Genomic DNA, 57671 nt, shown 5'->3' with positions numbered 1-57671 from the left:
GAACTCTGGCAAGGCTGGGACAGCAACCGCCGACGCACCTACTTTATCTACGGCGGCTACTGGAAGGCCGAGCCGGTTTCCCCGCCGGGAATTCAGGCCAACCCGGTGTACGGTGTGAGCACCAACCAGATGATGTACAACGGCAGTCCGGACACCGCTCTACAGGTCGACGACCAATTGTTCTTCCGCCCCACGCAAAGCGAATTCGTGTTGCTGCAATTCGGCGACCTGGCAGTGTGGGATAACCGCGCCCTTGCCGACTGGTGGCCACCGCTCTCCCAGGGTAACGGGGCCTGATGAGCTGGCCCCTGCTCACCCGGTTTCCGCATCTCGCCAACCTTGCCCCCGTTGCGCTGTGCGATCTGCCCACTCCGGTGGAGCCGCTTCCCGAACAAAGCCCCCTGTGCTGGGTCAAGCGCGATGACATCAGCGCCCACCCTTACGGCGGCAACAAACTGCGCAAACTGGAGTGGGTGCTGGGCGAGCTTCGCCAACGGTCCATAAAACGCGTCGTCACCCTGGGGGCCACCGGAACCAACGCCGGACTGGCCACCGCACTACTCTGTGAGCAGGAACAACTGGGCTGTGACATTTTCACTTTTCCCCAGCCCGATTCCCCCGTGGTCCACCAGAACCGCCAGCGCATGCAACAGGCCGGCGCCCAGCTGCACGACCGCAACAGCCTGCTACGGGCCGCCCTGGGCTGGTACCTGCACCCGGGACGACTTCGCCGCGACCACTACTTCCTCTATGCCGGCTGCTCCAACCCGGTGGCCACCCTTGGCTATGCCAACGCCATGCTGGAACTCAAACAGCAAATCAACGACAGCCTCTGCCCGACCCCCGCTGACATTGTGGTCGCCGCCGGCTCCGGTGCCACCGTCGCCGGGCTGCTGGTGGGCAACCAGCTCAGCGGCCTGAATGCCCGCATCCATGCCGTGCAGGTAGCCCAGGACCATCTCGGCCCGTTCTCGGTATGCAATGCCCGACTGGTCATTCGCATGGCCCGGCAATGCTGGCAACAACTGGGGCTACCCTGGGAACAATTCGATACCGGTTTCCTGCAATGGCATGACGACTACCTGGGCACCGGTTATGGCCACCCCACTGCCGCCAGCACCCAGGCCGTGAATGCTGCCTCTCGCAGTGGCCTCCGCCTGGAAAATACCTATACCGGCAAAGCATTCGCAGCGTTTCTCGCGCTGGAAAAACACGCTGCGCAACCCTGCCTTTTCTGGCACACCTTCAATAGCCACTGCCGCTAACCCCCTCACCGCCCCTCACCTCATTTGTCGCCCCACGCCCTTCCTCTCTTCTGAACCTGTGAGCCAGCTCGCAAAACGCAGCGTTATGCAGGGGCTTTAACTGAGCTTTTACAAACACCAGGAACGACCAGCCCCCATCGCCCCACTAATTCCCTGAGACATCAACCAAGGAGGATGACTCATGAAAAAATTGATTCTTGCATCTGTACTGCTGGGCGCCACCGCCACCGTGAGCGCCGGCGACACCATCACCACCGACAGCGCCGCTATCACTCAGGGCATCAAGGAAGGCACTGAAGTACGCATGGACGGTGAAGTGGTTCAAGCACTGGGAGATGAGCGTTATTTGCTTCGTGATCGCAAAGGGCAATTCGAAGTCGAACTCGACGATGACCTGACGGCAGACCGCCCGCTGAAAGCCGGCACCCAACTTTCCTTTACCGGTGAAGTGGACCACGACGACGGCCGCAGCGTGGTGGATGTGAAGAAGGTGCACTCAGTGAAGGGCACCACCACCAACAGCCCGAGCGCGACGATCAGCAACTGATGCGCTGATCCCCTGCTCCGACCTTGTTGACGGCGGCCTCCGGGCCGCCGTTTTTCGTTCCCCCTCCCCGCGACCTGCCGCCTTGCTCCCTCACCGCCTCCCCCGTCCTTGACCCATGGAACTGACCAGCGGGTATTTATTGCCATTCTCTGCACATTGACCGTTACATTGAGCACTGATACATTCGATAAAACTTGACGTTGTCTAGATGCAACGTTGCCATGTTTCAGGAGCCAACATGACCCCCACCACCGTCAACAGCCAGGGCGTTTCACTCCAGGCCTATACCCTCGGCAACCCCAAAAAGGCGCCCGTGGTGCTGGTGCACGGCTACCCGGACAACCACAGCGTGTGGCAACCGGTGGCTCAGCAGCTGGCCAAGCACTACTTTGTGATCCTCTATGATGTGCGTGGCGCAGGCGCCTCCCAGGCCCCCCGGGCACAAGCGGACTACCGCATGAAGCTGCTGTCCGCTGACCTGCTCGCGGTGGTAGATACCCTGATCCCCGGCCGTGGGTTTCATCTGGCTGGCCATGACTGGGGCTCCATTCAAAGCTGGGAATCGGTCACCAGCGAGCCGCTGAAATCGCGCATTCTGTCCTACACCACGATTTCCGGACCCTGCCTGGACCACATGGGCCACTGGATGCGCGAGCGCACCCTGAACCTGTCCGCCTCCGCCAAGGCGAAAGTCTTCAAGCAGGTACTCAGCTCCTGGTATATCGGCTTCTTTCATCTTCCCGTGCTCGCTCCCAGCGCCTGGCAGGGCGGCCTCGACAAACTCTGGCCGCAGTACCTGAAGCACCGTGAAAATGTCGCCGAACCCGACGCCAACCCCACGCAGGGCAAAGACGGCAAATTCGGTGTGCAGCTCTATCGGGCCAATTTCCGCAACAAGCTGATCAACCCGGAAAAACGCTACGCCAATTGCCCGGTTCAATTGATCGTGCCCACCCGCGACAACTATGTGGGCACACAGTTATTTGAGGACCTGCATCTCTGGGCAGATCAACTCTACCGCCGCGACATCAACGCCAACCACTGGGTGCCCCTCAGCCACCCGGAACGCATTGCCGACTGGATCCACGAATTCGTCAGCGGCGTTGAGAAAGGCACCATGAGCGGCGCCCTGCAGCATGCCCGCGTGCGGCCAGCCCGCAGTGCCCTCCCGCTGAATGGAAAAACGGCGGTGATCACCGGCGCCGGTTCCGGAATCGGCCGCGCCACCGCGCTGCGCTTCGCTGCCGAAGGCGCGGACCTGGTTTGTGTGGATATTGATGAAGACAGCGCCGCAGACACTGCTGCCCAGGCGCGGGAGCTGGGCGCCGTTGCCTGGTCTCGCAATGTCGACGTGGGCTCGGCCCAGGCCATGCAACGACTGGCCAATTGGGTGAGCAAAGAAATCGGCGGCGCGGACGTCGTCATCAATAACGCCGGCATTGGTATGGCCGGCGGGGTGCTGGATACCAGCGTCAAGGAATGGGATCGCCTGCTGAAAGTGAACCTGTGGGGCGTCATTCACGGCTCGCGTCTGTTCGCCCAACAGATGATCGACGGCCATCGCCACGGCCACATTATTAACGTGGCGTCCGCCGCTGCCTTTGCCCCCAATCGCAAACTGGCCGCCTACTCCACCAGCAAGGCTGCCGTGCACATGCTGAGCGAATGCCTGCGCGCCGAACTGGCTGAACACGATATCGGCGTCACCGCCATCTGCCCCGGCTTTGTCGCCACCGGCATCGCCACGGCCACGGTTTACGCCGGCGCCAGTGAAGAAGAACAGGCCCAGAAGCGCGCCAAAGCCGATGCGCTGTATAAACGCCGTAATTTCTCCCCGGACGATGTGGCCGAGGCCATTCTCAAGGCAGTTCTGCATAACCCGGCGCTGTCTCTGGTTGGTGCCGAAGCCTGGAGCACCCGCTTGCTCAGCCGGTTCGCCCCCGCCCTGTCACGACGCGTTGCCCGCATCGACCTAACCCCCTGACGGAGACCGGACACCATGAATAACCCTGTTCGCCACCAACTCAAAGCCCGCCGGGTGCAATTTGATTTTGACGAAACACCGCTGCACTGGCTGCGCGATGATCCGTTCTCTACCCATATCATCAATGGTATTCACTTGCTGCTGCCGGAAGGTGAGCTGTGGTTCTGCCGGGTCTATAACCAGGCGCTTCCCCTGATTAAAGACGAGCAACTGCGCGCCGATGTGGAAGGGTTTATTCGTCAGGAAGCCGTACATTCCCGCGCCCACAGCAAAGCCCAGATGTATCTGGAACGTCACGGACTGAGCGTGGAGCCCTTCCTGAACAAAGTGGAATGGTTGTTCGGGACCGCCCTTGCCGATGCGCCTTTCGGCTTAACCTTGCTACAGCGCAAGCCCCTGAAAAAACACTGGCTGGTATTGCGTGTCGGCGTTATCGCTGCCATCGAACACTTCACCGGAGTACTTGGGCAATGGGCCATGGACAATGAAAGCTGGGAGCAGAACGGCGACGCGACCATGGTCGACCTGTTCAAATGGCATCTGGCCGAGGAAGTGGAACACCGCACCGTGGCCTACGATCTGTTCGAGCACCTGTGTAAAACCCAGCTGGGTTTTTACGTCAGCCGCCAGGCGCTAATGGCCATTATTTTCCCCCTATTCATTTACTTTATTGCCGAAGGTGGGCGCAGCCTGGCCCGACAGGATTCCGACAAGACCGCACGCCAGCTAGGGCGCAAACTCATCCCGCAACTGTTGATTCAGCTACAGCAGGTCGGCCAGCAAACCCACAACGTGCCCACCTTCGGCTTTCTGCTCAACGCTACCCTGCGCTGGGTCTCGCCACGCTTTCATCCCATCCATGAAGGCAACACGGAACAGGCGCTGGCGTATCTGGCACGCTCACCGGCGGCGCAGGCGGCGTCGAGACACTGAAGCCGTTCAGCGAAACAACCACCGAAAGCCCAGCCCGGACTTGAGCCGGGCCGGGCCGCAATGACAAGAATCAGAAGCGCGGTAGAGGCGAATGACGAAAGGCCTTTCGCTCCCGTCACTCGCTTCTCGCCGGTTAGCCTCTACATCGGCACCTTGTTAAACCAGGGCGCCGCCTCTTCCAGCTGCGCGGCCAGCGCCAGCAGTTTGCCTTCATCGCCGTGACCACCGACAAACTGGGAGCCCAGTGGCAGGCCCGTACTGCCAGGCGAAGAGTCGCACCAATGCAAGGGCACGGACATGGCCGGCACCCCGGTCACGTTGGCGAACTGGGTGAAGGGCATATATTTGAAATTCTCCATGGCCATCTGCTCGATCATGCCGGTTTTCATCAACAGCTTTTCCCCTCCCACCTTGAGCAACATTTTCAGTGCGGTCTGCTGCCACGGCGGCGTCGCCATGGCACCGATACCCGCAGGGGGCATGGCCAGGGTGGGGGTCAGCCAGAAATCGTACTGCTCCAGGAAGGTATCCATGGCGATCATGTACTGCTGCCAGCGGGTCTGGCATTTCACGTATTCATGGGCCGGGGTGGCGCGACCAAAAGCGGCAATGGCCAGGGTGTCCAACTCGAAGCCCTCATCACCGCAACCGGTAATGGCCTTCACCTCATCCACTTCGGCTGCACACTGACCAAACCAGACCGACAGCCAGTCCATGCACATCTGTTTGGCGTCCATCTGCGGCTCGGCATCCACCACTTCGTGGCCCAGGTCCCGCAATAACGACACGGTTTTCTCCACCGCCCGGATCGCTTCCGGATCCACATCGGTACCCAGCGGCGAGCGGGTGGAAAAGCCGATGCGTAATTTGCCCGGCCGGCTGGCCGCCGACAACGCGTAAGCCTGCTTTGGCGGGGCAATTTGAAACAGGCTACCGCGCTCGTCGCCCTGGGCAATATCCAGCAGCAATGCACTGTCACGGACGCTACGGGTCAGCACATGATTGACCGCTATCCCGTGCATGGCCTCAGTGAATTCCGGCCCCCAGGGGGTGCGGCCACGGCCCGGCTTGAGGCCGAACAGGCCACAACAGGCAGCGGGTATCCGAATGCTGCCGCCGCCATCGTTGGCGCCGGCCACCGGCACCACGCCCGCAGCGACCATGGCTGCCGAGCCTCCGGAAGAGCCACCGGGAGTATGGTCCGGGTTCCAGGGGTTGCGCGCCGGCCCGAACGAATCCGGCTCGGTAATCCCCTTGGCGCCAAACTCCGGGGTATTAGTGCGACCGAACGGAACCAGTCCACCCTGCTTCCAGCGTGCCACCAGGGTGGAGTCTCGTTGTGCATGGACACCACTGGCCTTGCGCGCCTTATTGCCCTGATAGTTGGGCGCACCGCCGATTTCCTGGAACAGATCCTTTACCAGCATGGGCACACCCGCCAGCGGTCCACTCAGAGGCCCCGCGGCCTGCTTTCGGGCCATGTCATACAACGGGATGATCAAACCATTCAATTGCGGATTCACCGCGTCGGCACGGGCAATCGCCAGTTCCAGCAGCTCCGCCGCGGTGACCTCCCCCCGCGCCACCAGATCGGCAAGGCCAATGGCATCAAACTGACGGTATTCTTCAAACTTCATTGTGCTCTCCCTTTTGCTCTCCCGAAGCGCTGGCGATGACCTGCTGCCAGACGATAAAGCCATACTGTGGCATAGTCTGCCCAGCCAAGTGTGCCAAACCGTTGCACGCAACACTTGTGAGAATACGTTAGCGATCCGCGAGGGAGCCGAAATGAAAGCGATTGGATTCAATCAACCCAGAGCTATCGAGGATGTTCACGCCCTGGAGGATATCCAGCTGGACCTGCCCTCTCCCGGCCCGCGGGATCTGCTGGTCGCCGTGCAGGCGGTCTCCGTCAATCCGATTGACACCAAACTGCGCCAGCGCCCCCTGGAGCAACCCGGTTACCGGGTGCTGGGGTTTGATGCTGCCGGCGTGGTGGAAGCGGTGGGTGCGGAAGTGGAAAACTTCAAAGCCGGCGACCGGGTCTGGTACGCCGGCGCCGTGCAACGTCAGGGCAGCAACGCACAACACCAGTGCGTTGACGAGCGTCTGGTCGCCAGAAAGCCGGACAGCCTGGGCATGCAGGAAGCCGCCGCCCTGCCGCTCACCGCGCTCACTGCGTGGGAAGCCCTGGAAGATCAGCTGGGTTTTCAACCCGGCCAATGCGAAGGAAAAAATGTGCTGGTGATCGGCGGTGCCGGTGGCGTGGGTTCCATCGCCATCCAACTGGCGGCCCACCACTTCGGCCTCAAGGTCATTACCACCGCGGGCCGGGAAACCTCTGCCAACTGGTGCCAAAGCCTGGGTGCCCATCACATTGTGGACTACCGCAAACCATTGCTACCGCAGCTGGAGGCCATTGGCTGCCCACAGATCGATGGCATCTTTATCACCCAGAACCTGGACGACTACTGGGCCACAGCCTGCCAGGCCGTGGCCCCGTTCGGCGGCATCTGCGCCATTGTCGATGCTCGCGCTCCGCTGGATCTGAACCCCCTGAAGGCCAAGAGCGCCCGCTTCAGCTGGGAATTCATGTTCACCCGCGCCATGTTCGCCACGGACATGCAACGCCAGGGCGACATCCTCACCCAACTCAGCGCGCTGGTGGACCAGGGCAAAATCCAGAGCACCGTCAGTGAGGGGCTCGGCACCATCAATGCCGCCAATCTGAAAGAAGCCCACCGGCGGCTGGAGAGCGGGCAAACGATTGGCAAGTTGGTGTTGGCGGGGTGGGAGTGAAAGGCAATTAATAGTTAATAATGAATAATTAATAGTTCGTGAGATCGGTTTTGGGTATTTCAAACGCAAGAGGCCGCGCCCATCCTCCGGGCGCGGCCACTTGCGTGTAACGACATCGCGTGACGCATAATCGCGTAGCTATTAATTATTCATTATTAACTATTAATTCATGTCCCCACCACTCCCCCATCATCCCTGCTAATCACCACCGTGGTGGAGCGCGGGCGGGTGGTGCCATCGCTGGCCGGGTAGCTGATTTTTGGGTGCTGGATGTTGACCCACAGGGTGCGCTGGTCCGGGGTGAAGGTGATGCCGGTGATTTCGCAGCCACGGGGCCCTACCAGAAAACGGCGTACTTGCCGGCTTTGCGGGTCGGCACAGAGTAGCTGGTTGCAGCCCATGTTTTTCATCAGCGGATCCCGATCGTCGTAGTCGGTTTCGATCCACAGCCGCCCGCTTGCGTCAAAGGCCAGCCCGTCCGGCGATGAGAAGAGATCGCCGTCGATGGTGCCGGTCAGGTGGTCGGGAAATGGCTGGCCGTTTTCATCCCTGCTGCCCTGCGCTTCGCCGGCGAGCAGAAACAGATCCCAGGTGAACCGGGTGGCGGTGGGGTCCGCGTTCTGTTCGCGCCAGCGAATGATCTGGCCGTGGTGATTGTCGTGGCGAGGGTTGGCGGCGTTGATGGGGTGGGCGTGGCCACGCTTGTGGTTGTTGGTAAGAGTCGCGTAAACCTCACGGCTGTTCGGGTCCACGGCCACCCACTCCGGGCGGTCCATAGTCGTCGCTCCCAGCCGGTCGGCGGCGGCGCGGGCGTTGACCAGTACCTCACCCTGATCAGCAAAGCCGTTAGCTTCTGTCAGCCCGTTTTCACCGTGCACCAGCGGCAGCCACACACCACTGCCATCGCCATCGAAACGCGCCACATACAAGGTACCCGTGTCGAGAAGGTGACGGTTGTGCTCCCGGTCGCCCTCGATATGGCGGCCTTCCGGCACGAACTTGTAGAGGTATTCGCCACGGGAATCATCGCCGGAGTAAAACGCCAGGCGGCCATCCTCACCCAGTGAGGCGGTGCAGCATTCGCGGCAGAAACGGCCAAAGGCGGTGCGCTTGATCGGGGTGGATTCCGGGTCGAAAGGGTCGATTTCCACCACCCAGCCATAGCGATGGGGCTCTTGCAGATAACCGCCGAACGCTTGCGTTTCATCAAAGGTGGCATCGAAGCGCGGCTCCGCCGTATTCCAGGCATATTTGTCCGCCCGTTCGCCCTCGCCAATACCGTAACGGCGGTGGGACACCCGTTGATCCTCGCTGTCCCGGTTGACGAAATAGTCATGCCAGTTTTCTTCGCAGGCCAGATAGGTGCCCCAGGGTGTAACGCCCATGGAACAGTTGTTGAGGGTGCCGATCACGGTCTTGCCATCCGGGTCGGCCACGGTTTTCATCAGCCCATGGCCGGCCAGCGGGCCGCGGATTTCCATCTCGGTGAGGCCTGAAATGCGTCGATTCCAGCGCGACGGCATCACCCGCTGCCACTGCCCGGCCTCATCCTTCTCGATCTCGATCACACTGACGCCATGGGCGGCCTGCTCCTTGCGCACCTGGGCCAGGGGCCGTTTAGCATCGACGTCCTCGAAGCCGTCCCGGTGCAGGGTGGGGTTCACATACTCGTGATTGACCACCAGCAGGCCGTGACGGTTGGGGTTGTCCGGGAACGGAAAGAAATGCATGCCATCGTTGTTCTGGCCGGCCTGCATAAGCTGCTCGCGCCAGTCATTCCCGGCGTCCGTCCGCCAGGCCGGTGCCTGCGCCAGCACCGCATCCCCCCAGGAGAAAAATGGCCTGGCGGTATAGCCCGGCGGCACCCGCACGGTGTCGAAATCCGTGGCCGTCTGGATGGGTACCCCCTTGAAGCCCGGCGCGGTTTTGCCGGTGTCGGACGAACAGGCCGCCAGAGTCCCGCCCATGAAGCCGGTGGCGGCCAGCCCCAGCGTGCCTTTCAGAACGCCCCGCCGGCGCAGGCAAATCACGTCATTCAGCGACGGATTACCGGACGGGTTCACCGACACATCCCCCTGGGCTTCCAGTGCTTCGTGAAAATCATCGTGTTGTTGGCGCAGTGTTTTCATGGTTGTTCCTGATGTAGATGCCGCACGCTTTTCGGCTGCTCATTGTTTGCCCTGTTGCGTGAAGCCTGCTGCGTGCCAGTGTTCGCTATCAACGCAGCTTGTAATGAAAGGTGTTACGCACGCCGGTTACCGCTACCGCCTTGCCATCAATCTTGTGCGGGCTGTAACGAAACTGCCGTGCCGCCGCCAGCGAGGGTTTCTCGAACAAGGGGTGGCAGTCCCCTTTCACCACCGCCAGCTCTTCCACCTTGCCCGCCTTGTTGACTGTGTAAGTCACGGTGCAATCGCCTTCTACATCGCGCATCAGGGCCCGGCGTGGATAATCCGGTGGCGCCTTGCTTAATGGCCGGTAGCTGCTCTGCAGATCACTGGCCGCCACCTGCTCCGGCACAAAGGCCGGGCGCGCGGGTTCCGCCGCCGCTGTCTCGGCCACTTTTTGTTGTGGCTGTGGCGGTGTTTCCGGCTCCGACACCGGTTCCGGTTCCGGTTCGGGCTCAGGGTCGGGTTCAGGCTTTGGTTTCGGCTCGGGCCGCTCCCAGGCCACATCCGCCTTTTTCGGTTTCGGATCGGGTTTTGGTTCGGGCTTCGGTTTCGGTTTTTCCACCACCGGTTCCGGTGCAGGCGCGGGCGGCACCTTCTCGGGCGGCGGCGGCAGGGTGATCAGCCGGGTTTCCAGGGTCTGGATCTGCGGGGGTGGCGGCGGTGTCGACATCCGGTTGCCCAACAGAAACAACGCCAGCAAACCGTGCAGCAGGACACTGAGGCCCACCGCCAGCCAGCGCTGACGGCGCTGCACCGACACATCATCCGGCAAATGATAAACAGCAGCGGTCATTGTGGCGCCTCGGTAATCAGCCCGAGCTGGGTCACCCCCGCCTTTTGCAGGGCCGCCATGCCCGCCACCACCATGCTGTACACCGCATCTTCATCGGCACGGATATACACCTGCACGCGCTCTTCGCTGGTCACGATGGCACCAACCTGATCGACCATGGCATCCACGTCAGCGGCGTTGCCGGTCTCGCCACGGATATCCAGGTCGTCGCCCAGATTCCAGTAGAAGCTGCCATCGTTCTTGACCGACAGGGTGAGAATTTTCTGCTCCTGGTCCTGGGGCAGCGCTTCCGCTTCCACCTTGGGCAGTTCGATCGTCACGCCCTGGGTGAGCATGGGCGCGGTGACCATGAAGATCACCAGCAACACCAGCATCACGTCGATGTAGGGCACCACATTCATTTCGGCCTTTTGCGGATGCTTGTGAGCTGGGGGCTTCATGACGCTTTCCTCTGCCCCGCTCCCTCTTCCTGTGGCCTGCCGTTACGCTTGCCGTACAGAAGCCGGTGCAGGCGTTGCTGCAGTTCCGTACCGAAAGCGTAGCTGCTGGCGATCAACCGCTGGCCGCGAGCGGACAGGCGGTTGTAGGCGATAACAGCGGGGATGGCGGCGAACAGGCCGATGGCGGTGGCGATCAGAGCCTCAGCGATGCCCGGAGCCACCGTGGACAGGGTGGCCTGCTGCACCTGGGACAAACCGATAAAGGAATTCATGATCCCCCAGACGGTGCCGAACAAACCGATGTAGGGGCTCACCGACCCCACCGTGGCGAGGAAGGAAAGCCCCGCTTCCAGGTCCGCTTCCTGCTCCGAGATCACCCCCTGCATGACCCGCTCCACCCCTTCCTGCACCGAGGCCGGGCTGGCGTCCCAGTCGCCGTGCAGCAACTGGTATTCGGCATAACCGGCATTGAACAGGGTTTGCAGGGCGGCCTGGCGATGGCCGGGCACGGGCAGTTGCGCCAGGGAGTCCAGATTGTCTTCACCACGGAACGTGGCCAGGAACTGTTTCTGGTGCTTTTCCCCCCGGCGCATGGCCAGATGGCGCAGCACTATCAAGCACCAGCTGCCCACCGACGCCAGTATCAGCACCAGCATGACCGCCTGGACCACCAGACTGGCGTCGCTGACCAGCCCCCAGATCGTCATGTCGTTCATTGTTGAATGCATATCGAATACCTGTATCAAACTGCCATGTCAGAAAAATGTCATGCTTGCGCGATCGGACCTCTGACGTCGGAGCTCCGACGCTTAGAGGCCTAACGCCTCTTGCACCGCGCCCCACGGCACGTACTTGTAGTTCTGGTTGCCTTCGGGCATGCGCTTGCGGCCGTCCTGCACCACCAGCAACCCCTCTGCATAGGCACCACCGAGATTGGCAGCACTCACTTCCAGGCCATCGGTTTCCGAAGCGCCATCAATGCCGCGCTGCGCGTTGAGGCCGATACGGAAAGCGCCCCGCACCGTGTAGGGCGGTGTGGCGTCGGTGACCACATAGGAATTGTTGCCCTGGCTGGAAATCACCAGATAGCTCCGCTCACCGCGACGCCAGATCGCAATACCTTCGATATCCGCTTCGATCAACGGCGCTTCCACCGTGATGACTTCCGTCAGTGTGGTGTCCTCGGCAGGGTTCAGGGGCAAGGCCCACACCGCCGCGTTTTCCTCGCCCACGAACAAGCGCCCGGCGGCATCGTCAGCCACACAGCCTTCCGGCTGGCTGTCCACCTTGAAGCGGCGTACCTCTTCGGCCTGCATCTCGCCCTGCGGGGCACTCAGGCGGTACTGGATGAAGGTGCCGTCCTTGTCGTTGGCAATGGCATAAATTTCCTCTCCCTGCTTCGCCATGCAGAAACCGTAGATTTCCGTCATCGGCGTGGCACTATCGCCAAGATCGGTGAGCTCGCCGCTGTCACGGTCAATGGCGAAATACTGGATGCTATTGCGATCCCGGTTCGAGGCCGCTGCCAGATCCACCGTGCGCTCGCCCAGGGCAAAACCGCTGCGCACATCCACATTGTTCATGCGGCCCGCTGGCAGGTATTGCACCTGTTTTCCGGTCAGGTCATAGCTGCCCAGACCGCCCTGCTTGTCGGTGCCCAGTACCCGGCTCTTGCCGGGATCTTGCGGGTGAACCCAGATGGCCGGGTCATCGGCGGCATCGCCCAGGCTGGGCACCGGATCGGTTTGGACCGCGGCCGACAACTGCGGCAACACGGCAGGGGCATCCAGGCTGTCCGGCTGCCAGTCCAGCGTGGCCCGGGACAAACCGGCATCGTCACGGATCAACAATTCCAGCGTGTCACCCTGGCGACGCACATCCAGCCGCTCCGGTTCGTCCAGCGCCGCCAGAGACAGCGGTGACTGCGCCTGCCAGCCCGACTCGCGGTACGAATAGCGATGCAGACGGGCGGCTTTCGGATCCAGCGCCAGCACAGCGCTGCCCGGCAACAACGCCATGGCGGCGGCTGCGCCCTCAATGTCCCCGAAGGGCGCCTTGATACTGACCGGTTCGCGGCTGAGGTCCGCTTCCGGGTGCGCCGGGTAGGCCCACAGCCCGACGCTTTCCTCGTTCACATAGAGACGCTCAACGCCATCGTCCACCTGACAATATTCACTTTGCGGCGGCAGGCTCAGGTTGCGAACCTTGTTGGGCGTCTTGAGAATCCGGCCATTTTCGGCCACCAGCCATTGCTCACCCAGACCTTCCTCGCCCACCACGAACAAGAAGTCATTGTGGCGGGCATCGCGGTGCAGACAGAGCCCGTCTATCTTGAAATCAGGCTGCGGCAGATGGCGCTTTTCCCAATTAAGGTTGTCGCCGTTCAGGCGAGCCAGCAGGGCCTGTTGACGATTTTCATCCACCAGCGCCACCAGCAGCCCCTGCTCGTCACTGCGATGATCCAGCGCACCGAACCCGCCGGGCAGGTGCGCCAGCGTCTTGCCGTTATCGTCCAGCAGGAACAGCCCGTTCATTTCATCGCTAACCAGCATTTCGGCGGTGGGCAGGAACGACAGGGATGGCAACCACTGGGCCGCCTCCGCGGTGATGTTTTCCTCCAGCGTCACAGGTTCGATCAGCACATCGCTTTGCGCGTGGTTTTTCTTCTGGGCGGATTGTTCCGCCTTATCGCCGCAGCCCGACAGGGGCAACACGGCCAGCATCAACAAGGCGGCACAGCAAACATGCGGCTTGAGCATCGACATAGAAAACTCTCTCAAAACAAGGTTAAAAAACGCCCCTTCCCGCCCTTCTCGTGTGCGGGAAGAGGTGCCTGAAAATTCGCTATCCGATCAGAGTCCGGTCCAGGTCAGGCCCAGCTTGTAGGTCGGGCCATACTCTTCGTATTGCGCGTTGAACCGCTCTTTGCCGATGTAGGCGTAGTAGACCTCGTCGGTGAGGTTGAGGGCCTCGACGTTCACTTGCAGCTGGTCGGTCATGTAGTACCTGGCGCTGAAGTCCAGATACAGGGAGTCATCGACGTAGCGATCTTCCTGCGGCGCATCCAGCGAGCTGATCTCTTCCAGGTAACCGGATTTGTAGTTCCCCGCCAGGCGCAGGCTGACACGCTCGTTCTCCCAGCCGACAGTCAGATTAGCCACCGTCTCGGAGTGCAATGGCAGCTCGATGTCGCGGCTCAGGTAGTTGCCACCGTCATAGCCGTCGACCTTGGCTTCGGAGTCACTCAGGGTCAGGTTGGCGCCGGTGAGGAAGTGCCCAAACTTGCGGGAGAAAGCCAGTTCCAGACCATAGATGCTGGCCTCGTCGCCATTGGCAAAGGTGGCAGCTTCGTCATAGGCGGCCCAGTCTCCGGTGCCGGACAGGTCGGTAGCATAGGTGTAGTTCTTGATGTCCTTGTAGAACACATAGGCGGACATCAGGCCGACACGGCCCACATAACGCTCGATGCCCAGATCCAGGTTGCTGGATTTCAACGGGTCCAGTTCCGGGTTGCCAAACTCCGCCTTCAGGTCGCCGCCATCGTCTTCAAGATAGACATAGGGCGCCAGTTGCTCGAAGGAAGGCCGCACCACACTTTGGGTGAACGCCGCACGCACCAGGGTATCGCTGTCCAGCCGGTAGTTGGCGTGCAGCCCGGGCAGCACATGGTCGTCCTGCTTGTCGCTGCGGTTGGGGCTCCACTCGCCGCTGGCATCGTCGTAGCGCACCCCGTCGGCCTCGAAGGACGTGCCTTCGTAGCGCAAACCTGCCAACAGGTGCCAGTCGCCGATATCGATACTGTTCATCACGTAAAGCGCATTCACGTCCTCGCGCATTTCAAAATCTTCCAGGCGGGAATCGACCTCGTTGCGTTCGCCGTTGAGGCCTGCCAGGGCTCCCCGGATCGCACTGTTGCTGGCGCCGGGGCCGAACGGCGCCAGGCCGTAATCCACTTCGGTCTGGTAATCTTCCAGGCTGGTGCTGGCCAGATCCCCGGTATCGAACTCCACCACCTCCACATCATTGTCTTTCTCGCGGCGGCTCAGCTTGGTACCGAACTTGAGTTGTGACGGATGACCGGACAGAACGTAGTCACGAGCGAAGTCGAGCTTGAGATTGACCTCGGTATCCGTGGTCAGTTGATCTTCGCGCTTCAGCTCGTCCATTTCGTAGGAGCTGGCATCGTAGTACGCCGCCTCCATGGCCGGGATCGGCTTGCGGGTGTCGTGGAAGGCGCCATTGAAAGGGCCACCGACGAACAGGGCTTCCACCTCGTTGGGCGTATCCTGAAAGGCATGGCTGTAGCCGATCTGGCCGTTGAGGGTCCAGGTCTCCAGCAGTTTTTCGCCACCCAGTACCACGGAGTGAATTTCCTGGGTTTCGGTGCGGTTCTTGAATTCCAGTTCCGCCTCGCCCATGCCGTCTTCGCCCACACCGACAACCGGGTCGAAGGCGACCAGGGAATTGTTGCCGTTTTCCGTGTCTTCGAAGCTGGAATAAAGCGTCCGCAGATAGAAGGAGGTCATGTCATCCGGCTTGAAGTCGAAGTTCAGGCCCAGCGCCTGACGCTTGCGGTTCAGCTCTGCCTTGCGCATCAGCACTTCTTCCAGAGTGCCGGCGCGGATGTCGTCCCAGCCGCCATCGGTTTCCACATTGTCGGAACCGAAATCCCGATCTTCCCAGCTGGCCGCCAGCGCCACGCCAAAGTTGTCAGTGCCGTCACCCAGGCTGAATTTTCGTGACAGGGCCCCGGATAGTTTCGGACTGATCTCTCCGGTGTTGTCGTCATGGCTACCACTGGCTGAGAAAGTATTGAACGGGCCGTCATGATCGAACGCGGACAGGCTGCGCACTTCGATGGTGCCGCCCAGGGAATTGGCATCCATGTCCGGGGTCAGGGTCTTAACCACCGACATGGACTGGATCAGTTCGGACGGCAGCACATCCATGGCCACGGCGCGAGTGTCCCCTTCCGGAGACGGCAGCAGGGAGCCGTTGATGGACACCGCGTTCAGACCGGCGCCCAGGCCACGCACGGTGACATAACGCCCTTCCCCCTGATCCCGCTCGACGGTCACCCCCGGCATACGCTGCAGCGCCTCAGCGGCGTTGGCATCCGGCAACTGGGCCACGCCATCGGCGGAGACCACATCGGAAATACTGTCGGAACGGCGCTTTTCCTTCAGTGACTTGTCGAGACTGGCGGCCTGGCCAATCACGGTAACGTGTTCGGTGCTGCCCTGTACGGTCTGCGCCTCTTCTGCCTGAACGGAACCGCACAGCAGGCCGATGGCCAACGCCAGCGTGCGATATCGGAAAGTGGGTGTAGCCACGGAGATTCCCCCTGTAACGGTGATGTCGTGTGCCGGGCACCGTAGGCGGGAAATATGTCAGTTCGGTGACGCGCTATCGTTACAGCCATTTCAAATCAATAACTTACGGACATCCCGAGTCACGAGTGATCCTATCGCACCCCACCCCGAATCCATGGAAACCTGCAAAACCCTGACCCGCCGGCCGCCGCCGCGTTTTTTCAACGCCGGAAATGCCATACCCGTGAGCTGATTTGACCCCTCAAGTGTAAAAGCCACTGAGCCATGATCATTGCCATCGCGTGGCGGTTCTTGCCGGGAAGATGCTCACGGCAGGCTCGCCCCCTCGCCTGGAGCAGCTGTCATCACCCTGACATGACAACGAGATATACCCTGCGCAAACAATGGAGGTTATTCGTGGGAAACATGACAGCACTGCACCGCTGGTCCATCGCAGCCATCGTGGCGACCGGCCTGTGCATACTGATACTGAACCTGGCGGTCGGCGCGCTAAAACCGGCGGCGGACATTGCCTGGCTGGATATTGCCGGAGAAGGCGGGGCGGCCCTGCTGTCGCTGATGTGGACCTTCTTTATCTTCAACAGCCGCCCCGCCGGCTGGGTCACCCGGCTGCTCAGTGGTGGGCTGGCGTTTATCTTTTTCTCCTACTGGCAGGACGTGCTGGACGAGTTCATTCAGCTGCCCGCCCATGTGCACTGGGACCACTGGGTGGAATCCGGCTCCATGCCGCTGGGCATGATCCTGCTGACACTGGGCATCTATCACTGGCACCGGGAACAGCGGGCCATCAACCGGCAGCTGCTCAAGCGCGAACGCATTTTCCGTGAACACCGCAGTTTCGATGCACTGACCCCGCTCAGCGATGCCCGTTACCTGCGTGAGCAACTGGCGCTGGAGCTGCAGCATACGCAACAGCCGGTTTCGCTGATCATGATTGACCTGGACTGCTTCGATCACAGTCGCCGCCTGCTTGGCAGCGCCGACGGCGACCGGCTGTTGCGTGAACTGAGCGAGTTGCTGGTACTGAACCTGCGCCAGAAGGATCTGCTGTGTCGCTATGCTGGCGACCGTTTTGCCGTCGTCCTGCCCGCCACCGAACGCCTGATTGCCGAGAACCTGGGCCGGGAACTGAAACAGGCTGCCGACCACTTTGCCTTCAAGACACGACGCGGCGAAACCCACAGGGTAACGGTGCACACCGGCCTGGCAGTCTCCCATCATGACAGCGCGGACAGCCTGATCGAGCGCGCCAATCGTTGCCTGCTGCAATCCCGCTCGGGTCAGCCCCGGGTCGCCTGATGAACGGCTATCTGGCAGATCAGGCCTTCATCCCCGCGCATCATCAGCCAGCGGTATTGATTGATCTGATTCACGATCAAGGCATCGACCTGAACCGGCTGTTGCGACACACCGGCCTGTTCCAGGAACAGATTCTCAGCGGTGAAGCCCGGCTCAGTCCGCACGGCTGGCTGCAGCTGATCCACAATGCCCGACGACTGTTGCCAGACCCGGAGCTGAGCTTCCGTTATGGCCAGCGTTTGTTCCCCGGGCATTACGGCGCCATCAGCGCCCTGCTCGGCAATGCCGGTAACCTGCACGATGCCCTGCAGGTGTTTACCGGTTTCAGCAAACTGGTGTTCCCCCTGCTGGGGGCTCGCCTGACGGTCACCGACCAGCACCTATGCCTGCACTGGCTGGACAGTTGCGGCAACGGCAGCGAGCACCGTTTTGTGGTGGAAGCCGCCATGGCCGGGCTGGCGTCAGTGACGCGCTGGCTCAGCGGTGAGCGGCTGCCCTGGGCCTTCCAGTTCCGCCATGCCCGGCCATCCTATCCGGAGCAATACCAGGTGCATCTGGGCGACACCCTCTATTTTGATGGCCAGCTGGATGCCATGATCCTGCCGCGCCACTACCTGGAAAGCCCCTGGCCCGGCGCGTCGACCATTGCCTGGCGGGCAGCGAAACAGCAATGTCAGCCGCAGCTGGACCCGCTGGCCGGCGGCGACAGTTTCCGGTTGTATCTTTATCGCCAGCTGCTGCAGAACGTGGCCAGCCCGCCTTCCTTGCAGCAGCTGGCCAACCCGCTGCAGTGCAGCCCGGCCACCCTCAAGCGGCGCTTGCGCGACCAGGGCTGCCATTACCAGCAACTGCTCGATCAGGCGCGCCTGCATCAGGCCATTCACTGGTTACAGTTTCATGGCTACAGCACTGAACAGGTGGCGAGGCAGCTGAACTTCACCGACAGCACCAACTTCCGCCGCTCCTTCAAGCGTTGGTCTGGGCTGACTCCGGCGGCCTGCCAGCGGGCGCTGGCCGCCACCATGGGTAGCCTTTACCCGGCCTGAATCAGCCCTGACTTGAAAGGCGGGCGCGGACCTTTGACAATAGGAATCGTTGTGCGGTCATCGACTTTTCATGACCGAGGACCATGCTATAACTCCCATGGGCAGCCATGCAGTCGCCTGCATAGACCGGCAAACTGGCAAGGAGGCACCCGATGGCAAGCGTGCAACGTCCGCAGTCAATCCACCAATCAGCGGCCCCCCATGTGTACCGTGGCCTGACCGGCCGGGTCCGGGATGTGCTGGAAGCCGCCGATGTGCGTATCAACGGTTCCCGCCCCTGGGACATGCAAATTCACCACCCCCGCACCCTGACCCGTATCGCCCTGCAACGCTCCCTGGGTCTGGGCGAGTCCTACATGGATGCTTGGTGGGATTGCGATGCGCTGGATGAATTCTTCCATCGCCTGCTGACCCATGGCGCCAACAGGGTCAGCCATTCGCCGTTGCAGAGCGGTCTGCAATGGCTGGGGCACTGGTTGTTCAACCGACAAAGCCTGCATCGCTCCACCCGGGTAGCCCGCCAGCATTACGACCTGGGTAACGACCTGTTCGAGGCCATGCTCGACCCCACCATGAGTTACAGCTGCGGTTACTGGCGCGACGCCGAAACCTTGGCACAGGCCCAGGAAGCCAAGCTGGAGCTGATCTGCCGCAAGCTCAATCTGAAACCGGGCATGACCCTGCTGGATATCGGCTGCGGCTGGGGCGGGCTGCTGGAGTATGCCTGCCGGCACTACAGGATCTCCGGCGTCGGTGTGACCCTGTCCCGGGAGCAGGCCAGTCTGGCCCGGGAACGCTGCGCGTCTCTACCCGTCGACATCCGCCTGGAGGATTACCGTAAGCTGCAAGGTCGCTTTGACCGGGTGGTGTCCGTGGGCATGTTCGAGCATGTGGGGCGCCGCAATTACGCCACCTTCATGGAAACCTGCGCCCACCTGCTGCATCGCCAGGGGCTGATGCTGCTGCATACCATCGGCACCAACACCAGCACCAGCCGCCACGATCCCTGGATCGACAAATACATCTTCCCCAATGGTGAACTGCCATCCTGCGCACAGATTGCCCGTAACGCGGAGGACTGGTTTGTCTGTGAGGATCTGCATAATTTCGGCCCGGACTATGCCCGCACCCTGCGCGCCTGGGATCGTCATTTCGTCACACACTGGTCGCAGCTATCCGATCGTTACGACCAACGCTTCCATCGCATGTGGCGCTATTATCTCAATGCCTGCGCCGGCGCCTTTCAGGCGCGGGACATTCAGCTTTGGCAATGGGTATTCAGCCATGCCGGCGGCCGCGAGGAGGTCTATACCGGCGCCCGCTAGTGGGCTTATTTCAAACTTTTCCAACGCAGAGCTGGGCGCTTTGGCGACGCGAACTGTTACCTGATTTTGCAAGCAGCCCACTAGGGCATCACCGATGGACAGGGGCTACCCGCCGGCAAGGCTTCCAGGGTGGTCAGGCAGAGGATCGGTTGGCGGGCCAGGGTCCGGTCCAGCAGCGCCGGCCAGGCCTGCGGGTTAGCCATGGGCCGCGGCAGCTTATGGCTGGGCAGTGCCTTCCAGGCACCATCTTCCTGTTCCGCCAGCACAAACTGGAAAGGATGCAGCCCCGGCACCCCCAAGCGAATATCCGTGGCCAACAACTGGTCAGGCCCGGCTTCCACATCCATGAAACCCCGGGTAAACCAGGCCAGCTTGCGACCCGCTGGCACCTGCATGGCCTCGGCATAGTCCTGCGGCGAACGAGGAAAGGTTTCCACTGTCAGGGCATCGCCGTTATCCAGCACACCGGTGACAATTTCGAGTCTCTGCTGCTCCCCCAGCACCGTCACCCGCCACAGCAGGGTGGAAAACGGCATGGGCTGCACCAGACGTGGCGCCTCACTCAAGCCCCGTTGCGCCAGCGTCGGCATCACCCGCTGTGTCATCCATTGCTGGGCCACCAGGCTCCAGAACAGATACAGGGAGGACAGCGTCAGCCCGGTGGCCAGTGCCGTCATTGCCGGCGGTCGTGCCAGAGCCACTATCACGGCAACCAACAGGGGGAGGGTATAAAGCGGATCAATGATGAAGACACTGCTGATCGCCACCGGATCACCCAGAGGCCAGAACAAGCGCGTACCGTAGGTGGTAAAGGCATCCAGTAACGGGTGTGTGAGCAGGCACAGACCGGTGAAGGCCCACCAGCGCCACAGGCTGATGGCCGGTCGCCAGCGTTGCAGCAGCCAGGCCAGCAGCAGCGATACCGGCAACAACACCAGCAGGGAATGGCTGAAGCCGCGATGCTCGGTGAAATTGGCCACCGCATCGCCGTAATCAATCAGAACATCCAGATCAGGCAAGGTGCCCAACAAAGCACCCCCGAGCAGGGCCCGGCGGCCCAGCGGGCGGGCGAGAACGGCGCCCCCGACGGAGGCACCCAATACGGCCTGTGACAATGAATCCATGAATTACTCTAGGGCCTGTTAACACTACCGAGGTAACGCCTGCTGGATGCATTTTTTCGTCCAGTGGTGTCAGCCGGTGTGCCGTGTAGTCATTCTACATAAACAGCGGATGGCACTGCTGGGCGGGAAAAGGGACCAGCCCTTCGGGTTGAGCCCCACACAAGCCTGCGCAGTGAACAGCCGAAGGCTGGCCCGAAGGGCGGAGCGCTTGCGCGGAGTCAAAGCCGCCACTCGTCGTTATTCGTCACTCATTTGGAGCCACCAAACTTCACTCCTCATGCCTAGATTGACGGCTTTTGGGGCTCAACAGGTGTCATCTCGGCAGTGTTAACAGGCCCTAGATGGACAGGCAGGACGGCAGTATCGCCTCCGGCCTGCCAACAGGCCGTCAATACGGCATTAACCCGCTACGCCCCACAGGCCCTTCAGGCTGTTCAGTGCGGTCGCGCCAACGCCTTCACCGCCCAGGAAGCCGAGAATCTTCGGCGCAAACTGGGAGATCATCTCCGGGCTCAGGCCCAGTGCACTGAAGGCTTTGGAGACACCCTGCAAAGAAGAAATGTTACCCAGCATGGAGGAGGCCATGCCACCACCGCCACCCAGCAGGGAATCCAGCCCCGGCACCTTGTTCATGATGCCGCTGAACTGATCACCCGACAGGTTGTTCTGGGCCATGGCCAACAAGGCCCCGGCACCGCCTGCCGCCTGCTGCTGAGTCACACCCAGATCGGTGGACAGGGAATCCACCAATGCCTTGGCTTCACCGGTCACCGCCAGTTTGCTGTTGGCACTGTCCATGGCACCGGTAGCGGCGTCGTTAGCCTCATTCACGCTGGCATTGGCCTTGTCGGACGCGTCATTCACGGCCTTGTTGGCCGAGTCGGTCATGGACTTCAGATCAAAGGCCTGGGCCGGCGCACTCAGGACCAGGCACAGAGAGGCGCCCATCAAGCCAAAACGAAAAGCGTTCATAGTTGCTCCTTGGTTATCGTCAATCATCCCTGTTCAGAGGGGAACAGTATGGCAAACCTTACCCATGCAAAAAGACGACGGCCATCACTTTGTGCACGCTTTGCGCAGGGGGTCATTCAAGCGGCTGCTGACATTTCTGCAATAACCCGAGCAACTGCTCTTGCTCACTGCGGCTCAAGCCTTGCAGAAGCTCGGCAAACGCCGCCCGGCGAATCTGCTCAGCGGCATCCGCCATGGCCTGCCCCTGCTCGCTGAGGAAAAGGCGCACCTTGCGGCCATCATCCGGGTCGGCTTCCCGGCGTATCAGCCCCTGCGCTTCCAGTGCCTTGATCTTGCGGGTGAGCTGCGCCTTGTCACGGGCCTGGTGGCGCGCCAGGCACTGGGGCGTGGCGCCCGGCGTATTCAGCAGAAACTGCAGCAGGCCAATATCCGGTGGACCCAGCGACACCGGTAGCGTGGACAGCGGTTCACGCATGGCCCCACGCAGCCGGTTCAATGTGGCGGTGAAAGCCCGGCCAAGGGGCGCGGTAATATCATCAGGCATGGCATTCTCGTAACGGTTAAAGTAGTTGACACAGTCAACTTTAAGGCGGAATATAGTTGATATTATCAACTTGATACACAGGATTTACTACCATGGAACATGCCCACGGATTCGCCGCCACCGGCCAGGCTTCCCTGTATCTGAAAAAACTCTGCCGCCATTTCAGCCACAAGCTGGAAACACAGTTCGACGACCACAACGGGGTCATCCGTTTTCCGTTCGGCACCTGCGAGCTGAGCGCGGACGAACAGGCCTTGCATCTGCACTGCCAGGCCGGCAGCAATGATCTGGAGCGCCTGCGCGAGATTATCGACAGCCACCTGGCCCGCTTCACCACCCGCGAACCGGTGACCTTGCGCTGGCACTGAAACCGCGACTCATACCGGCAGGGGCTACTGCTCCGGCACGTTGTACTTGAAACGGGGCAGATGCCACTCATAACGAATCGCCAGCATGCGCACCAGAAAGCCGCTAGCCAGCGTTACCAGGGTGATGACTGTCTCCCCCAATGGGGTCAATTGCAGCAACAAATACAGGCAGGCCGCCCCCAGTGAAATCACCGCATACAGCTCCTTCTGAAAGACCAACGGCATACGATTACAAAGCAGGTCACGAATCACTCCACCAAAAATACCGGTGATCAAACCGGCCAACACGGCTACCGGCGCCCCCAGCTCCATGCCCTGAGCCACCTTCACTCCGATCACCGTGAACACCATCAGCCCAAGCGCATCCAGCACCAGAAACAACATACGCAGGCGCTGCATCAGCGGTGCCACCCAAGTGGTTACCAGTGCCGCTACCGCCGTCAGGCCCAGATATTCCGGGTGCACGACCCAGACCAGCGGATAGTGCCCGAGCAGCACATCACGCATGGAGCCGCCACCCATAGCCGTCACACAGGCCACCATGACCACGCCGAACAGGTCCATGCGCAACCGCCCTGCGGCCAGCGCGCCGGTCATGGCTTCCGCCGTGATGCCGATCAGATACAACGTCAAAAGCATATCTCTTGCCCCTGTTTCACCGTTCGCCCTGTTGTCGCCTTGAATTACAAATGAAAATCATTATCATCCGCAAGCCTGTGATTCTCGCCAGGTTTCCCCCAGCCATCACATGCCTCGATGCACGCAAAACCGCGAGCGTCGTTACTGCATTTTATTGTTACCGGGGGAACCATGTCTTATTTCCGTTTTTCCGTTCTGACCACCAGCCTCATGCTGGCAGCCGGCGCGGCCTATTCCGAAACCACCACCAGCAACAGCGATGCGCATACGCTGGGCAATATTGATGTCACCGCCAGCAGCGTGGATGAACACGATGCCAGTATGACCACAGAAAGCACCGAGCGATACGGCACCACCGCCACGGATACTGCGACCCGCATGGTGCTATCGCCCCGCGAAACGCCGCAGTCTGTTTCCGTGATTACTCGCCAGCAGATGGACGACTTCAACCTCGACAGCGTAGCGGAAGTCATGCAGCGCACGCCGGGCGTCACCGTGAAAACCCAGGACACCGAACGCCAGCAGCTGTTTGCCCGCGGCTTTGAAATTACCAACTTTCTATACGACGGCATGCCGTCCACACGGATCGACACCCTGGGCAAACAAGCGGCCCTGTCCGACACCTTCATCTACGACCGCATTGAAGTCTTGCGCGGGGCCAGTGGCCTGCTCAACGGCATTGGCAACCCGTCCGCCACGGTAAACCTGGTACGCAAGAAACCCACCCGTGATTTCACCGGCCAGGTGGGCGCGGAGCTGAACAGCTGGGACGGTTACCGCGGCGAGTTCGATGCCAGCGGGTCACTGTCCAAGAATGGCCGGGTGCGCGGCCGCTTTGTCAGCGCCTACGAACAGGGCGAGTCTTTCCTGGATCACTACGAAAACGAAAAGCAGGTGTTCTACGGCGTGATCGAAGCGGACCTGTTCGACAACACTCTGCTTACCGTGGGCATGGACTACATGGACTATGATCCCATGGGGTCTACCTGGGGCGGCATCCCCCTGTTCTACAGCGACGGCGGCCTTGCCGATCTGGACCGGGACCTGAATCCGGCCACCGACTGGAGCAGCTGGGCCCAGGATTCACAAACCGTCTTTGTGAACCTGGAGCATCAGTTCGAAAACGGCTGGTACAGCAAGTTTGCCTATACCAACCAGCAGAACAACTATGACGCCCAGCTGGCCTCCGCCGGTGGTGGCCAGCTGAACCGCGATGGCAGCGGCAAGACGCTATGGTCCGGACGCTTTGTGGAGGACAAGACCCAGGATACGTTCGATCTCTACGCCAACGGGCCCTTCGCCCTCTTCGGCCGCCAACATGAATTGGTGGTGGGCGCCAGCTACTCCGATGCCGAACGGGATTACACCGGCCAGTCGCCGGTTAATTTCAATAACGTGATACCGGACCTGCTCAGCTGGGATGGCGATATTCCCAAACCGGTCTGGGCCGCACCCAATACGGTAGAAGAGCAACACACCAAACAGACCAGCCTGTATGCCACCGCCCGTTTCAAACCCACCGATCGCCTTGCCGTCATTGCCGGTGGCCAGGTGGTGGACTGGGAAACCGACACCCAGGGCGTGAACTGGCAAGGCCCCCTGGATGAGCAATACCAGGAAAACGGTGAGGTTGTCCCCTACCTGGGGCTGGTCTATGACCTGACCGATCACCACTCCGTGTACGCCAGCTACACCAGCATCTTTCAGCCGCAGACCGTACGCGACACCAACAACCAGATTCTCGACCCGGAAGAAGGTAACAGCTATGAAGCCGGCCTGAAGAGTGAGTTCAATGAGGGGCGCCTGAACACCACTGTCGCGGTGTTCCGTATCAATCAGGACAACCTGGCCGAGTCCACCGGCCAACCCATTCCAGGCGGGCCACCCAACTCCGTGGCCTACCAGGCCGTGGATGGTGCCGAAACCAACGGTTTTGAGCTGGAAGCCGCCGGCGAGATCCTGCCTGACTGGCAGGTACAGGCAGGCTACACCTATCGCATTACCGAAGACCCGGACGGCGACGAGCTAAACACGACTTCGCCGGAAGACATGATTCGCCTGTCCACCCAGTACCGCTTTCGCGGTGACCTGAACGGCCTGACTATCGGCACGGCGGTATCCTGGCAGAACAAGACCTATGCATTCGTGACTCGCCCCGGGGCCAGCGCCGACTACAAGTTTGTTCAGGAAAGCTACACCCTGGTGGACCTGATGGCTCGCTACCAGGTGACTCCCGCCCTGTCGGTGGGCGCTAACGTGAGCAACCTGACGGACGAAAAGTACTACAACAATCTGGGGTTCTATAACGGGGGATACTACGGGGATGCCCGCAAGTATAGCCTGAAGATGGACTACCGGTTCTGATCGCGGTTTAGCCATCCCAGGCGAAGGCGGGTGTCGGCTTACGGCTCCGCCTAAGCCGACCTACGGAATCACGGAGCCTGCAACGATCAAACGTCAGACAGAAAAATGCGCTCTTTTTCGATAACAATCCGGCGCGCCTTGTAGAGCCCGCCAATGGCCTGTTTAAAGGCATTCTTGCTGCAACGGAAAGTCTGGAAAATGGCTTCCGGCGAACTCTTGTCCCCCAGTGGCAGTTCGCCACCGGCCTTTTCCAGTGCCGCCAGAATCTGCTCCGTAAGCCCATCGCTTTTCGCCGCGCCCGGCGCGTTCAATGACAGGCTGAGTTTCTGATCTTCACGCAAGCGCTGCACATAGCCGGTCACCCGTTGCCCCGGGCGCAATGGCGCACGCAGTTCACTGGCCGCAATCATGCCCCAGGCATGATCATCCACCACCACCTTGTAGCCCAGGTCGGTGCTGTGCGCCGCCACCAGCGAGACTTCATCACCCTGCTGATACGCCTGACAGGTATCGGACAGGAACCGGTCCAGCTGGGCGCTAACCATCAGCCGCCCTTCCCGGTCCGTGGTCAGTATCACCAGCACCCAGCTTTCTTCCCGCACCGGCCCTTTTTGTTCAGCGAACGGCAGCAGCAAATCCTTGGGCATGCCCCAGTCCACAAACGCCCCCACCTTGCTGGTGGAAACCACTTTCAGTAACGCCACCTGGCCAAGTTGTATTCGCGGGGTGCGCAGGCTGGCCATGGGCCGCCCTTCACCATCGCTGTACAGCGTGACCATGACACTGTCACCGGGGCCCAGCGTCTGGCCCTCCACTTCCCGGGACGGCAACAACACTTCGCCCAGCTCGCCACCATCCAGCAGCAAGCCATTACGAATGACCTTGAGAATTTCCAGGGAGTGGCGGGTGCCGAGTTTCGGGGATACGGTCATGGATCGGGCCTGTTTGGTTGCGGACCGTCTTCTCCCGCTTGCGGGAGAAGACGGTTGATCTTGCGTGTTGCGTGGTGCCTGCTACGTGGCGCGTCTGTCTTTACCACATCAGGTCATCGGGGATCGGGAAGTCCTTGTAAGGGTCATCCTCGTCCACGGCATCATTGCCACGCTCGTTGAGCAACAACACAGCAGCCTCATCTCGCTGACGGATTTTCTCTGCCACCACGGTTGGCACCAGCTCGAAGCTATCACCCAAAGCCACAATGGCGATCTGCCCTCGCTCCAGCTGCTTCTGCTGTTTGCCGGTCACATAGGCCTTCTTTATCTTCTTGTCCTGCACGAACTGGAAAGCCACTTCGCCGTTGTTCCGGTCCAGCCGGCTTTGCTCGATCATCTGCTTGATCTGCGCGGCAATTTCTTTCTTTTCCCGCTCGGCCTTGCGCTCGGCTTCGCGCTGACGGTCTGCCTCGGCCTTTTCTTCACGCAAGCGACGGGCCCGATCCGCCGGGTCTTCCAGCTCGATCTCGCCGCGCTTGGCCTTGTTCACATCCTCGCGTTTCTGCTGCTTGGCCTTGCGGGCTTTTTTCTCGTCCGCCAGCCCCGCTTTCATCAATTGCTTCTGCAGTGAATTCGCCATGATGTTCTCTCTTTCTCCATGAACAGATTGCCCTCGGCAAGGGCTGTCAAAAAACCGCTAACGCTGACCCAGCGGTGACGCTGGCGCTTTGCCCAACAGCGGCTGGGCACGGTGAAAACGGCTGTCGTAACCGGGCTGCCAGGGAAACACACCTTTCGGATCCGGCCAGACCATCTGCAGCGCCGGGTACGGCGCCGGCAGGCTCTGGTAGAACCAGTTGGCAAAGCCCAGGTATTCCTTGTAATGCGGGAATGCCACCGGCAGAAACATGACTTCCAGCCCATCGGCGATATCGTTATACAGGCGGTACGGCTGATAGGGCTTTTTCAGCCCACGAATCCGCACGGCCGCGCTGTCCAGCAACTTGCTGGCCAGGGCATCTTTCAGGCCCACCACAATCAGTTCCGGGTGATTCAGGTTGAGAAAATGCCCCACGCTGAAAGTGTAGCCGGGCTGGCCGTCGCCACCGGGCACAGCGAAGTGGTGCCAGCCCTTGCGCTGAATATCCGCCAGCAGCGCTTTGTCTTCAGCATCTTCCGGCTGCGGATAACGGAATTTGCCGGGCATTTCATCAAGGAACATAGACTCATCATCAGGTTCAAGCAGCGCAAGGGGGGCACTGCCAAGCGTTTTCGCGGTGTGATCGCAATCATAACAGACTCCGCCTTCACTTGGTGACACCCCCCGCACCTGCAATACTGGGGCAAATTCAGAACAATGAGGATTCCCCATGAAACGTGCTGGCTTGCTGGTAACCGCGCTACTGGCCACCCCTCTCGCCCACGCAGCCCCCGGCGTGGCGATCTATGGTGGCGGGTATACCTGGGATACAGAACTGGAAGGCAACGTGGCTTCCGGTGGCGCCAACATCGATGTGCAGGATGATCTGGGCTTCAACAAGGCCGACCAGAGTGTGCTCTATCTCGGGGTGGAACACGCCGTGCCGGTGATCCCCAATGTTCGCCTGCGCTATATCGACCTGTCTGACAGCGCCAGCAATGTCATCAGCCGGAGCTTCACATTCAATGGGCAAAACTTTGTTGCCAACACCCGCGTCGCCACGGACTTTGATCTGGAAATGCTGGACGGCACTTTTTACTACAGCCCCATCAACAATGCCCTGAAAGTGGATCTCGGTCTGACCGTACGCCAAATGGATGGTGACTTGCGGCTGAACAGCCTGGTGGGAAAAACCACCCTGAGCATTGATGAAACCTTGCCCATGCTGCACGCCGGTGCCCGGGCACAGCTTCCGATTCCCGGCGTGTATGTGGGCGCGGAAGTGAACGCCATTTCCTACGACGGCAGCAAGATGAACGACTATAACGCCCGTGTGGGCTGGCGTTCAGATTACCTGCTTGGCCTGGAGCTGGGGTACAGCCGCATGAACATCGAGCTGGATGACGTGAACAACCTGGATACCGACCTGGAGGTCGGCGGGCCCTATTTCGCCATTTCCTTGGGCTTTTAGGGATCCTTAAGGGCATAACCCCACACCCGGCGGTAGCGTCGGTTGAAAGGTAAGTGTCGGCTTACGGCTACGCCTAAGCCGACCTACACATCCCTCGCTCGCCGCTACTGAGGCCTTTGCAGTTAGCCGCGAATCGAATCAATGCGCGCATCTTTTTCCTGCCAGAGTTCACTCACCCACTGCTGAATTTCTTCACGGAACACCGGATCGTCCTGATAATCGCTGCGCCACAGCCGCGGCTCCAACGGGCAGGTGCGCACGTCCACGATCACCCTCTGCACCTTGCCACTGAGCAAATCCCAGAACCCTGGCGTTTCGCCCTCCGGGTACACCACCGTCACATCCAGCAGCGCATCCAGGTTATCGCCCAGCGCAGCCAATACAAACGCCACCCCACCCGCCTTGGGCTTAAGAAGGTTCCGGTAGGGAGACTGCTGCGCCGCCTGCTTGGCAGGAGTGAACCGGGTGCCTTCCAGGAAATTCACCACCGTCACCGGGATACCCTGAAATTTTTCGCAGGCTCGCCGGGTAATGTCCAGATCCTGGCCTTTCAGGTGCGGATTCTTTTTCAGGAATGCCTTGCTGTAACGCTTCATGAACGGGTAATCCAGCGCCCAGAACGCCAGCCCGAGAAACGGCACCCAGATCAGTTCCTTTTTGAGAAAGAACTTGAAGTACGGCGTCTTGCGATTAAAGGTCTGCACCAGTGCCGGGATATCCACCCAGGATTGATGGTTACTGACGACCAGATAGGAGGTGTCCTTGCGCAGGGACTCCACTCCACGGATCTCCCAGTGAGTGGGCGTGAGAAGCGCAAAAATCCCCTTGCAGATTTCCGCCCAGCTTTCCGCAATCCACATGACCGTGGCCGAGCAAGCACGCTTCGCCGTCACACCGGGCAGTACCAGCTTCAGCAGCGCCACCAGCAACATCGGACCAATCAACACCAGGGTGTTGAGCAACAACAATACAACCGCAAGGATACCCGTCAGCATTCCGTGCAAACCTCGTTAATTCCAATCCCTATCCACTCGCCGCACCTCTACCCCGGCGAACCTTTTTACTGCGAGCCTGCTTCCTGTACACACAGAAAAAAGGCCGGCTGCACCTTTGCATTACCGGCCCTTCCCCTCCTGCAGGCACACGATCAGCCCTTGCGCTCCACAGACATGGCATCCACGTTCTGGAAGCCACGCGGCAGCTTCGCCCCGCGACGGCCCCGCTCGCCATAATAGTGCTCAAGATCGCCGGCTTTCAGGGTCAGGTGACGCTTGCCCGCGTAGAGAGTCAGCGCATCGTCCGGGCCAACCACCTGAACGTCCTGCACGAATTCCACCCGCTCGGCCACACGCGCACCCGGAATCGACATCATCTTGTTGCCCTTGCCGCGAACCATTTCCGGCAACTCGCTGACCGGGAACACCAACAGCCGACCTTCATTGGAAACCAGCGCAATGCGGTCATCCGCCGTGGAGGCAATCGGTTGTGGCGACAACACGCGCGCACCCTTGGGAACATTAAGCACCGTCTTGCCCGCTTTCTTGTTCGCCAGCAAGTCCGCATAGCGCACCACGAAACCGTAACCGGCATCCGTGCTCATCAGGTAGGCATCCTTGTCCTTGCCCATCACCGCCGCCATAAAGCTGGCGCCGGAAGGCGGACTCACCCGGCCAGACAGGGGCTCACCCTGCCCCCGCGCACTGGGCAAGGTGTGCGCCGGCAGCGAATAGGTCCGCCCGGTGCTGTCGATAAAGCAGACCGGCTGGTTGGATTTGCCTTTGGCACTGGCCTTGTACTTGTCGCCAGCCTTGTAACTGAGCCCTTCCACGTCCACTTCGTGCCCCTTGGCGGCACGCACCCAGCCTTTTTCCGACAGCACCACGGTCACCGGGTCGGCGCTGAGCAGGTCGGTCTCATCCAGGGCCTTGGCGTCATCGCGCTCCACCAGCGGCGAGCGGCGATCATCACCGTATTTCTCGGCGTCATCCTTCAGCTCTTTGGCTACCAGCTTCTTCATTTTCGCCATGGAGCCCAGAGTGGTTTCCAGGTATTCGCGTTCTTCGTTGAGCTCGTCCTGCTCACCGCGAATTTTCATTTCTTCCAGTTTCGCCAAGTGGCGCAACTTCAATTCCAGAATCGCTTCCGCCTGACGGTCGCTGATACCAAACCGTTCCATCAATACCGGCTTGGGGGCATCTTCAGTACGGATGATGTGAATCACTTCATCAATATTCAGGAATGCCGCCAACAAGCCTTCCAGGATGTGCAGGCGTTCCAGCACCTTGTCGAGACGGTACTGCAGACGACGGCGCACCGTGACCATGCGGAACTGCAGCCACTCGTTCAGAATCATGTCCAGGCTTTTCACCTGGGGCCGGCCATCGATGCCGATCATGTTCAGGTTAACCCGGTAATTCTTTTCCAGGTCGGTGCTGGCAAACAGGTGACTCATCAACTGTTCCACATCCACCCGGTTGGAGCGCGGCGTAATCACCAGGCGAGTGGGATTCTCATGGTCGGATTCGTCCCGCAGATCGCTGACCATGGGCAGCTTTTTCTTGTTCATCTGATCGGCGATCTGTTCCAGCACCTTGGCCCCGGAAACCTGATACGGCAGCGCGGTCACCACAATATCGCCATCTTCGCGTTCGTACACCGCACGCTGCTTCAGAGAGCCTTTACCCTCGGCATACATGCGAATGATGTCGTTGATCGGGGTGATCACTTCCGCTTCGGTAGGGAAATCCGGGCCCTTGATGTACTGCATCAGGTCATCCAGCGAGGCGCCGGGATCTTTCAGCAGGTGAATACAGGCATTGGCCACTTCGCGCAGATTGTGCGGCGGGATATCCGTGCTCATGCCCACGGCAATGCCGGTGGTGCCATTGAGCAACACATTGGGCAGCCGGGCCGGCAGCAGCTTGGGCTCATCCATGGTGCCATCGAAGTTCGGCAACCATTCCACCGTGCCCTGGCCCAGCTCGGACAGCAGCACTTCCGCATACGGCGCCAGTTTCGATTCCGTATAACGCATGGCGGCAAACGATTTCGGGTCGTCCGCGCTACCCCAGTTCCCCTGACCATCCACCAGCGGATAGCGGTAACTGAACGGCTGCGCCATCAACACCATGGCTTCGTAGCAGGCAGAGTCCCCATGAGGATGATACTTACCCAGCACATCACCCACCGTACGGGCGGACTTCTTGTACTTGGACGTGGACTTCAGGCCCAGCTCACTCATGGCGTACACGATACGCCGCTGCACCGGCTTGAGGCCGTCACCAATATTGGGCAAGGCCCGATCCAGAATCACGTACATGGAATAATCCAGGTACGCTTTTTCGGTGTATTCCTTTAACGGAAAACTTTCAAATTCGTCAGCCATGTTTGCTCGCTATACTCGCTGGCCTGCACGCTTACACGCATCACGCAACACTCTGTCGTTACGCTTTACGAGAAAACCAAACCAGCAATATGTTCCAATTTTTATTAACCTTTGTGCTCCAGAAAACACACTCAGCGTGCTGCGTGAAGCCTGTTGCGTGAAGCGTTTCTATACTTCCGCCAGATTGCCTTTTTCTTCCAGCCAGACCTTGCGATCCGATGCGCGCTTTTTACTTAGCAGCATATCCATCAGCTGGTGGGTGCCGTCATCGGTGGAGACATCCAGGCGCACCAGGCGGCGGGTGTCGCGGGCCATGGTGGTTTCGCGCAATTGCAGCGGGTTCATTTCACCCAGCCCCTTGAAGCGGGTCACGTTCACCTTGCCGCGTTTTTTCTCGGCCTTGATGCGGTCCAGCACGCCATCGCGCTCTTCCTTGTCCAGGGCGTAATACACTTCCTTGCCCACGTCGATGCGATACAGCGGCGGCATGGCCACAAATACATGGCCGTGCTTTACCAAGGCAGGAAAGTGACGCAGAAACAGCGCGCAGATCAACGTGGCGATATGCAGACCATCTGAGTCCGCATCGGCAAGAATGCAGACCTTGCCGTAACGCAGGCTGCCGAGATCATCACTGCCAGGCTCGATACCCAGGGCCACGGCGATATCATGAATTTCCTGGCTACCCAACACCTCGTTGGAATCCACTTCCCAGGTATTCATGATCTTGCCGCGCAGGGGCATGATCGCCTGATAAACCCGGTCGCGGGCCTGCTTGGCGCTGCCACCCGCCGAATCCCCTTCCACCAGAAAGATTTCACTCTGGGACGGATCATCGCTGGTGCAGTCCGCCAGCTTGCCGGGCAAGGCCGGGCCGCTGGTGACTTTTTTCCGGGTGACTTTCTTGGCTGCGCGCAAACGCTTCTGGGCGTTATTGATGCACAGGTCCGCCAGTTTTTCGGCTTCATCCGTGTGCTGGTTCAACCACAGGGAAAACGCATCCTTCACCACGCCGGAAACAAAGGCGGCGGTCTGGCGGGAACTCAATCGCTCCTTGGTTTGCCCGGCAAATTGCGGGTCCTGCATTTTCACGCTGAGCACGAAGGCCGCCCGGTCCCAGATATCTTCCGGGGTCAGCTTGACGCCACGGGGCAGCAGGTTACGGAACTCGCAGAACTCGCGCATGGCATCCAGCAAGCCGGAACGCAGCCCGTTCACATGGGTGCCGCCCTGGGCCGTGGGGATCAGGTTTACATACGCTTCCTGAATCAACTCACCGCCTTCCGGCAGCCAGGTCACCGCCCAATCCACCGCTTCGGTTTCCGCGCTCATGGCGCCGTTGAACGGCTCCTGCGGCACGCGCTCCCAGCCGCGGCTGGATTCCAGCAGATATTCGATCAGGCCATCATCGAATTGCCAGGCGTCGCTCTCGCCGGTGAGCTGGTTATCCAGCGTGACCAGCAGGCCCGGGCAAAGTACCGCCTTGGCCCGCAACAGGTGCTTGAGGCGAGTCACCGACATTTTCGGCGAATCGAAATACTTGGCGTCGGGCCAGAAGCGCAAAATGGTGCCGGTGTTGCGCTTGCCAACCGTATCGATCACTTCCAGGTCGCTGCGCTTTTCGCCATCACCGAATTCCATGCGGTGCAGCTGACCATCACGCTTGACCAGAATCTCCAGTTTGGTGGACAGAGCGTTCACCACCGACACGCCCACGCCGTGCAGGCCACCACTGAACTGGTAGTTGTTATTGGAGAACTTGCCCCCGGAGTGCAGGGTAGACAGGATCACTTCCACACCCGGTTTTTTCTGTACCGGATGCATGTCCACGGGCATGCCGCGGCCATCGTCTTCCACTTCCACGCCGCCATCCTTGAGCAGGGTGACCTTGATCGACTTGGCATGGCCGGCCAGCGCTTCATCCACCGAGTTATCGATGACTTCCTGGGCAAGGTGATTGGGGCGGGAGGTATCGGTGTACATGCCCGGGCGCTTACGCACCGGGTCCAGGCCCGACAACACTTCAATATTTTCGGACGTATAGTTATTGGCCATAGATTTTCCAGAAGCACCAGACGCAGGACGCCAGATGCCGGACGCATGATGTATCACACGTCCAGCATCTGGCCTCGGGCATCAGGCGTGTATTTCAATCCCACAAAACCGCAGCATCAGCGGTATGAAGGCGTCAAAGTTATCAAAGCCGTGGCTGCCACCCAAGCCACAATAGCGGTGACAGTCGCCGTAATAGTCCCAGCCGTCTTCCCAGTTAAGGGTTTCGTCACCGGTCTGGGTCAGCAACAGCAGGTTTTCCGGCTGGGTGATCTCTGTCACTTCGTAGCGCCGTAACTGCTCCAGCCAGACCGGATCGAACTGGTAGGCTTCGCCGGTATGGTAGTTATGCTGGATACCTGTGTATTTGTCCAGTAGTCGCCACGGTCTGACCGCAGGATTTACGATTGCGGCCTTCAGATCGTGGTGCTCCGCCAGCCAGGTGGCATAAAAACCGCCCAGCGACGAGCCCAGCAGCGCCACCGGCCCGGCCCCGGCAATGGCCGCATCCAGCTCCGCCATGGCCAGCCTCGGCGACGGCGGCAATGCCGGCACGATCAGGCGTTCCGGGCACCCGGCCTGCTCGAACACCGAGCGCAGCAACCCCGCCTTGTGGGACGCAGGCGAGCTGTTGAAGCCGTGGATATACATCAGGGACATTTGCGGGGCAGTCATGATCACTCCTCGTTACTACGCTGTTCAGGAGTTTGACGCGATGGGGAGGAGTTGCAAGTTGAAAGTTTAAAGTTGAAAAGCGCGTGCAATCGCTCGACCGTGCCCGCGATTCTGCCCCTCTGGCAACGCGGAGAAAGGGCCTGCCAATGTCACGGCTACCTGTCTTCGCGTTTCAACTTTAAACTTTCAACTCGACACTCAATAACCTTTGACCGTGAAATCCACCTCGAAGGTGATGCCTTCCACCCGGCTCACCCCTGTGTCGATCTGGCCATCCGGGTGCAAATCCAGCCAACGGTAGCCGGGATTGGCATCGTCCACGGCAAAGTCTTCACTCTTGGGCTTGAACTGCACACAGGTGCTGGGCACCGCCATCATCCGCACCCCGTTGCGGTGCGCGTCATACTCCTGGTGCACATGCCCCCAGATAATGGCGCGCATCCGCTCATGGCGGTCGATGACCTGGAAAAACTGGTCGGCACTGCCCACCACCTGGGTGTCCAGCCAGGTGCACTCCATCGGTACCGGGTGGTGATGCAGGCACACCATCAGGTGTTCACCGGTGGCGTCTCGCAGGGCGGTATCGAGAAATTTCAGGTCTTCATCGAACAGATCGCCGGGCACTTCACCGGGAATGGTGGAGTCCAGCATGACAATGGTCCAGTTGCCCACATTCAGCACGCACGGACTCATTTTTTCGCGGTGGGCTTCCAGCGCCTGCAACATGGGCGCGGGCTTGTCGTGATTGCCTTCCAGCCAGTAAACCGGCACATCGAAACCGGACAGAGCGCGATCCAGGCGCTCGTAGGATTCGTAGGAGGCATCCTGGGACAGGTCCCCGGTGGCCAGAATCAAATCCGGATTGGGTTGTTCCTTGCGAATCAGCTCCAGCACCTTGTCCAGACTGAACTGGGTATTCAAACCCAGCAGCTTGCCTTGTGGATCGGCAAACAAATGGCAGTCTGACAACTGCACGACTCGAAGGGGCTGCAACTGCTGCGTCAAGATCCCCGCTCCCGTAACCGTTTATTAGGGTCCCATCTATCCTGCAGCTCCTCCCTGTACTCCCCAGTACTGTGGAACTGCGCGTCACGTCACTTATAACCAAGATGATGGCACTTTTCTAGGAAACAGGTCCAAGAGCTGGAATTGGTTACCATTTCTCCACGAAGAAGCCGCAGGGCGGGTTGATTCTGTGTCCAGAGAGTGGCAGGGCCCAGGGAACCGCTGAATAACGCCTTGCATGCTCAGAGGCTAGCTACCGGTGACCTGCTGCCGCCAGGCCTGGCCACTGTCGCGGCCGTGGTCATGGAGGTGGCGTAGCCATTCCGCCAGAAACCGGTTCCACTGCACCTTCTCGTCACGCTGATGCATGTTGCGGTTGGGGTAGGCGTAACGGGCATTGACCCGCCGAAAAGGCCGCGCTTCAGTGACTTCTGCCAGTCGCGCATCGTGGTACATGCGCACGGTGAGCCGGGATGCCGGCAAGGTTTCCAGCAATTCCTGGTCTTCCAGGCGCACGGTAGTGGTGTAGGGGGAGCGCTCCAGCACACGCATCTGCAGGGTATGGGGATGCAGGTCATGCCCCACGTCCACCGCCATGCTGTCGCGCTCACCCAGCGCCTTCATCAACGGCAACAGCCGCGCATAGTTTTCCTCGCACTGGGTCATCAGCGCACGGAAATCCAGCCGGTAACGCTCGCGACGGCTCATTGTCCGCCCCAGCTTGCATCCAGCCGGTCACGGTTCAACAGCAACCACTGCAGGGCGATCAGCGACGCGGCGTTGTCCACCTTCCCGCTCTCCAGCAGCGCTGGAATGTCATTGGCGCTCACGGTGACCGCGCGAATGTCTTCGCCCTCGTCCGGGCAACCGAAAATACCGCCAGCGCCGGCCAGGTCGGCATGGCCCACGAACACCTGCAGGCGCTCGTTGGTGCCACCGGGGCTGGGCATGTAGGCCGCGATCGGCTCCATGGTGCCCAGGGTCAGCCCGGCCTCTTCCACCGCCTCACGGCGAATCAGGTCGGCGGCACTTTCTCCATCCTTGTCAGCGATGCCGGCAATCAATTCCAGGCACCAGGGCGTATCCCGCCACTCCAGCGCGCCGACGCGAAACTGCTCCACCAGCAGAATCTCGCCGCGCACCGGATCATAGGGCAACACCGCCGCCGCCGGCGGGCGCACAAACAGCTCCCGGCGGACGGGCTCTCCCCAGCCACCGTTGTAATGCTTGTGACGCAAGGTCAGCGTATCCACCCGGAAGAAGCCCTGGAACGGCGTCTCCCGTTCCAGCACTTCCACATCCTGCGGGCCGAATGGCGGTGTCAGCGACTGATTACTCATGGGCCTCGTGATAAAGCGCGGAGCCCTGCTCGCGGAACTCCTTGGATTTTTCTTCCATGCCCGCTTCGGCCTGGGCCACCTGGGCGGTGCCGTCACCGTAGATCTCGCGGACTTCCTGGCTGATCTTCATGGAGCAGAACTTGGGCCCGCACATGGAACAGAAATGCGCCACCTTGTGAGCCTGTTTCGGCAGAGTCTCGTCGTGGTATTCACGAGCCCGGTCCGGGTCCAGCCCCAGATTGAACTGATCTTCCCAGCGGAATTCGAAACGCGCCTTGGACAGGGCATTATCACGCAGCTGCGCGCCGGGATGCCCCTTCGCCAAGTCCGCCGCGTGGGCAGCGATCTTGTAGGCGATGATGCCTTCCTTCACGTCTTCGCGATTGGGCAGCCCCAGGTGCTCCTTGGGCGTCACATAGCAAAGCATGGCGGTGCCATACCAGCCGATCATGGCCGCACCGATGGCGCTGGAAATGTGATCGTAGCCGGGGGAGATATCGATGGTCAGCGGACCGAGAGTATAGAACGGTGCTTCCCCACAGTGTTTCAGCTGCTCATCCATGTTGGCCTTGATCATGTGCATGGGCACATGGCCGGGGCCTTCGATCATCACCTGTACATCATGCTTCCAGGCAATCTTGGTCAGCTCGCCCAGGGTGCGCAGCTCGCTGAACTGGGCTTCATCGTTGGCATCCGCCAGCGAACCGGGGCGCAGGCCATCGCCGAGACTGAAGGTCACGTCGTAGGCCTTCATGATCTCGCAGATGTCTTCGAAATGGGTATAGAGGAAGCTTTCCTCATGGTGCGCCAGGCACCACTTGGCCATGATCGAACCGCCACGGGACACAATGCCGGTAACCCGGTTGGCGGTCATCGGCACATAGCGCAACAGCACACCGGCGTGAATGGTGAAGTAGCTCACCCCCTGCTCGGCCTGCTCGATCAGGGTGTCGCGGAAGATTTCCCAGGTCAGGTCTTCGGCCACGCCGTTCACCTTTTCCAGCGCCTGGTAGATGGGCACAGTGCCGATGGGCACCGGCGAGTTACGCAGAATCCACTCGCGGGTTTCGTGAATATTGTCACCGGTGGACAGGTCCATCACCGTGTCGCCGCCCCAGCGGGTAGCCCAGGTCATCTTGGACACCTCTTCCTCGATGGAAGAGGTCACCGCCGAGTTGCCGATGTTGGCGTTGATCTTGGTGAGGAAGTTGCGGCCGATGATCATCGGCTCGATTTCCGGGTGGTTGATGTTCACCGGAATCACCGCACGGCCCCGAGCCACTTCATCACGGACAAATTCCGGGGTGATCTCCGCCGGAATCGCCGCGCCGAAGCTCTGCCCCGGATGCTGATCCACCGGCAGACCCGCTTCGCGATGCTCGCGCAACCGCTGGTTCTCGCGGATGGCGATATATTCCATCTCCGGGGTGATGATGCCCTGGCGCGCGTAGTGCATCTGGCTCACATTCTTGCCGGCACGGGCACGGCGCGGAATGCGGGTGTGCTCAAAGCGCAGGCCGGCCTTGGCCACATCATTGGCCCGCTTGCGACCATACTCGCTGGTCAGCCCGGCGAGTTGCTCGGTATCATCACGTTCATCAATCCAGGCTGAGCGAATAGGATTCAGCCCTTTACGGATGTCGATTTGGGTGTCCGGGTCGGTATAGGGACCAGAGGTATCATAAACCGACAGCGGTGGGTTATCCTCGAACTTTCCGTCCGCCAATGGGGTCGGATGCTGTTGGATTTCCCGCATGGGCACACGAATGTCCGGGCGCGAGCCCGTGACGTAGATCTTTCGTGAACCCGCGATAGGCTGGCAGGATTCGTCAATGGCGTTGGCGATGGGGCGCTGATCGTCTGGCACGTCGGCCTCCAGAAGCAAATAAGGGAAATTCAGGAATGGCGGACACTATACGCCAGCGCCCAATAGCCAAACAACCGCGGAACTGGCTCAAACAGGCAGTGTTAATTTTCTGTACTTGCCAGTACCATAATGATTAATCAGACACACAAAAAGAGTGCACCAGAATGAAGCGTAGCCCGGCAACGCCCCTAGTTCTTCTTCTTACCTCACTGGCCAGTGCCGTTCAGGCCGCTGACCTTACTGAAGTCGCCAACGCAGCCTGGAGCTACGACGGCACCTGGCGCGCCGCGCGGATGAACTGGAATGCCGACCAGGAGCTGATGGTACAGGGCCGCGCTGCCCTGTTCCCGAACGTCTCCGCCAGCTACGGACGCTACGACAACGACCGTGAAATCGAAGATATCAACGTGGACCAGAACTACGGCAGCGAAGTCAGCACCTTCACCCTGACCCAGCCCCTGTTCCGTGTTGATGCCTGGTATGGCTATAAAGAGGCACAATCGAGCACCGATATCGCGCAGGCCAATTTCGAGCAGGCCCGCCAGGATTTTGTGCTGCGTGTGGCCCAGGGCTACTTCGGTGTACTGCGCGCCTGGGACACCTGGGTATCCGCCAAGGCGGAAGAAAAAGCCATCGGCCGCCAACTGGAACAGACCCAGGAGCGCTTTGATGTGGGCCTGGTGCCGGCCACCGACGTGGAAGAAGCCCAAGCCACCTACGACCTGACCCAGGTAAACCTGATTGTCGCTCGCCAGCAATACGACATTGCCCGTGACCAGCTGGAAACCCTCACCGGCCAGCAGTGGCAAACCCTGCTGGAGCTGCGCGATGAATTACCTATGGAAGGCCCCCAGCCCACCGACATGAACGACTGGATCGAAAAGGCCAAGGTGCAAAACCCGCAGGTGCAGGCAGCGCTCTATAATACAGAGCTCACCGAGAACACCGCCAAACGCCAGCTCGGCGCACAGCTGCCCCAGGTACAACTGGTGGCCCAGTACCAGCACTCCCACCTGTCGCCGGACGAAGATCCCAACGCCTCAGGCATCAACTCCAACAGCTCCCTGTTCGACACCCAGAATCGACAGATCGGTGTAGAAGTGAGCATGCCCCTGTTCCAGGGTGGCGGCCTGAACAGCCGTCGCAAGGAAGCCTACCTGCGTGCGGATGCGGCGGATTTCCAGTATGACCAGGCAGTGCGCGATATCGTGCAACAGGCACGCAGCGCCTACCGCACCGTGGAAGCCGACGCCCTGCGCATCAAGGCGCGCCAGCAAGCCATCCGCTCCACCCGCTCGGCGCTGGACGCCACCCAGTCCGGCTATGAAGTCGGCACCCGTAACGTGGTCGACGTACTCAACGCACAGCGCGCCCTGTTCGCCGCCGAGCGTGACTACGCCAACGCCCGCTACGACTACATCATCAACTCGCTGACCCTGAAATCCACCACCGGCGACCTGCAACAAGGCGACCTCGCGGCGGTAAACAACTGGCTGGCCCCGGATCAGACGCTGGATCTCTACAACCCGGATCTGGAAGGCCAGAGTGAAGAAATGATGGAAGAAAACTCGCCGATCAACTGAGGCAGGTCAGCCTGACGCCGAACGCCCGATGCCTGACGCAAACACGCGGGCATCGCCCGGACCATAAAAAAACCGCTACCCGGCAACGGCTAGCGGTTTTTTTATGCACAACCTGCGACAAGCACACCGTAGGTCGCATTAGCCCGAAGGGCGTAATCCGACATTCATCTCCATGGCGATCAACTCCAACCCTTTTTCCAACGCGCCACGGTTCGCTTCCACCACCGCAGCGGCGGCCTGGCCCTGCCGGGTACACTGGTCCGGATCACTCATCAATGCCTGCAGCTTGTCACCCAACGCTTCGCCGCTGTCGACCACACTGAGCCCGCCAGCATCATCCAGCAGTTGCGCGATGGCGGTGAAATTATGCAGATGCGGGCCGGTGAGCACCGGCTTTTCCCAGGCCGCCGGTTCCAGCAGATTATGGCCGCCCACTGGCACCAGCGATCCGCCCACAAAGGCCACATCACAGGCACCAAACAACATCAGCAATTCGCCCATGGTATCGGCCAGATACACCGCCGCATCGGCGGCCGGTTCCTGCTGGCTACGGCGGGCCACTGACAAGCCAGCCTCGCGGACCTGATCGGCAACCCCGTCAAACCGTTCCGGGTGCCGCGGCACCAGAATCAGCAGCGCATCCGGCTTCTGTGCACGCAGTGTCTTGTGCGCCGCCAGCACCGGGGCGTCTTCCCCCGGATGGGTACTGGCGGCTATCCACACCGGCCGATCACCGAATGAAACACGCAGCTGCGACGCGGCCTGCTTCACTACCGTATCCAGTGTCATATCGAATTTCACGCTACCGATGGGGTAGACCCGCTCCGGCCAGGCACCCAGTGCCATATAACGCTCGGCCTCTACCCGGGTCTGCACGGCAAGCGCATCAAAACGGGCCATCATCGGGCGAATCAGCCGCGGCAATTTGCCGTAACCCCGATAGCTTTTCTCTGACAACCGCCCGTTCATCAGCATCAGTTTTGCGCCATGGCGCTTCACCGCCGCACACAGGTTCGGCCACAGCTCAGTCTCCAGCACGATCACCAGTTGCGGATCAAAGGCGCGCATAAAGCGCGTCAGTGCCGTGGGCAATTCCCAGGGACAGTACACATGGGTCACCCGATCCCCGAACAGCGCCTGCACCCGCTCCGAACCCGTGGGTGTAGTGGTGGTAACTAGTAGCGGAACATCCGGGTAATCCGCCAGCAACCGCTCGATCAACGGCGCCGCCGCCAGCGTTTCGCCCACCGACACCGCATGTACCCAAAGGCTGTTTTTCAGGGTGCCGGGCCGATAGCCCCACGCCATGCGCTCTTTCCAGCGCAAACGATACGCCGGCGCCTTTCTGCCGCGCAGCCACAGGCGCAGAAAAAGGAAGGGCAGCAATAAATACCAGAGGAAAGAATAAAGGGTTCGCATGGGCTCTCTTGTTTTTGGCGTGGTGCGTATCGCGTGCTTGCGTGTTAGCGGCTTGGCCTATGCTAGCATAGCCGCACTGTTCAACGATGGTGAGCCATGAGTGACTCAACCCTGAAACCTGACACACTCCGCCCGGACATTTTGATCTTTGGCGGCGGCATCGCCGGCCTGTGGCTGATCAACCGGCTCAACGCCGCCGGCTACCAATGCCTGCTGCTGGAGTCCGCCACCCTCGGCGGCGACCAGACTCTGGCCAGCCAGGGCATTATCCATGGCGGCCTCAAGTACGCCCTGGGCGGCAACCTGTCCAACGAGTCCGAAGCCATTTCCGCCATGCCGGATCGCTGGCGTGCCGCCATGGCCGGCGATGACCCTGTGGACCTGCGCGACCTGAAGGTACTGAGTGACACCCAGCACATGTGGTCCAGCGGCTCCGTGGCCTCACGGATGACCAATTTTTTCGCCAGCAAGATGCTGCGCGGGCGCATTGAAAAGCTCAAGCGCGATCATTTCCCCAGCGCGCTGGCCAATAAGGCTTTCAAGGGCAACGTCTACAAACTGGACGACCTGGTCATCAATACCGAATCGCTGATCGAGACACTCAGTGCGCCGGTCCGCGACCGGCTGCTGGCGTTCAACAACGAACGGGACCCACTGGAATGGGATGAAAACGGCCTGCGCGCCGTCACGGTCAATGGTCAACGCATTGAACCGCGGCTGACCCTGCTCGCCGCCGGCAATGGCAACCCGGCCCTGCTCGACGGCGCCCATCAGGCTCACCTGCTGGAGCAGGAAAACAGCCAACTGCGCCCCCTGAAAATGGTGCTGGTCAAACACGACCTGGGCCATCGGCTTTACGCCCACTGTGTCGGCACCAGCAACAAACCGGTGCTCACCGTCACCACTCACGACTGCCCGGACGGCAAGGTGGTGTGGTACCTGGGCGGCGATCTGGCGGAACGGGGCGTGGAGCGCACCGATCAGGAACAACTGGCCGCCGGCCGGGACGAACTCCGGCAGCTGTTCCCCTGGCTGGATTTCAGCAACGCCGAATTCGCCACCCTGGATGTGACCCGCGCCGAACCCAGACAACAGGCACTGGTGAAACCGGACAATGCCTACGCCCGCCGGGACCAGAACCTGATCATCGCCTGGCCCACCAAACTCACCCTGGCGCCGGATCTGGGCGACCGGATCATGGCGCTAGTGGAAGAAAGCGGCCTGCAACCCGGCGAACCGCTAACGGTACCGGCAGAGCTTGAGCAGGCCCCCATGGGCGTGCCGTACTGGCATCGTTGTTTTTAAACAATTAGCTGCAAGCTACAAGCTTCAAGCTGCAACACGAGGCGGTGTTTTCTGTATTTGCAAGATGATTGCCCCGCGCTGATCGCTAAAGGGGTCGCGGGCATGGCCTGCAAGATACAGATGACGAAACCGCGCCTTGCGGCTTGAAGCTTGCAGCTTGCTCCTGAAACCTTTTTCTCAGTGAACGCTGTGATCTCTGTGGTTACAGATTTTTAGCAGGAGTTTTCATGTCCTTCATGCGCCCCTTGGGCAACACAGGGTTAACCGTCAGCGCACTCGGCCTGGGCACGGTGAAAATCGGCCGCGACAAGGGGGTGAAATACCCCAATGGTTTCACCATCCCTGATGACCACGCGGTAACCGAGCTGCTGGCCCAGGCCCGAGACCTGGGCATCAACCTGATCGACACCGCTCCGGCCTACGGCCACAGCGAAGCTCGTCTCGGCCAGCTGATGAGCCGGCGCCAGGACTGGGTCATTGTCACCAAGGTCGGCGAAGAGTTTGATAACGACAGTGGTGAAAGCCATTTCGATTTCTCCCCGGAACACGTTCGCCGCTCCGTGCAGCGCAGCCTGAAACGACTCAACACCGATTACCTGGATTGCGTACTGGTTCACTCCGATGGCGATGACATGGGGATCATCAAACAGGGCACCCTGGACGCCCTGAACGACCTGAAGAAGGAAGGCCTGGTGCGCACCACTGGCATGTCCACCAAGACCGTGGCTGGCGGCATTGCCTGCCTGGACCACGCCGACATGGCCATGGTCACCTACAACCTTCAGCACCATGATGAAGTACCGGTTATCGAACACGCCGCCGCTCACCACAAAGGTATTTTGATCAAGAAAGCCTTTGCCAGCGGCCACCTCAACGACACCCTTGCTGATCCGGTGCAGGAAAGTCTGAACCAGATCCTTGGCACCGCTGGCGTCAGCAGTATCATTGCCGGCACCATCAATCCCGTTCACTTGCGGGAAAACGTGGCCAAGGCCCGACAGGCCTGCAAGCAATAACAACAACAGGAAACACCATGCGCTTTTGTCTGATGATTCTGCTGCTCGGCACGTCCCTGGCGGCACAGGCGGATAAAATATTACTGCTCCGCGAAGCCCCTCAGGGGTGCGAAGAAAAGGGGGAAGTTTCGGTGTCGTCGGGGAGCAAGATGCAGGGCATGTTGTTCAGCGATGCCTGGATCAATAACAACGTGAACAAGAAGCTCGCCAAGGCCATCAAAAAAGCCGGCGGCAACCGCGGCATGCTCAGCGATCGCCGCGAGTTCATGATGGAGAGCCACTTTCGCGGTCTTGAGCATATCGAGCTGGATGCCTGGGTTTGGCACTGCGAAGAAGACGATGGCTGACAGCGGCGGGAGCCTTTGAAAAACGCCTGCGCGACTGCAGACTTGTCGCTAGCCGCTCGACGCCTGCTTCATCTCCACCCCCAACGATTGCAACCCGGCCCGATGCCCCTGCTGATACCCCATATCCAGTTTCTGGGGATTGGTGGTCAACCGGTTTACCGGAAAGTCCGGGGCAGGCGCGACCACCGTCAACCGGCAATCTGCAGGCGGGTTGTCGATGAAGTCCAGTGACGCGTTGTAACTGTCCGTGCGCTTGAGCAGGGCGTCATACAGCGCGGGCATGTCCCGCACCCAGGGTTTCAGCAAGGGCGTCAGGGCACTGGAGCGTTTGCGGTAACCCTGATGGTGCGACAACACCACGGTAATATCCCGCGCACCCTGCTCGTAGGCCCAGCGCACCGGGATGGAATCCCCCAGCCCGCCATCGGTCATGGGATGCCCCGCGACGGTGGGGAAATCGCGGTAAGCAAAGGGAATGGAACAGGACGCGGTCATCACTTCGTCCAGGTTATCCGGGCGAGTTTCAAAATAGCGCGGCGCACCGTCTTCCACCGACGTGGTCACCACCCACAGGGGCACCTTTCCCTGCCAGTGTTGCTCCAGGCTTAACGGCACCTCCAGTCGGGATTGATGCCACAACCAGTGCACATCGCAAAGATGCCCACCGGCCATAAAGCGCTGCCAGTTAATAAAGTCCGGGCGGCAGGCATGGTCGGTGATGATCCGCCGGCTTCTGCCGTGGTCTCCCGCCAGGTAACCAATCAGGTTGGTCGAACCGGCAGAGACGCCCACCGCAAAATCGAAACCGTGATGCGGGTTTTCCAGAAACGCATCCAGCACACCGGCGGCGAAAATGCCGCGCATGGCACCGCCCTCCACAACCAACGCACGCTGATCCATTACCTTTCCTCCACATCGAATCCACTCACTGGAATCAGTTCAACCACGATGCCAGAGCAAACAAATCGGTGGAAATAGAGCCTTGCTGTCCCTGCCATCGGCATCCCTGATCAATCGCTCGATCCGCTCCAACCCACTCTATGGGGCAAGTTGTGCAAGTCCTGCACTGATACAGCGCAGATGCATCAGGTTAGCGCACCCAGTTTCCGCCCGGGGCCCAGCCGCACTCAATGTCTTTCCTATTAATTATTGTAAAAACAACACGTTAAATATTTTCCCCGTCGCTGGCACCACATTTGCACAAGTTCGCATACCAACTTGTATACAGAAAGGTGTGCAAACAAATGATCGGCTGGACTCTTCAACAATGGCAGGCGGCCTACCGTAACGGTGATCTCACCCCGGTACAGGCCATGAAAGAACTGGCACCACGACTTCACGACAGTGAACGTGCCCTGTGGATCCACCTGCTGGATGAGTCCTCATTGATCGAGCAGGCCAACGCTCTCACCGATTCATCCCTGCCCCTGTATGGCATCCCCTTCGCGGTGAAAGACAACATTGATGTGGCCGGCATGCCCACCACTGCGGCCTGCCCTGACTTTGCCTACACCCCGGAAGCAGACGCCACCGCGGTGCGCCTGCTGCGCAAGGCCGGCGCCATCGTGGTGGGCAAGACCAACCTGGACCAGTTCGCCACTGGCCTGGTGGGCACCCGTTCTCCCTATGGGGAAGTGCCCAACCCGTTTAACCCTGATTATCTCAGCGGAGGCTCTAGCTCCGGTTCCGCCACGGCGGTGAGCCTGGGTCTGGTGCCGTTTTCCCTGGGCACCGATACCGCCGGTTCCGGCCGGGTGCCAGCCGCATTCACCAATACTGTGGGCCTCAAACCCACCCGCGGCGCCATCAGTACCCACGGTGTTGTCCCCGCCTGCCGGACCCTGGATTGCGTCAGCATTTTTGCGCTCAGCGTAGACGACGCCCAACAGGTATACCGGGTGATCGGCCAGTTCGACAACGACGATGCCTACAGTCGCCCGGCCCCGGCATCACAAACCACTGGCCTGCCCGCACGCCCCACGCTGGGCATCCCCAAAGACCTGCCCTGGTTCGGGGACACCCAGGCCAAACAGTTATGGGAACAACAGCTTGAGCAGGTCAAACAGATTGCCGACCTGGTCACCGTGGATACCATGGTGCTACAGGATGCCGCCGCACTGCTCTATCAGGGCCCGTGGGTGGCCGAGCGCTTCACCGTTACCGAATCCCTGTTGCAGCAAAACCCGGACGCGCTGCTGCCGGTGATTCGCGACATTCTGGAACCCGCCGCCACCCTCACTGCTGCCGACGGCTTCCGCGCCCAATACCAGCTCGCCGCACTGAAACGCCAGTCAGACGCCCTGATGGAAACGGTGGATGCCCTGCTGTTACCCACCACGCCGGGGATTTACACCCGCGCCGCCGTGCAGGCTGACCCCATCACCCTGAACAGCCAGCTCGGCACCTGGACCAATTTCGTTAACCTGCTGGACCTGTGCGCCCTGGCCCTGCCCGGCGGCTTCCGTGAAGACGGCCTGCCCGGCGGCGTCACCCTGATTGCCCCCGCCTGGCAGGACCATGCACTGGCCGACTTCGGGCAGCGCTGGCAGCAGGCGCAGCCCTGGCAGGCCGGCGCCACCGGCCAGCCCTTGCCGGAGCCGCAACCCCGCGCGGCCAATGATGATGACGACGACCTGATCACCGTTGCGGTGGTCGGCGCGCACCTTACCGGGATGCCACTCAATACCCAGCTCACCGAACGCGGCGGAGTCTTGCTCGAAGCCACTCACACCGCGCCCTGCTACCGCCTCTACGCCCTGGCCAACACAGTGCCGCCCAAACCCGGACTGATCCGCAATGAAAAAAACGGCGGCGACAGCATCCCTATCGAACTGTGGCAAATGCCGGTGAAACAGTTCGGCAGTTTTGTCGGCCTGATCCCCGCCCCACTGGGAATCGGCAGCCTGGAAACCGCCGACGGGCGCTGGGTGAAAGGCTTTATCTGTGAGCCCTGGGCCATTGATGACGCCACCGACATTACCGCGCTGGGCGGCTGGAGAAATTACATCGCGCAACTGAAGAAAAACGCCGAGGAGAGACACTGATGTTGAAAAAAGTCCTGATCGCCAACCGGGGTGAAATCGCTGTTCGTATCTGCCGCACCCTGTCGCAGATGGGCATCACCTCAGTGGCGGTGTATTCCGATGCAGACCGCAACAGCCAACATGTCAGCGCCGCCGATGAAGCCGTGGCGCTGGGCGGGCAAACCGCTGCGGAAAGTTATCTGCGTACCGACCTGATCCTCAAGGCCGCCAAAGACACCGGCGCCGAGGCCATCATCCCCGGCTACGGTTTTCTCTCGGAAAATGCAGAATTTGCGGAAACCTGTGAAGCCAACGGCATTGCCTTTATCGGCCCCACACCGAAGCAGCTTCGGGAATTCGGTCTCAAGCATGAGGCCCGCGCGCTGGCCGAGAAAGCCGGCGTTCCGCTGGCCCCCGGCACGGATCTGCTACAAAGCCTGGAAGAAGCCAAACAGGCTGCCAGCGATATCGGTTATCCGATCATGCTGAAAAGCACCGCCGGCGGTGGCGGCATCGGCCTGTCGCGCTGTAATGATGAAGCCGAACTGGTGGCCGCCTATGAATCCGTAAAACGACTGGGCGAAAATTTCTTCTCCGACAGCGGCGTCTTCATTGAACGTTTTGTCGCCCGCGCCCGCCATGTGGAAGTGCAAATTTTCGGTGACGGCAACGGGACCGTACTGGCGCTGGGTGAGCGGGAGTGCTCCCTGCAACGGCGCAACCAGAAAGTAGTGGAAGAAACCCCGGCACCCAACCTGCCCCAGGCCACCCGCGAAAAACTCCATGCCAGCGCCGCCCGCCTGGGCCAGTCGGTGGAATACCGCTCCGCCGGCACCGTGGAATATATCTACGATGACCAGCGAGACGAATTTTATTTCCTGGAAGTTAACACCCGCCTGCAAGTAGAACACGGTGTCACCGAATCCGTATTCGGGGTGGATCTGGTGGCCTGGATGCTGATGCTGGCCGGTGGTGAACGTCCACCACTGGATGACGCCTACACCAGCCAGGGCGCGTCCATGGAAGTACGCATTTACGCCGAAGATGCGCTAAAAGATTTCCAGCCCAGCCCCGGCGAGCTCACCGAAGTCGCCTTCCCGGATAACGTTCGTCTGGACGGCTGGGTAGAGACCGGCACGGTGGTAAGCCCCCATTACGATCCCATGATCGCCAAACTTATTGTCCACGGTGACGATCGCCAGGATGCACTGGAGAAGATGCAAACCGCACTGGCGCAAACCCGACTGTCCGGTATTGCCACCAACCTGGATTATCTGCGCCAGATTTTGCGCGACCAGAATGTCATCGCCGGCACCGTCTCTACCCGTTACCTGGAAACTTTTCACTACACGCCCATGGCGTTCGAAATTGTCGACCCCGGCACTTACACCACCGTGCAGGATTACCCCGGCCGCACCGGTTACTGGGACATTGGCGTGCCGCCATCCGGCCCCATGGATGATGTCGCCTTCCGGCTCGCCAATCGCATCGTCGGCAACCATCACAGCGCCGCCGGCCTCGAAGCCACCCTGGTGGGCCCGAGCCTGAAATTCCATTGCGACACGGTAATTGCCCTCACCGGCGCACAGTGTGACGCGCAGGTGGATGGCCACGCGATCTGCTTCTGGGAACCGGTTGCCATCAAGGCCGGCCAGACCCTGACCACCGGCAAGGTTGAAAGCGGCTGCCGAACCTACATTGCCGTGCGCAACGGTATCGATGTACCGGATTATCTGGGCAGCAAATCCACCTTTGTGCTGGGCCAGTTCGGCGGCCACGGTGGCCGCACCCTGCGCAAGGGCGACGTACTCGCCGTGTGCCAGCCCCAGCTGGCCGGCTGCCCCACGCCCGCACCGGTAGCCGACCCTCACCCGGCAGAAAAAAACCTGCTGCCCGACTACCCCCAACAGTGGGACATCAAGGTGCTGTACGGCCCCCACGGCGCGCCGGACTTTTTCACCGAAGAGGCTATCGAAGAATTTTTCCAGGCCGACTGGCAGGTGCACTACAACTCCAACCGGCTGGGCATCCGTCTGGTCGGTCCGAAGCCGAGCTGGACTCGCACCGACGGCGGCGAAGCCGGCCTGCATCCCTCCAACGTGCACGATAATGAATACGCCATTGGCTCTATCAATTTCACCGGCGATTTTCCGGTTATCCTGACCAAGGATGGCCCCAGCCTCGGCGGGTTTGTGTGCCCGGTGACCATTGCCAAAGCCGAACTGTGGAAAGTCGGCCAGCTCAAACCCGGCGACAGCATTCGCTTCTCGCCGATCAGCTTCGCTGAAGCCAAGGCACTGGAAGAAGCCCAGGATGCCTCCATCGAGAATCTGGGTGTTATTCCGGTGGTACAGCCCGCCATTGCCGATCACAACGCGGCCTGCACGTCCGCCACCATGCTCGCCGAACACGATGCCGAGGGCGACGTACCGCGTATCGTTTATCGCCAGGCGGGCGACAAGTACATCCTTATCGAGTACGGCGACAACGTGCTCGACCTGGCCCTGCGCATGCGTGTGCATGCGCTCATGGAGAACCTCAAAAGCACCCCGGTCAGCGGTATTCTGGAGCTGTCTCCCGGCGTTCGCAGCCTGCAGATCCACTACGATTCCCGCCTGATCGACCAGGCAACCCTGGTCAGCACTTTGCTGGAACGGGAAAAAACCATCGGCAGCGTGGACGAGAGGGTGGTCACCTCTCGCGTCCTGCATTTGCCCATGGCATTCGAAGACAGCGCCACCCTGGATGCGGTGCAGCGCTATCAGGAAACTATCCGCAGTGATGCGCCCTGGCTGCCCAACAATGTGGAATTCATTCGCCGCATTAACGGCCTGGATTCCACCGAGCAGGTACGCGACATCATCTTCAGTGCCAGCTATCTGGTACTCGGCCTGGGCGATGTGTATCTCGGTGCGCCCTGTGCAGTGCCCATTGATCCGCGCCATCGCCTGATGACCTCCAAATACAATCCGGCACGGACCTTCACCGCCGAAGGGACAGTGGGCATCGGTGGGGTCTACATGTGCATCTATGGCATGGACTCCCCCGGCGGCTACCAGCTGGTAGGGCGCACCCTGCCAATCTGGAACAAACACCTGAAGAACAAACAGTTCCTGAATGGCGAACCCTGGCTGCTGAAGTTTTTCGATCAGGTGCGCTACTACCCGGTCAGCGAAGAAAAGCTGACCGAGATGCGCGACGCCTTCCGTCACGGTCATCTGGACATCGAGATCACCGAAGAGCCTTTCAGCCTGGCCGAACACCGCCAGTTTCTGGCCGAGATTGAACCGGAGATGGCCGCCTTCAACGCACGCCGTGATGCGGCCTACCGTGAAGAAGTAGCGCGCTGGCAAAACGAGGATGCCGCCATCGAATCCGCGCTCATGGGTCATAGCGCTGACATTGGCGATGTGGATGGCCACCTGATCAATGCGGAAATCAGCGGCAACGTCTGGAAGCTGCTGGTGGAAGAAGGCGCCCAGGTCTCTGTTGGCCAGCCTCTGGTCATCGTGGAAGCCATGAAGATGGAATTCGAAATTGTCGCCAACGCCAACGGCAAGGTCACCGGCCTGCATTGCCAGCCTGGAGCCATCATCAATGCCGGCGACCCGGTCGTCGTCATCGATACCGACGCGGTGGCATGAGGGGTCAGACATGAATGCGCGCGCGACAAAAAAAACCGAAAACCTGGCAGAGCGAATCTATCTGCAACTGAAGCAGGACATTTTCGATTTCCGGTTAATGCCCGGTGACCGCTTTAGCGAAAACGAGATCGCCGAACGGATGGGCGTGTCACGCACCCCCGTGCGCGAAGCCCTGTTCCGGTTACAACGCGAAGCCTATGTGGATGTGCTCTATCGCAGCGGCTGGCAGGTCAAGCCCTTCGATTTTAAATACTTCGAGGAGCTGTACGACGTGCGCACCATTCTGGAATGCGCTGCGGTACGCAAGCTGTGCGAACACGACGGCGAACTGAGCAAGCTGGACGATCTGGTTAGCCAGTGGTGCGTCCCCAGTGAGCAGAGACTTGACGATGGCCCTGTGGTCAGCGGCATGGATGAACGCTTTCACGAAAAGCTGGTGGAAGCCGCCGGCAACAGCGAAATGGCGCGCATTCATCATGACCTGACCGAACGGCTGCGCATCATTCGCCGCCTGGATTTCACCAAGCCACCACGGGTGGATGCCACCTACAACGAACATCAGGCGGTGCTGGAAGCCATCCTGCACCGCCGGGTGGAGCAGGCACAGATACTGCTGCGTGCTCACATCGAAGAATCCCGTAACGAAGTCAGAAAAATCACCGTGCACATGTTGCACGAAGCCAGTGCACGCAGTCAGTTGCACTCGGTTGAGGCCAGTTCGATCGACAGAATCGACGGCTAGCGGGGGAACAACGGCCAGTGAATCGGCCGGATTGCTGGAGCCGGATCTGGTGCTCCGAGGACAGGGTTCACGGAAATGGAAACGCCAACTTAAACGCAAGGGGAAACACCATGAGTTTTTCACAATCCATGAAGAAACTGGCTGCCGGCGTTGTCGCATCCAGTGCTATTGCCTACAGCGGCGCCGTCATGGCCGCCGACACCATCAAGGTGGGGGTTCTGCATTCCCTCTCCGGCACCATGGCCATCAGCGAGTCCACCCTGAAAGATACCGTTCTGATGATGATTGAAGAACAGAACAAGAAGGGCGGCATCATGGGCAAGAAGCTGGAACCCGTTGTGGTTGACCCCGCTTCCAACTGGCCGCTGTTCGCCGAAAAAACCCGCGAGCTGATCACCAAGGAAGACGTGGACGTTATCTTTGGCTGCTGGACGTCAGTATCGCGCAAGTCGGTACTGCCGGTGGTGGAAGAACTGAACGGGCTGCTGTTCTACCCGGTGCAATATGAAGGCGAGGAATCGTCCAAGAATGTCTTCTACACCGGTGCAGCACCGAACCAGCAGGCTATTCCTGCGGTGGATTACCTGATCAACGATTTGGGTGTCGAGCGCTTCGTTCTGGCCGGTACCGACTACGTGTATCCCCGTACCACCAACAAGATTCTGGAAGCCTACCTGAAAGCCAAGGGGGTGGCCGAAAAAGACATCATGATCAACTACACCCCATTCGGACATTCCGATTGGCAGAGCATCGTCAGCGAGATCAAGGCATTTGGCAGCCAGGGCATGAAAACCGCCGTGGTTTCCACCATCAATGGTGATGCCAACGTTCCCTTCTACAAGGAACTGGGTAACCAGGGCGTCAGCGCTGAAGACATTCCCGTGGTTGCATTCTCCGTGGGCGAAGAAGAGCTGTCCGGTATCGACACCGGCCCGCTGGTTGGCCACCTGGCTGCCTGGAACTACTTCCAGAGCGTCTACAACGATGCCAACAACACCTTCATCGATCAGTGGCACGCCTACACCGGTGACGACAAGCGCGTAACCAACGATCCCATGGAAGCCACCTATATCGGTTTCAACATGTGGGTGAAGGCCGTGGAGAAAGCCAAGTCCACCGACACCGATAAAGTGGCTGACGCCATGATCGGCATCCAGACGCCGAACCTGACCGGCGGCACCGCCGTGATGAACGAAAACCACCACCTGTCCAAGCCGGTGCTGATCGGTGAAATCCAGGATGATGGCCAGTTCGCTGTGGTCTGGGAAACCGAAGGCCTGGTGAAAGGCGATGCCTGGTCTGACTTCCTGCCCGGCTCCAAGGATCTGGTCTCCGACTGGACCGCACCGACCCGTTGCGGCAACTACAACACCAAAACCAAAAGCTGCGGCGGCGCTTCAGCCGAGTAGCCCTACTGACCGCACTCCGGGCAACGCCCGGAGTGCGCGTTACAAGAAAGACATGTGAACACCGTGAAAGCCAGCGGATGACCAGGAAATAGCGCCAGCCTTGAGGCCCGCCTTACCTGCGTTATTCATCAGGCCTCTGGCCTCTGGCTTTCATTATTTAACGCCCTGTAAGGAGCCCGTCATGGGTTACAGATTTGGCCGAATGCTGACCGCAATGCTCATTGCGCTGCTGGTCAGTGTGAGCTGGGCTGAAGAGCCGCTGCAGGACCCGACAGCGCCGACCCGGACCACAACACAGAGCAGCGTGAATGGGATCGACATTTCCCCCCTGACGCTCCAGGAAATTATCAACCGGTTGACCAGCCGCAGCTTTGATGAAAAAGAAGCCGCTATCCGTCAACTGGCAAAGCAGGACAACCCACGTGTTGTACCGCTACTGAACGCCTTGATGAACCGCGAGCTGGTGCACAATCGCAAAGACGACACCATCGCCCTGGGTCTCAAGAAAGACGGCCAATGGGAACTTCGCGACCCTGAAAGCCGCCAGGTCATCGGCCAGGTGGATAGCCGGGCTGCACGCCCTGTCATCATCAATAACCGCCTGCGTACCGTGATCAATAACCAGCTGGCTCTGGCCGCGCTGAACGATCCGGACAGCGATATTCGCTACCAGGCCGCCGGCCAACTGATCGGCAACGATGACCCGGAAATGCTGGCGGCACTGACAACCCGTCGCCACCAGGAAAGCCGCCCGCGCGTTGCCGCGCAGATTGATACCGCCCTGAACATTGCGGCCCTGCGCAGTGATGACAGGACGACACGGCTGGACGCCATCGACGCGCTTGCCGGCAACCTGCACCCGGAGGTGAAAAACGCGCTCAATACAAGCCTGCTGGCTGCCGATACGCCGCAGGAAACACAAGCCCTGAAAAAAGCCATTGCCCGCATTGAAGCCCGTATCGAGACCTTCCAGACTGCCGACACCGTGTTCTTCGGCCTGAGCCTGGGGTCCGTTTTGCTGCTGGCAGCCATTGGCCTGGCCATTACGTTCGGCGTCATGGGCGTCATCAACATGGCCCACGGCGAGCTGATCATGCTCGGCGCCTATACCACCTATGTGGTGCAGCAACTGCTGCCCAGCAGCCATGAGTGGTCATTGCTGATTGCCGTTCCCGCGGCTTTTCTGGTCTCCGCCTTTGTCGGCGTACTGATCGAACGGTTTGTGATTCGCTTTCTTTACGGTCGCCCCCTGGAAACCCTGTTGGCCACCTTTGGGGTCAGTCTGATTCTGCAACAGGCGGTACGGGTGATCTTCTCTCCGCTCAACCGCACCGTGATTACCCCGGAATGGATGAGTGGTGCACTAGAAATCAATCCGGTGTTCTCGCTGACCTACAACCGCCTGTACATCATCTTCTTTGCCCTGGCCGTATTTCTGGCCCTGCTCACCCTGCTCAAGAAAACCCGGCTGGGTTTGCAGGTCCGTGCGGTGAGCCAGAACCGCGCCACTGCGCGAGGCCTGGGCATTCGCAGTGAACGGGTCAACGCCCTGACCTTCGGGCTGGGGTCGGGTATCGCCGGGGTAGCCGGCGTCGCCCTGGCGCAGCTAACCAACGTGGGCCCCAACCTGGGCCAGAGCTACATCATCGATTCTTTCATGGTGGTGGTGTTCGGCGGGGTCGGCAATCTGTGGGGCACCCTCACTGCAGCATTCAGCCTCGGCATCGCCAACAAATTACTGGAGCCCATGGCCGGCGCGGTCCTGGCCAAGATTGTCGTACTGGTCTTCATCATCCTGTTTATCCAGCGCAAACCGCGGGGCCTGTTCCCGCAACGTGGCCGGGCGGCGGAGGAATAACATGCGAGATTCAACATTCAAAAGCGCCTTTAATGACCGCACGGCAAAAACCTTTATGGGCGTGCTGTTCGGCGCCACCCTGCTGGTAACGGTGCTCAACCAATTGTTCCCTGCCGACTCTGCCCTCCATGTGAGCGCCTATACCGTCACCCTGCTGGGCAAATACCTGTGTTATGCCCTGCTGGCACTGGCACTGGACCTGGTGTGGGGCTACTGCGGCATTCTCAGCCTCGGCCATGGTGCCTTCTTTGCACTGGGCGGCTACGCCATGGGCATGTACCTGATGCGCCAGATCGGTGACCGGGGGGTTTACGGCAACCCGGAACTGCCGGACTTCATGGTCTTTCTCAACTGGAGTGAGCTGCCCTGGTACTGGCAAGGCTTCGACCAGTTCTGGTTCGCAGCGCTGATGATTTTGCTGGTGCCCGGCCTGCTAGCGTTTGTGTTCGGCTGGCTGGCATTCCGCTCACGGGTCACCGGGGTGTACCTGTCGATTATCACCCAGGCGCTGACCTATGCATTGATGCTGGCGTTTTTCCGCAACGAACTGGGCTTTGGTGGCAACAACGGGCTCACCGACTTCAAAGACCTGCTGGGCTTTTCACTGCAATCCGACGCCACCCGCGTGGGGCTGTTGATGGCCACCGCCGTGGCCCTGGCTGGCGCCTTCGTACTGTGTCGCTGGATTACCGGCAGCAAGCTTGGCCGTGTGGTACTGGCCGTTCGCGATGCAGAGTCCCGCGCACGGTTTGTGGGCTATCGCACGGAACATTACAAGCTGTGGATTTTCACCCTCAGCGCCATCCTCGCGGGCATCGCCGGGGCGCTCTACGTGCCCCAGGTGGGCATCATCAACCCCGGCGAATTTTCACCACTCAATTCCATCGAGCTGGTGGTATGGGTCGCCGTGGGCGGACGCGCCACACTGTACGGCGCGGTAATCGGTGCCATTCTGGTGAACTACGGCAAAACCGTATTCACCGGCATCATGCCGGAAGCCTGGCTATTTGCCCTGGGCGGACTGTTTGTGGCGGTCACCGTTTTCCTGCCCCACGGGCTGGTCGGGCTGGTAGCGGAAAAGTGGGACAAAATAAAAAGCCGCTTCGCCTCCGGCGATAAAGCGCCAAGCTCGGCTAATACGGTAGAAGGAGATCCGTCATGAGCGCACTGGACAGCCTGCGCGAAACCTTTCGCCGTGATCAGGTATTCGATTTTATGCGACAGGGCACGCGCCCGGTGGTGCCTGGCCAACTCGATTCCGGCGCCAGTAAAAATATTCTCTATCTGGAAGATATCACCGTCAGCTTTGATGGTTTCAAGGCCCTTAATGATTTGACGATGTATATCAAGACCGGCGAGCTGCGCTGCATCATCGGCCCCAACGGGGCCGGCAAATCCACCATGATGGATGTGATCACCGGCAAAACACGGCCCGATAGCGGCACCTGCTTTTTCGGCCAGACCCTGGACCTGACCCGCATGAGCGAAACGGACATCGCCACCGCCGGCATCGGCCGAAAATTCCAGAAGCCCACCGTGTTCCCTGAACACACTGCATTCGAAAATCTGGAACTGGCCATGCACGGCGCCAAAGGTCCCTGGCATTCCCTCTTCACCCAACTCAGCGGTGAACAGAAAACCTGGATTGAGGAAACCCTGTACACCGTCGGGCTGCTGGAGGATCGCAACAAGGTCGCAGGGCTGCTTTCCCATGGCCAGAAACAGTGGCTGGAAATCGGCATGGTACTGATGCAGAAACCACAGCTGTTGCTGGTGGACGAGCCCATCGCCGGCATGACCCGCCAGGAAGTCGACCGCACCGGTGAACTGCTGCAAAGCCTGGCCGGCAAACATTCGGTAGTGGTGGTTGAGCATGACATGGAATTCATTCGCTCCATCGCCAGCACCGTCACCGTACTGCATCAGGGCAGCGTGCTGGCTGAAGGCACCATGGCGCAGGTGCAGAATGATCCGAAGGTGATCGAGGTTTACCTGGGCGAATGACCAACAGT

The 57671-nt window shown here is 60.2% G+C and carries 47 protein-coding genes (1 of these 47 cut by a window edge); 23 read left to right on the top strand and 24 right to left on the bottom strand.

What is annotated here, in order from left to right; genetic code table 11:
• The 5 genes from ADG881_RS12845 to ADG881_RS12825 all read left to right on the top strand — a co-directional run.
• On the top strand, nt 1–297 hold the final stretch of the coding sequence (locus ADG881_RS12845) for a DSD1 family PLP-dependent enzyme (RefSeq protein ID WP_039926767.1). The gene continues 984 nt to the left of window position 1, outside the view; only the last 297 of its 1281 coding nucleotides appear in the window; the start codon falls outside the window, past its left edge; it ends in the stop codon at nt 295–297.
• Nucleotides 297–1265, top strand: coding sequence for a 1-aminocyclopropane-1-carboxylate deaminase/D-cysteine desulfhydrase (locus tag ADG881_RS12840; protein WP_007150590.1), 969 nt, complete (start codon nt 297–299; stop codon nt 1263–1265). Before ADG881_RS12845 ends, ADG881_RS12840 begins: the two co-directional genes overlap by 1 nt.
• 181 nt (nt 1266–1446) lie before the next feature.
• Nucleotides 1447–1812, top strand: coding sequence for a NirD/YgiW/YdeI family stress tolerance protein (locus ADG881_RS12835; protein ID WP_007150314.1), 366 nt, complete (start codon nt 1447–1449; stop codon nt 1810–1812).
• Between the two features lie 238 nt (nt 1813–2050).
• Complete coding sequence (locus tag ADG881_RS12830; protein WP_007150144.1) at nt 2051–3796, top strand: SDR family oxidoreductase; 1746 nt, start codon at nt 2051–2053, stop codon at nt 3794–3796.
• Between the two features lie 15 nt (nt 3797–3811).
• Entirely contained in the window at nt 3812–4729 is a 918-nt protein-coding gene (locus ADG881_RS12825) for a metal-dependent hydrolase (protein ID WP_007149620.1), read from the top strand.
• Between the two features lie 140 nt (nt 4730–4869).
• Here the strand turns inward: ADG881_RS12825 and ADG881_RS12820 are convergent, their stop codons facing one another.
• Entirely contained in the window at nt 4870–6366 is a 1497-nt protein-coding gene (locus ADG881_RS12820; RefSeq protein ID WP_007150570.1) for an amidase, read from the bottom strand.
• A gap of 151 nt (nt 6367–6517) precedes the next feature.
• On the opposite strand from ADG881_RS12820, the gene ADG881_RS12815 reads away from it, so the two are divergent.
• Nucleotides 6518–7528, top strand: coding sequence for a zinc-binding alcohol dehydrogenase family protein (locus tag ADG881_RS12815; protein WP_007148404.1), 1011 nt, complete (start codon nt 6518–6520; stop codon nt 7526–7528).
• A gap of 167 nt (nt 7529–7695) precedes the next feature.
• Here the strand turns inward: ADG881_RS12815 and ADG881_RS12810 are convergent, their stop codons facing one another.
• From ADG881_RS12810 to ADG881_RS12785, 6 genes are all read right to left on the bottom strand, one after another.
• Complete coding sequence (locus tag ADG881_RS12810) at nt 7696–9657, bottom strand: PhoX family phosphatase (RefSeq protein WP_007150307.1); 1962 nt, start codon at nt 9655–9657, stop codon at nt 7696–7698.
• A gap of 88 nt (nt 9658–9745) precedes the next feature.
• The gene (locus ADG881_RS12805; RefSeq protein ID WP_007148663.1) at nt 9746–10492 is read right to left on the bottom strand and encodes an energy transducer TonB; all 747 of its coding nucleotides are present in this window, start codon (nt 10490–10492) and stop codon (nt 9746–9748) included.
• On the bottom strand, nt 10489–10932 hold the full coding sequence (gene tolR, locus ADG881_RS12800) for a protein TolR (protein WP_039926762.1): 444 nt from the start codon (nt 10930–10932) through the stop codon (nt 10489–10491). Before tolR ends, ADG881_RS12805 begins: the two co-directional genes overlap by 4 nt.
• Nucleotides 10929–11660 (bottom strand): protein TolQ, encoded by a 732-nt coding sequence (tolQ, locus tag ADG881_RS12795; protein ID WP_050760161.1) that lies wholly within the window; start codon nt 11658–11660, stop codon nt 10929–10931. Before tolQ ends, tolR begins: the two co-directional genes overlap by 4 nt.
• A gap of 81 nt (nt 11661–11741) precedes the next feature.
• Nucleotides 11742–13697, bottom strand: coding sequence for a phytase (locus ADG881_RS12790; RefSeq protein WP_198005011.1), 1956 nt, complete (start codon nt 13695–13697; stop codon nt 11742–11744).
• An 87-nt stretch (nt 13698–13784) separates the two neighbouring features.
• Nucleotides 13785–16265 carry a TonB-dependent receptor gene (locus ADG881_RS12785; RefSeq protein ID WP_039926760.1) on the bottom strand — a complete coding sequence of 827 codons (2481 nt, stop codon included), beginning with the start codon at nt 16263–16265 and terminating at the stop codon, nt 13785–13787.
• Nucleotides 16266–16670: 405 nt separating this feature from the next.
• Here ADG881_RS12785 and ADG881_RS12780 point away from each other — a divergent pair, with 405 nt between their 5' ends.
• The 3 genes from ADG881_RS12780 (at nt 16671) to cfa (ending at nt 19935) form a co-directional block, all read left to right on the top strand.
• Nucleotides 16671–17564, top strand: coding sequence for a diguanylate cyclase domain-containing protein (locus tag ADG881_RS12780; RefSeq protein ID WP_007150895.1), 894 nt, complete (start codon nt 16671–16673; stop codon nt 17562–17564).
• On the top strand, nt 17564–18610 hold the full coding sequence (locus tag ADG881_RS12775; protein ID WP_007148408.1) for an AraC family transcriptional regulator: 1047 nt from the start codon (nt 17564–17566) through the stop codon (nt 18608–18610). The genes ADG881_RS12780 and ADG881_RS12775 overlap by 1 nt, the downstream gene beginning before the upstream one ends.
• Nucleotides 18611–18762: 152 nt before the next feature.
• Nucleotides 18763–19935, top strand: coding sequence for a cyclopropane fatty acyl phospholipid synthase (gene cfa / locus ADG881_RS12770; protein ID WP_039926758.1), 1173 nt, complete (start codon nt 18763–18765; stop codon nt 19933–19935).
• Nucleotides 19936–20015: 80 nt separating this feature from the next.
• Here the strand turns inward: cfa and ADG881_RS12765 are convergent, their stop codons facing one another.
• The 3 genes from ADG881_RS12765 to ADG881_RS12755 form a co-directional block, all read right to left on the bottom strand.
• Nucleotides 20016–21059 (bottom strand): metal-dependent hydrolase, encoded by a 1044-nt coding sequence (locus ADG881_RS12765; RefSeq protein WP_007149570.1) that lies wholly within the window; start codon nt 21057–21059, stop codon nt 20016–20018.
• 399 nt (nt 21060–21458) lie between these two features.
• Nucleotides 21459–22031 (bottom strand): DUF2780 domain-containing protein, encoded by a 573-nt coding sequence (locus ADG881_RS12760; protein WP_007150612.1) that lies wholly within the window; start codon nt 22029–22031, stop codon nt 21459–21461.
• Nucleotides 22032–22143: 112 nt separating this feature from the next.
• The gene (locus ADG881_RS12755; protein ID WP_007149495.1) at nt 22144–22575 is read right to left on the bottom strand and encodes a MarR family winged helix-turn-helix transcriptional regulator; all 432 of its coding nucleotides are present in this window, start codon (nt 22573–22575) and stop codon (nt 22144–22146) included.
• 92 nt (nt 22576–22667) lie between these two features.
• Between ADG881_RS12755 and ADG881_RS12750 the strand changes: the two genes are divergently transcribed.
• Nucleotides 22668–22943: a DUF2218 domain-containing protein gene (locus ADG881_RS12750; RefSeq protein WP_007149813.1), complete on the top strand. Its 276-nt coding sequence runs from the start codon at nt 22668–22670 to the stop codon at nt 22941–22943.
• A 24-nt stretch (nt 22944–22967) separates the two neighbouring features.
• Here ADG881_RS12750 and ADG881_RS12745 read toward each other — a convergent pair whose 3' ends face one another.
• Nucleotides 22968–23582 carry a trimeric intracellular cation channel family protein gene (locus ADG881_RS12745; RefSeq protein WP_007148634.1) on the bottom strand — a complete coding sequence of 205 codons (615 nt, stop codon included), beginning with the start codon at nt 23580–23582 and terminating at the stop codon, nt 22968–22970.
• A 171-nt stretch (nt 23583–23753) separates the two neighbouring features.
• Between ADG881_RS12745 and ADG881_RS12740 the strand changes: the two genes are divergently transcribed.
• A complete protein-coding gene (locus tag ADG881_RS12740) occupies nt 23754–25946 on the top strand; it encodes a TonB-dependent siderophore receptor (protein WP_039926756.1) in 2193 nt (730 codons plus the stop codon).
• An 86-nt stretch (nt 25947–26032) separates the two neighbouring features.
• Here ADG881_RS12740 and ADG881_RS12735 read toward each other — a convergent pair whose 3' ends face one another.
• The 3 genes from ADG881_RS12735 to ADG881_RS12725 form a co-directional block, all read right to left on the bottom strand.
• Nucleotides 26033–26878: a S1 RNA-binding domain-containing protein gene (locus ADG881_RS12735; protein ID WP_007149493.1), complete on the bottom strand. Its 846-nt coding sequence runs from the start codon at nt 26876–26878 to the stop codon at nt 26033–26035.
• A 100-nt stretch (nt 26879–26978) separates the two neighbouring features.
• Entirely contained in the window at nt 26979–27518 is a 540-nt protein-coding gene (locus ADG881_RS12730) for a DUF2058 domain-containing protein (protein ID WP_007149191.1), read from the bottom strand.
• Between the two features lie 57 nt (nt 27519–27575).
• On the bottom strand, nt 27576–28100 hold the full coding sequence (locus ADG881_RS12725) for a DUF4262 domain-containing protein (protein WP_007150353.1): 525 nt from the start codon (nt 28098–28100) through the stop codon (nt 27576–27578).
• Nucleotides 28101–28248: 148 nt separating this feature from the next.
• Between ADG881_RS12725 and ADG881_RS12720 the strand changes: the two genes are divergently transcribed.
• Nucleotides 28249–28989: a TIGR04219 family outer membrane beta-barrel protein gene (locus tag ADG881_RS12720; RefSeq protein WP_007149379.1), complete on the top strand. Its 741-nt coding sequence runs from the start codon at nt 28249–28251 to the stop codon at nt 28987–28989.
• Nucleotides 28990–29111: 122 nt separating this feature from the next.
• On the opposite strand, the gene ADG881_RS12715 is transcribed toward ADG881_RS12720, so the two are convergent.
• The 8 genes from ADG881_RS12715 to thiC form a co-directional block, all read right to left on the bottom strand.
• Entirely contained in the window at nt 29112–29984 is an 873-nt protein-coding gene (locus ADG881_RS12715) for an acyltransferase (protein WP_007149031.1), read from the bottom strand.
• 152 nt (nt 29985–30136) lie between these two features.
• Nucleotides 30137–32374, bottom strand: coding sequence for a DNA topoisomerase IV subunit A (gene parC, locus ADG881_RS12710; RefSeq protein ID WP_007148975.1), 2238 nt, complete (start codon nt 32372–32374; stop codon nt 30137–30139).
• 168 nt (nt 32375–32542) lie between these two features.
• Entirely contained in the window at nt 32543–34429 is a 1887-nt protein-coding gene (gene parE / locus ADG881_RS12705) for a DNA topoisomerase IV subunit B (RefSeq protein ID WP_007148567.1), read from the bottom strand.
• Nucleotides 34430–34510: 81 nt separating this feature from the next.
• The gene (locus tag ADG881_RS12700) at nt 34511–35101 is read right to left on the bottom strand and encodes a YqiA/YcfP family alpha/beta fold hydrolase (protein ID WP_039926753.1); all 591 of its coding nucleotides are present in this window, start codon (nt 35099–35101) and stop codon (nt 34511–34513) included.
• 198 nt (nt 35102–35299) lie between these two features.
• The gene (gene cpdA, locus ADG881_RS12695) at nt 35300–36106 is read right to left on the bottom strand and encodes a 3',5'-cyclic-AMP phosphodiesterase (protein WP_039926751.1); all 807 of its coding nucleotides are present in this window, start codon (nt 36104–36106) and stop codon (nt 35300–35302) included.
• A 249-nt stretch (nt 36107–36355) separates the two neighbouring features.
• The gene (locus ADG881_RS12690) at nt 36356–36814 is read right to left on the bottom strand and encodes a DUF1249 domain-containing protein (protein WP_007148940.1); all 459 of its coding nucleotides are present in this window, start codon (nt 36812–36814) and stop codon (nt 36356–36358) included.
• Nucleotides 36811–37446 carry an NUDIX domain-containing protein gene (locus ADG881_RS12685; protein ID WP_007150975.1) on the bottom strand — a complete coding sequence of 212 codons (636 nt, stop codon included), beginning with the start codon at nt 37444–37446 and terminating at the stop codon, nt 36811–36813. Before ADG881_RS12685 ends, ADG881_RS12690 begins: the two co-directional genes overlap by 4 nt.
• Nucleotides 37439–39313, bottom strand: coding sequence for a phosphomethylpyrimidine synthase ThiC (gene thiC, locus ADG881_RS12680; RefSeq protein ID WP_007148568.1), 1875 nt, complete (start codon nt 39311–39313; stop codon nt 37439–37441). The genes ADG881_RS12685 and thiC overlap by 8 nt, the downstream gene beginning before the upstream one ends.
• Nucleotides 39314–39477: 164 nt before the next feature.
• On the opposite strand from thiC, the gene ADG881_RS12675 reads away from it, so the two are divergent.
• On the top strand, nt 39478–40896 hold the full coding sequence (locus tag ADG881_RS12675) for a TolC family outer membrane protein (RefSeq protein WP_007150139.1): 1419 nt from the start codon (nt 39478–39480) through the stop codon (nt 40894–40896).
• Nucleotides 40897–41034: 138 nt separating this feature from the next.
• Here ADG881_RS12675 and waaA read toward each other — a convergent pair whose 3' ends face one another.
• On the bottom strand, nt 41035–42315 hold the full coding sequence (waaA, locus tag ADG881_RS12670) for a lipid IV(A) 3-deoxy-D-manno-octulosonic acid transferase (protein ID WP_007149402.1): 1281 nt from the start codon (nt 42313–42315) through the stop codon (nt 41035–41037).
• Nucleotides 42316–42411: 96 nt separating this feature from the next.
• Between waaA and ADG881_RS12665 the strand changes: the two genes are divergently transcribed.
• The 3 genes from ADG881_RS12665 to ADG881_RS12655 all read left to right on the top strand — a co-directional run bounded on the left by ADG881_RS12665 (nt 42412) and on the right by ADG881_RS12655 (nt 44983).
• Nucleotides 42412–43620 (top strand): FAD-dependent oxidoreductase, encoded by a 1209-nt coding sequence (locus ADG881_RS12665; RefSeq protein ID WP_007148696.1) that lies wholly within the window; start codon nt 42412–42414, stop codon nt 43618–43620.
• 227 nt (nt 43621–43847) lie between these two features.
• Complete coding sequence (locus tag ADG881_RS12660) at nt 43848–44636, top strand: aldo/keto reductase (RefSeq protein WP_007149502.1); 789 nt, start codon at nt 43848–43850, stop codon at nt 44634–44636.
• A 17-nt stretch (nt 44637–44653) separates the two neighbouring features.
• Entirely contained in the window at nt 44654–44983 is a 330-nt protein-coding gene (locus ADG881_RS12655; RefSeq protein WP_007150832.1) for a hypothetical protein, read from the top strand.
• Nucleotides 44984–45031: 48 nt separating this feature from the next.
• Here ADG881_RS12655 and ADG881_RS12650 read toward each other — a convergent pair whose 3' ends face one another.
• Nucleotides 45032–45883, bottom strand: a complete 852-nt coding sequence (locus ADG881_RS12650; protein ID WP_007151441.1) for a patatin family protein — start codon at nt 45881–45883, stop codon at nt 45032–45034.
• A gap of 344 nt (nt 45884–46227) precedes the next feature.
• Between ADG881_RS12650 and atzF the strand changes: the two genes are divergently transcribed.
• The 7 genes from atzF to urtD all read left to right on the top strand — a co-directional run bounded on the left by atzF (nt 46228) and on the right by urtD (nt 57663).
• Nucleotides 46228–48027, top strand: a complete 1800-nt coding sequence (atzF, locus tag ADG881_RS12645) for an allophanate hydrolase (RefSeq protein ID WP_007150243.1) — start codon at nt 46228–46230, stop codon at nt 48025–48027.
• The gene (gene uca, locus ADG881_RS12640) at nt 48027–51650 is read left to right on the top strand and encodes an urea carboxylase (RefSeq protein WP_007148409.1); all 3624 of its coding nucleotides are present in this window, start codon (nt 48027–48029) and stop codon (nt 51648–51650) included. The genes atzF and uca overlap by 1 nt, the downstream gene beginning before the upstream one ends.
• Nucleotides 51651–51660: 10 nt before the next feature.
• Nucleotides 51661–52392 carry a GntR family transcriptional regulator gene (locus tag ADG881_RS12635; protein WP_007151420.1) on the top strand — a complete coding sequence of 244 codons (732 nt, stop codon included), beginning with the start codon at nt 51661–51663 and terminating at the stop codon, nt 52390–52392.
• 110 nt (nt 52393–52502) lie between these two features.
• On the top strand, nt 52503–53801 hold the full coding sequence (gene urtA / locus ADG881_RS12630) for an urea ABC transporter substrate-binding protein (protein WP_007149173.1): 1299 nt from the start codon (nt 52503–52505) through the stop codon (nt 53799–53801).
• Nucleotides 53802–53982: 181 nt separating this feature from the next.
• Nucleotides 53983–55659, top strand: a complete 1677-nt coding sequence (gene urtB, locus ADG881_RS12625; protein ID WP_039926748.1) for an urea ABC transporter permease subunit UrtB — start codon at nt 53983–53985, stop codon at nt 55657–55659.
• Between the two features lies 1 nt (nt 55660).
• A complete protein-coding gene (gene urtC, locus ADG881_RS12620; RefSeq protein ID WP_007149323.1) occupies nt 55661–56821 on the top strand; it encodes an urea ABC transporter permease subunit UrtC in 1161 nt (386 codons plus the stop codon).
• The gene (urtD, locus tag ADG881_RS12615) at nt 56818–57663 is read left to right on the top strand and encodes an urea ABC transporter ATP-binding protein UrtD (protein ID WP_007149175.1); all 846 of its coding nucleotides are present in this window, start codon (nt 56818–56820) and stop codon (nt 57661–57663) included. Before urtC ends, urtD begins: the two co-directional genes overlap by 4 nt.
• The last annotated feature ends 8 nt before the right edge of the window (nt 57664–57671 follow it).

The sequence above is a fragment of the Alcanivorax sp. DG881 genome, assembly GCF_000155615.1.
Classification (GTDB): domain Bacteria; phylum Pseudomonadota; class Gammaproteobacteria; order Pseudomonadales; family Alcanivoracaceae; genus Alcanivorax.
The sequence above is the reverse complement of the archived record's forward strand: the minus strand, read 5'-3'. Positions and strand labels throughout refer to the sequence as shown.

Coding starts and splice junctions, on each gene's coding strand:
- ADG881_RS12755 (WP_007149495.1), bottom strand. CDS start 22,575: ATGCCTGATGATATTACCGCGCCCCTTGGCCGGGCTTTCACCGCCACA.
- ADG881_RS12660 (WP_007149502.1), top strand. CDS start 43,848: ATGTCCTTCATGCGCCCCTTGGGCAACACAGGGTTAACCGTCAGCGCA.
- urtA (WP_007149173.1), top strand. CDS start 52,503: ATGAGTTTTTCACAATCCATGAAGAAACTGGCTGCCGGCGTTGTCGCA.
- ADG881_RS12715 (WP_007149031.1), bottom strand. CDS start 29,984: ATGCTGACGGGTATCCTTGCGGTTGTATTGTTGTTGCTCAACACCCTG.
- ADG881_RS12760 (WP_007150612.1), bottom strand. CDS start 22,031: ATGAACGCTTTTCGTTTTGGCTTGATGGGCGCCTCTCTGTGCCTGGTC.
- ADG881_RS12665 (WP_007148696.1), top strand. CDS start 42,412: ATGAGTGACTCAACCCTGAAACCTGACACACTCCGCCCGGACATTTTG.
- ADG881_RS12820 (WP_007150570.1), bottom strand. CDS start 6,366: ATGAAGTTTGAAGAATACCGTCAGTTTGATGCCATTGGCCTTGCCGAT.
- ADG881_RS12780 (WP_007150895.1), top strand. CDS start 16,671: ATGACAGCACTGCACCGCTGGTCCATCGCAGCCATCGTGGCGACCGGC.
- ADG881_RS12765 (WP_007149570.1), bottom strand. CDS start 21,059: ATGGATTCATTGTCACAGGCCGTATTGGGTGCCTCCGTCGGGGGCGCC.
- uca (WP_007148409.1), top strand. CDS start 48,027: ATGTTGAAAAAAGTCCTGATCGCCAACCGGGGTGAAATCGCTGTTCGT.
- ADG881_RS12810 (WP_007150307.1), bottom strand. CDS start 9,657: ATGAAAACACTGCGCCAACAACACGATGATTTTCACGAAGCACTGGAA.
- waaA (WP_007149402.1), bottom strand. CDS start 42,315: ATGCGAACCCTTTATTCTTTCCTCTGGTATTTATTGCTGCCCTTCCTT.
- ADG881_RS12775 (WP_007148408.1), top strand. CDS start 17,564: ATGAACGGCTATCTGGCAGATCAGGCCTTCATCCCCGCGCATCATCAG.
- ADG881_RS12690 (WP_007148940.1), bottom strand. CDS start 36,814: ATGAGCCGTCGCGAGCGTTACCGGCTGGATTTCCGTGCGCTGATGACC.
- ADG881_RS12815 (WP_007148404.1), top strand. CDS start 6,518: ATGAAAGCGATTGGATTCAATCAACCCAGAGCTATCGAGGATGTTCAC.
- ADG881_RS12740 (WP_039926756.1), top strand. CDS start 23,754: ATGTCTTATTTCCGTTTTTCCGTTCTGACCACCAGCCTCATGCTGGCA.
- ADG881_RS12805 (WP_007148663.1), bottom strand. CDS start 10,492: ATGACCGCTGCTGTTTATCATTTGCCGGATGATGTGTCGGTGCAGCGC.
- ADG881_RS12650 (WP_007151441.1), bottom strand. CDS start 45,883: ATGGATCAGCGTGCGTTGGTTGTGGAGGGCGGTGCCATGCGCGGCATT.
- cfa (WP_039926758.1), top strand. CDS start 18,763: ATGGCAAGCGTGCAACGTCCGCAGTCAATCCACCAATCAGCGGCCCCC.
- parC (WP_007148975.1), bottom strand. CDS start 32,374: ATGGCTGACGAATTTGAAAGTTTTCCGTTAAAGGAATACACCGAAAAA.
- tolR (WP_039926762.1), bottom strand. CDS start 10,932: ATGAAGCCCCCAGCTCACAAGCATCCGCAAAAGGCCGAAATGAATGTG.
- ADG881_RS12725 (WP_007150353.1), bottom strand. CDS start 28,100: ATGTTCCTTGATGAAATGCCCGGCAAATTCCGTTATCCGCAGCCGGAA.
- ADG881_RS12735 (WP_007149493.1), bottom strand. CDS start 26,878: ATGACCGTATCCCCGAAACTCGGCACCCGCCACTCCCTGGAAATTCTC.
- urtB (WP_039926748.1), top strand. CDS start 53,983: ATGGGTTACAGATTTGGCCGAATGCTGACCGCAATGCTCATTGCGCTG.
- urtD (WP_007149175.1), top strand. CDS start 56,818: ATGAGCGCACTGGACAGCCTGCGCGAAACCTTTCGCCGTGATCAGGTA.
- tolQ (WP_050760161.1), bottom strand. CDS start 11,660: ATGCATTCAACAATGAACGACATGACGATCTGGGGGCTGGTCAGCGAC.
- ADG881_RS12840 (WP_007150590.1), top strand. CDS start 297: ATGAGCTGGCCCCTGCTCACCCGGTTTCCGCATCTCGCCAACCTTGCC.
- parE (WP_007148567.1), bottom strand. CDS start 34,429: ATGGCCAATAACTATACGTCCGAAAATATTGAAGTGTTGTCGGGCCTG.
- ADG881_RS12790 (WP_198005011.1), bottom strand. CDS start 13,697: ATGTCGATGCTCAAGCCGCATGTTTGCTGTGCCGCCTTGTTGATGCTG.
- ADG881_RS12835 (WP_007150314.1), top strand. CDS start 1,447: ATGAAAAAATTGATTCTTGCATCTGTACTGCTGGGCGCCACCGCCACC.
- ADG881_RS12675 (WP_007150139.1), top strand. CDS start 39,478: ATGAAGCGTAGCCCGGCAACGCCCCTAGTTCTTCTTCTTACCTCACTG.
- ADG881_RS12720 (WP_007149379.1), top strand. CDS start 28,249: ATGAAACGTGCTGGCTTGCTGGTAACCGCGCTACTGGCCACCCCTCTC.
- ADG881_RS12635 (WP_007151420.1), top strand. CDS start 51,661: ATGAATGCGCGCGCGACAAAAAAAACCGAAAACCTGGCAGAGCGAATC.
- ADG881_RS12685 (WP_007150975.1), bottom strand. CDS start 37,446: ATGAGTAATCAGTCGCTGACACCGCCATTCGGCCCGCAGGATGTGGAA.
- urtC (WP_007149323.1), top strand. CDS start 55,661: ATGCGAGATTCAACATTCAAAAGCGCCTTTAATGACCGCACGGCAAAA.
- ADG881_RS12830 (WP_007150144.1), top strand. CDS start 2,051: ATGACCCCCACCACCGTCAACAGCCAGGGCGTTTCACTCCAGGCCTAT.
- ADG881_RS12730 (WP_007149191.1), bottom strand. CDS start 27,518: ATGGCGAATTCACTGCAGAAGCAATTGATGAAAGCGGGGCTGGCGGAC.
- ADG881_RS12745 (WP_007148634.1), bottom strand. CDS start 23,582: ATGCTTTTGACGTTGTATCTGATCGGCATCACGGCGGAAGCCATGACC.
- ADG881_RS12750 (WP_007149813.1), top strand. CDS start 22,668: ATGGAACATGCCCACGGATTCGCCGCCACCGGCCAGGCTTCCCTGTAT.
- ADG881_RS12655 (WP_007150832.1), top strand. CDS start 44,654: ATGCGCTTTTGTCTGATGATTCTGCTGCTCGGCACGTCCCTGGCGGCA.
- atzF (WP_007150243.1), top strand. CDS start 46,228: ATGATCGGCTGGACTCTTCAACAATGGCAGGCGGCCTACCGTAACGGT.
- ADG881_RS12700 (WP_039926753.1), bottom strand. CDS start 35,101: ATGACTGCCCCGCAAATGTCCCTGATGTATATCCACGGCTTCAACAGC.
- ADG881_RS12825 (WP_007149620.1), top strand. CDS start 3,812: ATGAATAACCCTGTTCGCCACCAACTCAAAGCCCGCCGGGTGCAATTT.